We start from the raw sequence: 57671 nt of genomic DNA, 5'->3' as shown, positions 1-57671 counted from the left end.
GGAGACCGGAGTGAGTGCGGGTGCACCTCTTCCGGTCACTGAGCTTGTCGAAGTGCCTACGAGTACCCTTCGACAGGCTCAGGGACCGGATGGGTGTCGCTGGTCTTGGATGCTTCTCCGTGCGCCCTTCGACAGGCCGCAGGGAGCGGGGAAGGTTCAGGGATCGGACGGGTGAGACTCGTCTGCCCGGGCGGGCTAGTAGTTCAGGCAGCGATCCGGATCCTCGGTCTCCGGAGGATCACCCTGATACAGGGTGAAGAAGTTCTCGGCCGGGCCGGACAAGGATCCGCGGGCGTGGACGCACAGGCGCGCGAGACCGTCGTCGCTCCGCACGTCGGAGGTGATCCGGGACGTCTCGCATGCGCCGTCGCCGGGATGGAGGACGAGGTCTCGATTGGTCCCCTCGTTGTCCACCATCCAGGTCCCGGAGAAGTCGATCGGGTCGTCCGCGCGGGGGTCGTCGTCAAGACTGCACTGGACATCCGAGGGCCAGGCGGTGGCCTCGAAGGTCCCGTCGTCGGCGAGCTCGAGCCGGGTGTCCCCGCTGCGCCAGGTGCCGACGGCCTCACCACGTGGCAGTCCGTACCGCGTGTCCGAGCAGGCGACGAGCGACGTGCCGAGCAGGACTGCGAGTACGGAGGCGGTCACCCAGCGTGACGGTTTCGATTCCACAGTGCGAGTCTGTCCGCCGTGGGCCAGGAGTGGCAACTCGGGTGGTGGCGTGGGTGTTCGCGGGCGTCCGGGCAAAAAAAGAACCCCCACCATGTAGAAGCTAGGTGGGGGTTCCGTGGCTCCGACGGGCGTCGATCCCGTGACCTCACGATTTTCAGTCGTGCGCTCTACCAACTGAGCTACAGAGCCGAGTACATCAGCTGCACGAACGGCGACGATGTCTCAAAAGCAGAAGCCCTCCCTTGCGAGAGGGCTTCCGACCTTTTGCGACCCTGACGGGACTTGAACCCGCGACCTCCGCCGTGACAGGGCGGCACGCTAACCAACTGCGCTACAGGGCCATACATGTTGAATTGCTGGTGATGCGAACTGCGGTGATGCTGGTGTTACTCGGTGCTTCTCGCAGTCGCGCAGACTCACTATACCTGAATCCGAGCGGCTGTTTTTCCAGTAGTCGGTGGTGACCCCAACGGGATTCGAACCCGTGCTGCCGCCGTGAAAGGGCGGTGTCCTAGGCCGCTAAACGATAGGGCCGCGAAGCCCTGAAGCTTCATGACTACCGAGCGACAAGCATACGGATGAAACCGCCGAATCCAAAATCGGGTTCGCGGAGCAGCGATTCGGCGCTCCATGCCGGATCTGACGACAGGCGCCGAATGACCGCTCCACGGCCCCCGGCCGGGGTTAGCCTCTGGCGTGGACCACTCCCGGATGCCGCGGCCGACGGGAGTGTCCACAGCCGGTCCCGACCCCCGTCGGGCTAGCGTGGACAGTGGTACCGATGTGACCGATGTGACTGCAGCGAACCGAGATGGGCCCCTACTTCATGAGCAAGAAGCTTGCCGGCGCTTGGCGCCGAAGCCGGACGACCAACGCCGGATCGGCGTCCTCCGTGCGGTGGCGAGGACGCCTCACCGCCGCCATCGTCATGTCGCTCGCGATCGTCGGCTCCTTCGGCGTCGCCGGCCCGGCGTCGGCAGCCGACTACCCCTCGTGGGACGACGTCCAGGCCGCGAAGGGCAACGAGGCCGCCAAGGCCGCCGAGGTCACGAACATCAAGAACTTCATCGTCCAGTTGCAGGACGAGCTGCAGGTCGCCCAGGACGAGGCCGAGAAGCGCGGTACGGAGTTCCAGGCCGCTGAGGAGGCCTTCTTCGAGGCCGACGCCAGAGCCACCGCGATCCAGTCGCAGGCCGACGCCAAGACGGCCGAGGCCGACACCGCGACGAAGCAGGCCGGTCGGGTCGCCTCGCAGCTCTACCGCTCCGGCGGCGCCGACCTCAGCCTGAGCCTCTTCCTCGACGGCGAGAGCAAGGGCGCGACCGACCTCCTGTCGAAGCTCGGCAACATGAACCAGGTCGCCGAGCACAGCAACGGCGTCTACGAGCAGGCGGTCGCCGCGCGCAACACCGCGGCTGCGCTCGGTGAACAGGCCGGTGTCGCCCGCGACGAGCGCGAGTCGCTCCGGCAGGCGGCGCAGGCGGCCATGGAGGCCGCCCAGGCGGCGGCGTCCGCGGCGGCGGCGAAGCTCGAGAAGAACCAGGAGCTGATCGTCACGCTCAACGCCCAGCTGACGGCGCTGCAGGACACGACCGCGAAGACGGTCAAGGACTTCGAAGCCGGCGAGGCCGCGCGGAAGGCCGCCGAAGCTGCGGCAGCGGCCGCGCGTGGCGAGAGCGCCGACGGCGGTCAGCTCAGCAGCCAGGGCTGGGCGATCCCGGCCTCCGGCAGCATCTCGGGCACCTACGGCTACCGCGATCCGATCTCCACGGGCGGCGGCAGCTCAGGCAGCTTCCACCGCGGCACCGACATCGCGGGCGGCTGCGGCATCCCGATCTACGCGGCGACCTCCGGCACCGTGACCTACGCCGGTTGGTACGGCACGTACGGCAACTTCATCCTCATCGACCACGGCTCCGGCGTCTCGACCGGCTACGCGCACATCGTGAACGGTGGCATCCAGGTCGGCGTCGGCTACCAGGTCTCCGCCGGACAGGTCATCGCCTACGTCGGCACGACCGGTGCCTCCACCGGCTGCCACCTGCACTTCGAGGTCCGCATCAACGGCAGTGCGATCGACGCGCAGCCGTTCATGGCCGACCGCGGGGCGCCGCTCGGCTGACCGAGCGCAGCGACCCGCACGACGAAGCGGCCGGCACCCGAGGGTGCCGGCCGCTTCGTCGTGCGGTGTGCGGAGGTCCGCAGTGGGTCAGTGACCCTCCGCCTTGAGCTTGTCGAAGCCCGCGAGGATGATCTTCTCGGCCGCTGCGGCGTCGCCCCAGCCGTCGATCCGCGCCCACTTGCCGGGCTCGGTGTCCTTGTAGTGGACGAAGAAGTGCTCGATCTCGTCGCGCGTCGCCTGCGGGATGTCGGTCAGGTCCTGGATGTGCGACCAGCGCGGGTCCTTGTACTGCACGGCGATGACCTTGTCGTCGCCGCCGCCGTCGTCCGTCATGTGCAGCACGCCGACGGGGCGGACCTTGATGCCGACGCCCGGGAAGGTCGGGAAGTCGAGCAGGACCAGGACGTCGACCGGGTCGCCGTCCTCGCCGAGGGTGTTCTCGAAGAAGCCGTAGTCGGCGGGGTAGACGAAGCTCGTGAACAGGACGCGGTCCAGGAAGACCCGACCGGTCTCGTGGTCGATCTCGTACTTGTTGCGGCTGCCCCGCGGGATCTCGATGACGGCGTCGTACTCGGCCATAAGCCTGCTCCTTGCGCGGTTGGATGACGTTGAGTCGGCGCGGTCGCCGACGAGGACCAACCATAACCGATGCGTCCCGGAGCGAACGGTGTGGGGAGGCGCTCGGCGCGGTGCAATAGCGTGGTCCGCGTGAACGACGTCCGACCCCCGCTCCACCCGTCCGTCGCCGCCCTCCGGAAGGCGGTGCGCGACGCGATCGCGGGCACGGCGCCCACGGCGTCGCGTGACGTCGCCGGTGCCGACCTGCTCGTCGCACTGAGCGGTGGCGCCGACTCGCTCGCGCTCGCCGCCGCGACCGCGTTCGAAGCCGGAAAGGTCGGTCTGCGGGCCGGCGCCGTGATCGTCGACCACGGACTGCAACCGGGCTCGGCCGACGTCGCGGCGCGTGCCGCGGACCAGGCGCGTGCCCTCGGGCTCGACCCCGTCCTCGTCCGGGTCGTCGAGGTGGGCTCCGAGGGTGGACCGGAGGCCGCGGCACGGGCGGCCCGGTACACCGCACTCGACGCCGCGCGAGTCGAGGTCGGCGCGTCCCTGGTGCTGCTCGCGCACACCCTCGACGACCAGGCGGAGACCGTGCTCCTCGGCCTCGCTCGCGGGTCCGGAACCGGCAGCCTCCAGGGGATGGCGCCCGTCTCCGGTGCGCTCCTCCGACCCCTGCTCGGGATCCGGCGCTCCCAGACCCGCGAGGCGTGCGCTGCCGAAGGACTCGAACCGTGGCACGACCCGCACAACACCGACGACGCCTACGCGCGGGTCCGGGTCCGGGAACGGGTCCTGCCGGTGCTCGAGGCGGAGCTCGGGCCGGGGATCGCCGAGGCCCTCGCCCGCACCGCCGACGCCGCCCGGGAGGACGCGGAAGCGTTCGAGGAGATGATCGAGGAGACCATCGAGGAGCTCGTCGAGCACGCCGAGGCCGGGATCTCCGTCAGTGCCGGGGCACTCGCGGCCAACCCGGCAGCGCTCCGCCAGCGGATCATCCGGTACATCGTGCAGAGCGAGTTCGGCGTCTCGCTCACGCGGTCGCAGACGATCGAGGTCGCGCGGCTCGTCACCGATTGGGCGGGCCAGGGTCCGATCGACCTGCCCGGCCTGACGGCGTCCCGACACGCGGGACGCATCGTCTTCGCGGCCCGCTGACCGCCGGGCTCTCCGAGCAGGAGGCGCACGGGCTTCCGGGTCATCTCGCATACACTCGACGCATGGAGCAGAGCGACATTTCCGACGACCTCACGACCATCCTCGTCACCGAGCAGGAGATCCGCGACAAGCTCGCCGAACTCGCCCGGCAGATCGAGACCGACTACGCCGGGAAGGACGTCCTGCTCGTCGGCGTGCTGAAGGGTGCGGTCATGGTCATGGCCGACCTCGCGCGCGAACTCCGCATCCCGCTCTCGATGGACTGGATGGCCGTCAGCTCGTACGGCGCCGGCACGAAGTCGAGCGGTGTCGTCCAGATCCGCAAGGACCTCGACGCCGACCTCACGGGCCGCCACGTCCTGATCGTCGAGGACATCATCGACTCCGGCCTCACCCTCTCCTGGCTGCTCGAGAACTTCGCCTCGCGCGGAGCCGCGTCCATCGAGGTCTGCGCGCTCCTCCGCAAGCCCGAGGCCGCCAAGGTGCACGTCGAGTGCAAGTACGTCGGTTTCGACATCCCGAACGACTTCGTCGTCGGGTACGGTCTCGACTTCGACGAGAAGTACCGTAACCTCCGCGACGTCGGCGTCCTCGCCCCGCACGTCTACGCCTGAACCACTCCACCGACCTCACACCGCACCCCCGTTAAGCCCACGGCAAACACAGGGGAGGCATCCAGCGGCGAGGGGGTAGCCTGATTTCCGACGCGGCTCCGCCCGTCGACCCCTCCTGCAGAAAGGGAACGGGCCAGCCCCGGCCTCTCAACTTATGAACGTCAAGCGTCTCTTCAAGGGTCCCATCCCGTACCTCATCATCGCCGCCCTGGTCTTCTGGATCGGCATCAGCCTGATGAGCATGAACGGCTTCCGTGAGGTCTCCACGCAAGAGGGTCTCGCCTTCCTCGAGAAGGGTCAGGTCAAGGAGGCCGTCATCACCGACGGCGACCAGCGAGTCGACCTCACGCTGACGAAGGCGGACGACGAGTTCGGCAAGCAGGTGCAGTTCTACTACGTCGGCGCCCGTGCGGCCGACGTGGTCGAGGCCGTCGACGCCGCAGACCCGTCCGGTGGCTACAACGACAAGGTGCCCCAGCCGAGCTGGCTCCTGTCGATGCTCGGACTCCTCCTCCCGCTGCTCCTCATCGGTGTCTTCTTCTGGCTGATGCTCTCCGGCATGCAGGGCGGCGGCAACAAGGTCATGCAGTTCGGCAAGTCGAAGGCGAAGCTCGTCTCGAAGGAGTCGCCGAAGGTGACCTTCGACGACGTCGCCGGTGCCGACGAGGCGATCGAGGAGCTCGAGGAGATCAAGGACTTCCTCAAGGAGCCCGCGAAGTTCCAGGCCGTCGGTGCGCGCATCCCGAAGGGCGTCCTGCTGTACGGCCCTCCCGGAACGGGCAAGACGCTCCTCGCCCGCGCCGTCGCCGGTGAAGCCGGCGTGCCGTTCTACTCGATCTCCGGTTCCGACTTCGTCGAGATGTTCGTCGGTGTCGGTGCGAGCCGCGTCCGCGACCTCTTCCAGCAGGCCAAGGAGAACTCGCCCGCGATCATCTTCGTCGACGAGATCGACGCCGTCGGTCGCCACCGCGGTGCCGGCATGGGCGGCGGACACGACGAGCGCGAGCAGACCCTCAACCAGCTCCTCGTCGAGATGGACGGCTTCGACGTCAAGACGAACGTCATCCTGATCGCCGCGACCAACCGCCCCGACATCCTCGACCCCGCGCTCCTGCGCCCGGGCCGCTTCGACCGCCAGATCGGCGTCGACGCCCCCGACCTCGCCGGCCGAAAGAAGATCCTCGAGGTGCACGGCAAGGGCAAGCCGCTCGCCGCGAGCGTCGACCTCGAGGTCGTCGCCCGCAAGTCGCCCGGCTTCACCGGTGCCGACCTCGCCAACGTCCTCAACGAGGCCGCGCTGCTCACGGCGCGCTCCAACGCCCAGCTGATCGACAACCGCGCTCTCGACGAGGCCATCGACCGCGTCATCGCCGGCCCGCAGCGCCGCACGCGCGTCATGCGCGAGCAGGAGAAGCTCATCACCGCCTACCACGAGGGCGGGCACGCGCTCGCTGCGGCGGCGATGAACAACACCGACCCGGTCACGAAGGTCACGATCCTCCCGCGCGGCCGTGCCCTCGGCTACACGATGGTCCTGCCCCTCGAAGACAAGTACTCCGTCACGCGCAACGAGCTGCTCGACCAGCTCGCCTACGCGATGGGCGGCCGCGTCGCCGAGGAGCTCGTGTTCCACGACCCGACCACGGGTGCGTCGAACGACATCGAGAAGGCCACGGGCATCGCTCGCAAGATGGTCACCGAGTACGGCATGACCACCGACGTCGGTGCCGTCAAGCTCGGGCAGTCCTCGGGCGAGATGTTCCTCGGCCGCGACATGGGCCACCAGCGCGACTACTCGGAGGAGATCGCGCAGCGGGTCGACGCCCAGGTCCGCGAGCTCATCGAGGCCGCACACGACGAAGCCTGGCAGGTCATCACGACCAACCGGGCCGTGCTCGACCGCCTCGCCGCCGAGCTGATGGAGAAGGAGACCCTCGACCACAACCAGCTGGCCGAGATCTTCAAGGACGTCAAGAAGCTCCCGCCGCGCCCCGTCTGGCTGTCCAGCAAGAAGCGTCCCGTCGGGTCGGGTTCGGCCGTCGGTTCCGCGTCCTTCACCGCACCCATCGACTCCGGTGCGGCAGACGGCGGTGTGAGCTCGGAGCCCGAGCCCGAGGCTCCCGTGAAGCCCAAGCGCACCCGCGCGACGAAGCCGCGACCGGCGACCGCCTAGCCCGCATGACCCACGGCGAGCACACCGCGGACGACGCGGTCGCAGCCGCGCAGGCCGAGCCCGATCAGGGCTCGGCCTCGCGGTCGTCCGTGGACCGCGAGCGGATCGCCGCAGCGGTCCTCGAGATCCTCGAGGCGATCGGCGAGGACCCCTCCCGCGACGGCCTCGCCGACACCCCGACGCGTGTCGCCGATGCGTACGCCGAGTTCTTCGGTGGCGTCGGTCAGGACGCCGGTGTGCACCTGGCGCGCCCCATCCCGATCGAGGAGGGCGCGACCAGCGACGTCGTGCTCGTCCGCGACATCGCCTTCCGTTCCGTCTGCGAGCACCACCTGCTCCCGTTCCTCGGCACGGCGCACATCGCCTACCTGCCCGACGAACTCGTCATCGGACTCGGTGCCCTGCCGAAGCTCGTCGACACACTCGCCTCGCGCCCGCAGGTCCAGGAGCGCCTCAGCGAGCAGATCGCCGACACCCTCGTCGAACGGCTCGCGCCCCGCGGCGTCCTCGTCGTGCTCCAGGCCGCACACGGCTGCGTCTCGATGCGCGGGTCACGCCAGCTGACGAGCACCACCGTCACCATCGCCAGCCGTGGAGCCCTGGCCGATCCGGCTGCACGGGCCGAGCTGATGGTCCTGATCGGCGCGTCCGCCGACCAGGCGGGGTGATCGCATGTTCCAGATCATGGGCGTCGTCAACGTCACCCCCGACTCGTTCAGCGACGGCGGCCGGTACCTGGACGTCGACGACGCCGTCGCCCACGGGCTCGAGCTCATCGCGGCCGGCGCGACCATCATCGACGTCGGCGGCGAATCGACCCGGCCCGGTGCCGCCCGGGTCGACACCCGCGAGGAGCAGCACCGGGTCGCACCCGTCATCGCCGCACTGGCCGCCGCTGGTGCGCGAGTGAGTATCGACACGATGAACGCGGAGACCGCCCGTGCCGCGGCCGACGCCGGTGCCTCGATCATCAACGACGTCTCCGGTGGCCTCGCCGACGATCGCATGCCGGGCGTCATGGCGGCGTCCGGTCTCGATTGCGTCATCAGCCATTGGCGCGGGCACTCGGCCGACATGGCGAGCCGCGCCACCTACACCGACGCGGCGGTCGACGTCGCTCGGGAACTCGACGACCGGGTGACGACCCTCCGCGGTCAGGGCGTCGACCCCGGCCGGATCGTCGTCGATCCCGGCCTGGGGTTCTCCAAGCACGCCGAGCACAACTGGCGCATCCTCGCCCGACTCGACCTGCTGCGCGAGCTCGGGTACCCGGTGCTGGTGGGCGCGTCCCGCAAGCGGTTCATCGGAGCGCTCCTCCCCGAGGACGCCCCGATGGAGGCGCGCGACCTGCCGAGCGCCGTGGTGAGCGTGCTGGCCGCGCAGGCCGGAGCCTGGGGTGTGCGCGTCCACGACGTCGCCGCAACCAGACTCGCTCTCGATACCCTCGATGCATGGCAAGGTGGAGCCGATGACTGATTCGATCACCCTCACGGGCCTGCGTGCGTTCGCGCACCACGGCGTCTTCGACTTCGAGCGCGAGGCCGGACAGGAGTTCGTCATCGACGTCACCGTGTCGCTGGACCTCCGCCCGGCCGCCGGCGGCGACGAGCTCGGCGCGACCATGCACTACGGCGAGCTCGCCGAGGCGGTCGTCGCGGCCGTGGAGCGCGACCCGGTCGACCTCATTGAAACGGTGGCCGAGCGCATCGCCGACGTGGTGCTCGCGAACGAGCGCGCGGAGGCGGTCCGGGTCACCGTGCACAAGCCGAGCGCCCCCATCACGGTGCCCTTCGCGGACGTGGCGGTGACGATCGAGCGCACCCAGGCCGACCGCACCGCAGGCCGGGCGGGCCGTCTGATGGTCTCGCGCACACCGATCCACGACCCCGCCCGTCGGCCCGGACCACCGAAGCCGCGCGCCGTCTGGGCCGTCGTGGCCATCGGGGCCAACCTGGGGGACCGCCGCGCGACGATCGCACAGGCGGTGGACGACCTCGCCGCCGTCGACGGGGTGCTCGAGGTGCGGCCGTCGCCGCTCGTCTCGAGCGCGGCCGTCAAGTCGTCCGGCGTCGACGAGTCGGCTCCGGCCTACCTCAACGGTGTCGCTGCCGTCCGCACCCGCCTCCAGCCGCACGCGCTCCTCGACGAACTCCAGCGGATCGAACTCGCGCACGGCCGCGTCCGCGAGGAACGCTGGGGCGATCGGACGCTCGACCTCGACCTCGTCGCCTACGACGACGAGACGATCGACGACGAACGCCTGACGGTCCCGCACCCGCGAGCCGCCGAGCGCGGCTTCGTCGTCGTGCCCTGGCTGCTCCTCGACCCCGACGCGACGCTGCCCGGCGTCGGCCGCCTCGACACCCTCGCGGCCGCCAAGGACGGCTCCGTGGTCCCCGACGACGGCACGCACCCGTGACCCGCACCACCGCGACACCGCTCATCGTCCTCGCCGGGGTGGGCGTCGTCTTCGGCTTCCTCGTCGAGGTCGCGATGGTCTCCGGCGGACGCGCGTCGATCATCCCGCCCGTCACCCTCGCGGTCTCGCTCGTGGCGGTCGCGATCATCCTCATCGCCCTGTCCTGGCCGATCCGCCGCAGCACGACCGGTCGCGCCACCCGTCGGATCGATCCGTTCCGCGCCATGCGGGTCGCCGCGCTCGCGAAGGCCTCGAGCCATGCGGGCTCCCTGGTGGCCGGGGCGACCGTCGGGATCCTGCTCTTCGTCCTGACCCGCCCGATCCTGCCCGCGATAGGCTCGTTGTGGCTGGTGATCGCGTCCATCGTGGGATCCGTCGCACTCGTCGTCGCCGCCTTGGTGGCCGAGTGGTTCTGCACCGTTCCGAAGGATGATGATGACGACGCCGCACCCGGGGGAGCCCCGTCCCACACCTGATCAGCCCGCCGAGCGGCCGCTGATCGAGACGCCGCTGGAGGAGCTGTCGTCGCCGGAGACGGTCCAGGCCGACCCTGCGGAGCAGAGCGGCAAGCGGCTGGAACTGCCTGATGCCGAGTGGCGCCGCGTGAGTCGCAAGCTCATCGCCGTCGAGTTCATCTCCGAGGGCGCCGGCCTCGTGCTCGTCACGGCGGCCGTGGTCTTCGTCGCGCTCGTCTGGGACTGGACCTGGATCTGGTGGCCGTTCGCCGCCTTCGCCGTGATCTCCCTGATCGCCGCGGCGTTCATCCCGCGTCGCATCCGATCGATCGGGTACCAACTGCGCGCGGACGACCTGTTGTTCCGCCGAGGGATCATGTGGCAGCGCTTCGTCGCCGTGCCGTACGGGCGCATGCAGCTCGTCGACATCAACCGCGGGCCCCTCTCGCGGGCGTTCGGCCTCGCCGACCTCAAGTTCGTGACCGCCTCCGCCTCGACCGGAGTGGTGATCAACGGGTTGCCGGAAGCCGAGGCCGAGGGGCTGCGCGACCATCTGGTCGCCGTGGCGGAGAGCCGGCGGACCGGACTGTGAGCGAGCACCAGGCGGCAGGACCGCCGGAGCGGTTCGAGGCTCCGGCCGCGGGTCCTCGGGTGAAGCCGACGGCCGAGGCGATCGTCCCACGGGTGGCCGGACAGAGTCTCGTCGACGGGCAGTGGCACCGGCTGCACCCGGCGACGCCGTTGCTCCGAGGCGGGATCGCGTTCGTCGCCATCCTCGGCATCGTCATCGCGAACCTCCGCGAGCGCCTCATCGAGTTCTTCATCCCCGCCCCGGGGATGGAGCAGCCGACCGACCCGATCGACTACATCCTCAACCACGGCTTCGTCGGGTGGGTGCTCCTCGCGATCGCCGTCGGGCTCATCGTGGTCATCGCCGTGTTCTGGTTCTCATGGCGCATGCACACGTTCCGGGTGACCGACGAGGCGGTGGAGGTGCGCAGCGGGATCCTGTTCCGCACGAACCGCAAAGCCAAGCTCGACCGCATCCAGGGCGTCTCCATCGAGAAGCCGCTCCTCGCCAGGCTCATCGGGGCCTCCCGCATCAACGTGAGCGTCGCGGGCCAGGACGCGAACGTCAAACTCGAGTACCTGTACGGTGCCGACGCCGACGGCCTCCGCCGGGACGTCCTCACGCTCGCGAGCGGGGTGAAGCTCGCCGAACGCCGGCAGACCGCCGCAGCCGGCGACCCGGCCGACCCGACCCTGCCGCCGCAATCGGTGCCCGACGGCGCCGGCGGGGTGTCCCGGTTCGTCACCGAGCGCGTCGACGACTTCATCTCGCCCGAACTCGACCCGGAGGAGGCGGTGCCGGACTCCGTCGTGCGCTTGACGCTCGGACGCCTGGTCGGATCCACGCTGCTCAGCCCGTTCACCGTGATCGTCCTGATCTCGGTCGTGGCCGGCGTCGTGCTCCTCGTCAACGGGCTGGACTGGGCCTGGTTCTGGCTCGTCCCGATGGTGCTGAGTCTCGGGGCCTTCGTCTGGTCGAGCGTGACGAAGTCGCTGCGCTACAGCATCGCCGCGACGCCCTCGGGCGTCCGCATCGGCTTCGGGCTCTTCTCGACGACGAACGACACCGTCCCGCCCGGACGGATCCACGCGATCGAGGTGTCACAGCCCATCATCTGGCGCCCGTTCGGCTGGTGGCGGGTCCGGATCAACAAGGCCGGCCTGTCACTGGAGCAGGCTGCTCGGGGTGCGACGAGCAACACGGTGTTGCCGGTCGGGTCGCTCGTGGACGCCGCCCAGGTCGTGGAGTTGATGCTCGCGGGCCGCATCGACGGCAGCGCCTGGGCGCCCCTGCAGTCGGCCCTCGCCACACGCGACGGCGTCGGTTTCGTGGGCTCGCCCCGCCGCTCGCGATGGATCAACTGGTTCTCCTGGCGTCGTACCGGCTACGCCCTGCGCGACGGGATGCTGCTGTTCCGGCAGGGGGTGGTCTGGCGCAAACTCCACATCCTCCCGCTCGCACGCCTGCAGAGCATCCGGATCGACCAGGGGCCGCTCCTGCGCGCGCTCGACCTCGCCTCCGCGACCGCGCACACGGTCCCTGGCCCGGTGATCGCCAAGCTCCCGGCCATGGCCCGCGACGAGGCGGTGCGGATGTTCGACGCGGCGTCGGCGGCGATCGTGGTCGCGCAGTCGACCGACCGCAGCCACCGGTGGGCGAGCTTCGACCCCGAGCACCAGCCCGACCGAGGCGCAGGCGACGGCGCCCTACCTCGATGAGCCGGTGGCGCAGTCCGGCACCGAACCGACGACGCGGGCGCACGCCGAGCCGTGGCAGGAGCAGCGCCCGGCACCGTCCGTGCCGTTCCCGACGACCGACCAGGACCGGAGGACCACGTGAGCGCGGAACGACGGAGCGCCAGGCTCGGCGTCGGGATCATCGGGAGTGGTCGCGTCGGCCCGGTCATCGGAGCGGCGCTCGGGGGAGCCGGACATGCGATCGTCGGCATCACCGCGGTGTCGGAGGAGAGCCTCGAACGGGCGAACGCCCTGTTGCCGGATGTGCCGGTGCTCGATCCGACCGAGGTGGTCGAGCGGAGCGAACTCGTCGTCATCGCCGTACCCGATGCGCAACTCGCGTCGTTGGTCGAAGGGCTCGCGGCGGTCGGTGCGTGGCAGCCGGGTCAGCTCGTCGCGCACACCTCGGCTCGGTTCGGGACGGCGGTGCTCGCTCCGGCAGCGCGCGCCGGTGCCATCCCGTTGGCGTTGCACCCCGCGATGGTGTTCACCGGGACGAGCCTCGACCTCGCCCGGCTCCACGAGACGTCGTTCGCCGTGACCGCACCGGCCCCCGTCCAACCGATCGGGCAGGCGCTCGTGGTCGAGATGGGCGCGGAGCCCGTGATCATCGCCGAGGCCGATCGTGCGGCCTACGCCGAAGCGGTGGAGACGGCCGCGAGCTTCTCCCGCGCGGTCGTGCAGCAGTCGACGGCTCTGCTCCAGGACATCGGCGTGGAGAACGCCGGCGGCTTCCTGTCGTCGCTCGTGCGGTCGTCGGTCGACGAGGCGCTGCGCGGGGCGACCACGCCCGACGTCGACGAGCTGCTCTAGCCGGGTGGACGGACCGCCGCCCGCCCACCCGAGTCCGGGCAGGCGGGCGGATCCGAGTCAGCGGACCCGTGTCAGCGGCTGCGGCGGCGACGGATCAGCGCGTCGATCGGCGAGTCGGCCCGGGCCGGCGAGGGTGAGCGCGAGCGACGCGAGCGCGAGCAGCATGACGTACTCGAAGCCACCGTCGGCGGCGTAGAACCCCGCCGGCAGGTGCACGAGCACCATCGCCACGGCCATCGTCACCGCGAGCAGGGCGCCCACGATGCGCGTGCCGAGGCCGACGATGAGCAGCAGGCCACCGACCACCTCGAGCCCGGCGACGACGACCGCCGCGACCTCCGGTGCCGGGATGCCCATGCCTCCGAACCCGGAGGCGACGCCCGGAATGGAGTCGACGAGGAACTTCTGGAGGCCGTGGGCGATGAAGACCACGCCGAGGGCCAGGCGCAGGAGGAGGAGACCGGCGTCGATCCCCGCCTGTCCGCGCGGCGCGGCGGGGGAGGCCGGTACCGGTGGGACGGTGGTGGCTTCACGGTGGTCGGTGTGCTGGTGGTCGGAGAGCGTCGTCATGACGAGCCTTTCGAGTTCGTTTCCGGCGTCGGTGCCCCCGATCGGGACTCCTGTCCTTCGAGCCAAGCACGGCCCGGGTACCCGGCGATGTCCTCCGAATGGTTGTTCGCAGACCCTTGTCAGGGCGTCGATAGCCGGTTCATAGGAAACCGGCCGTGCGCGCGGCCCGCACGGTCCCCGGTAAACTCCAGTGACCGCACGAGGAGAATCCCACCGCATGACTGACACGACGCCAGAGCCGATCGACGACGCAGCAGAGCAGGCAGAGCTCTCCGAGCAGAAGGCCGTCCGGCTCGCGAAGCGCCAGCGCCTCATCGACGAGGCGACGTCGGGTGCCGGTGGCGCCTACCCCGTCACCCTCCCCATCACCGACACGATCCCGGCGGTGCGCGCCCGCTTCGGTGAGCTCCAGCCCGACGAGGCGACGGGCGTCACGGTCGGCGTCGCAGGCCGCGTCGTGCACCTGCGCAACACCGGCAAGCTCTGCTTCGCCAGCCTGCAGTCGGGCGACGGCAGCCGCATCCAGGCGATGGTGAGCCTCGCCAGCGTCGGCGACGAACAGCTCGCCGCTTGGAAGGAACTCGTCGACCTCGGCGACCACGTCTTCGTCTCCGGCGAGGTCATCTCCAGCCGCCGCGGCGAACTGTCGATCATGGTGGCCGAGTGGACCATCGCGGCGAAGGCGATCCTGCCCCTGCCGAACCTCCACAACGAGCTGAACGAGGAGACGCGGGTCCGGAGCCGGTACCTCGACCTCATCGCCCGCGACCAGGCGCGCAAGAACGTGCTCGACCGGGCCAAGACGGTGGCCAGCCTCCGCCAGACCTTCACCGAGCGCGACTTCGTCGAGGTCGAGACGCCGATGCTCCAGGTCATGCACGGTGGAGCCTCGGCCCGCCCCTTCGTCACCCACTCGAACGCGTTCGACACCGAGCTCTACCTGCGCATCGCGCCCGAGCTGTACCTGAAGCGCGCCGTCGTCGGCGGCATCGACCACGTCTACGAGATCAACCGCAACTTCCGCAACGAGGGCGCCGACTCCACGCACAGCCCCGAGTTCGCCATGCTCGAGGCGTACGAGGCCTACGGCGACTACGGCACCATGGCCGACCTCACGCAGACCCTCATCCAGAACGCCGCGCTCGCGACGAGCGGGAGCCACGTCGTCACCTGGGCCGACGGCACGGAGTTCGACCTCGGTGGCGAGTGGGACCGCATCTCGATGTTCGAGAGCCTCTCGGCCGCCGCTGGTGTCGAGATCACGCCGCAGACGCCGATCGAGGAACTCAAGGCGCTCGCCGAGCGTGAGGGCGTCGAGGTCCCGCACCCCATCCACGGCAAGTACGTCGAGGAGCTGTGGGAGCACTTCGTCAAGGGTGGCCTCGAGCGCCCGACCTTCGTCATGGACTTCCCGGTCGACACGAGCCCGCTCGTGCGCGCCCATCGCTCCATCGATGGCGCGGTCGAGAAGTGGGACCTCTACGTCCGCGGCTTCGAGCTCGCCACCGGCTACTCCGAGCTCGTCGACCCGGTCGTGCAGCGCGAACGCTTCATCGAGCAGGCGAAGCTCGCCGCACAGGGCGACGTCGAGGCCATGCGTCTCGACGAGGAGTTCCTGCGTGCGCTCGAGTTCGGGATGCCGCCGTCCGGAGGCATGGGGATGGGCATCGACCGACTCCTCATGGCGCTGACCGGTCTCGGCATCCGCGAGACGATCCTCTTCCCCCTGGTCAAGTAGCGGCCACCCGGCAGCACGACCACCGACAGTCAGGCGCGACGATGAGCATGATGGACCCCGGCGACCACCAGGACCCGAAGAAACAGGGGCCGACGACGGCGCGCATCACCATCTGGATCGTGGTCGGCGGGATCGGCCTGTACCTCGTCGTCAGCGGTCTGTGGGGCGCCCTCGCCGGAGGCTCCTGAGGCCGCTGCGCGCTCGTTCGGCATCGCGCGACCACGTCGTTCCGGTCCCTGAGCGAACCCTCCGGTCCCTGAGCGAACCCTCCGGTCCCTGAGCCTGTCGAAGGGCGGTACGATTGACGAGTGATCGAAGACTACTGGCTCAACGCGCTCTGGTCGCTGCTGCCCACCGTGGTCGTCGGCATCATCTTCTGGGTCGTCATGCGCGCCATCCTGCGGTCCGACCGCAACGAGCGCAAGGCGTACGCGCAGGTCGAGGCGGAGCAGCGCGCGAAGCTCGGTCTCCCGCCGGTCGAGCCCTCCGCCCCTCGCGAGGTCTGACCCGCCCGTATCACGTGGCGATGTCGCCCCACAGCTGTCCGGCATGGTCAGTAGGCTGGAGCCTCGGCAGCTGAGCGGATGGGCGACATGACGATCGAGTTCTCCTGGAACTGGCTGGGCATCACGGCCCTCGTCCTGGACTTCATCATCCGTGTCATCGCGGTGATCGTCGTCCCGCGCAACCGGCGCCCGACCGCGGGGATGGCCTGGCTGCTCGCGATCTTCCTCATCCCGTACGTCGGTGTCATCGCCTTCCTCCTCATCGGCAACCCGAAACTCCCACGGGTGCGCCGGCGGAAGCAGTACGACATCAACGTCTACATCCGCCAGACGACCCGCGACCTCGTCAAGGCGAACCTGACGTCGAACGCCCCGGCCTGGTTCCGGTCGGTCGTGACGCTCAACCGCAACCTCGGGTCGATGCCGCTGCAGGGCGGGAACACCGCGAGTCTCATCGGTGACTACGAGGCCTCGCTCCACGCCATGGCCGACGAGGTCGACCGTGCCGAGCAGTTCGTGCACGTCGAGTTCTACATCCTCACCTGCGACCGCACCACGAAGCCGTTCTTCGACGCGCTCGAGCGCGCGGTGGCCCGCGGCGTCACGGTCCGGGTGCTGCTCGACCACTTCGCGAGCTGGCGGACCCCCGACTACAAGCACACGCTGAAACGCCTCACCGCGATGGGTGCCCAGTGGGCGCTCATGCTGCCGCTCCAACCGTTCAAGGGCAAGTTCCAACGTCCCGACCTCCGGAACCACCGCAAGATGGTGATCGTCGACGGCGCGGTCGCGTTCATGGGCTCGCAGAACATGATCGACCGGAGTTACAACAAGCCGGGCAACATCAAGCGGGGTCTCCAGTGGCAGGAGCTCATGACGCGGGTGGAGGGCCCCGGGGTCGCGGGGATCAACACGATCTTCCTGAGCGACTGGTACAGCGAGACGGGCGACGTGCTCTCCCACGAGGTCGGCCTGCTCGAGGCCCGACCGGTTGGCGACCTCGAGCTGCAGGTCGTGCCGAGCGGGCCGGGGTTCGACGGCGACAACAACCTCAAGCTGTTCCTCACCCTCATCTACGCGGCGCAGCGGCGCATCGTCATCACGAGTCCGTACTTCGTGCCTGACGAGTCGTTGCTCGCAGCGGTCACGACGGCGGTCCAGCGTGGTGTGCCGGTCGACCTGTTCGTCTCGGAGATCGGCGACCAGGCGATGGTCTGGCACGCGCAGCGCTCCTACTACGAGGCGCTCCTGCGAGCCGGCGTGCGGATCTTCCAGTACCCGGCGCCGTACATCCTCCACGCGAAGCACTTCACGATCGACGACGACGTCGCCGTGATCGGGTCGAGCAACATGGACATGCGTTCCTTCGGTCTCAACCTGGAGGTCTCGCTCATGGTCCGCGGGCGCGAGTTCGTTCAGGAGATGCGCGGCGTCGAGGACGGGTACCGGGAGATCAGCAAGGAACTGACGCTCGCGGAATGGTTGAAGCAGCCCCTCCGGTCGACGGTGCTCGACAACCTCGCCAGATTGACGTCCGCGCTGCAGTAACTGATATGTGTTGTTTTCAACAGATATATCTGTCTGATATTCTCGCAGGGTTCACCCCCTCGAGAAAGCGACTCCATGTCACTTCTGTTCTCCCCGCCACGCGCACTCGCGGCCTGCACCGCCGTTGCGGCAGCAGCGGTGATCGGCTTCGGCGCGATCGTGCCTGCGTCGGCCGCGACCGATCCGCCGACGACCGACGACACCTCGTCGGCGTCTCCCGAGGCGCCGACGGCGCCCGACCAGGCGCCCGCAGCTCCGACGGCGGTGACGCCTGACGCCGGTCCACTGACGCTGTTGACCAAGCTGCAGCGCACGGTCACGGGTACGGCTCCCTTCGACGACGATGCAGGGCCCGGTCGCGACATCAGCGGCGAGGATCTCATCGTCCGCTCGCACGACACGGTGTCCTATCGCATCGAGGTCCAGGTGAACGGCACGGCCCAGGACGGTGTCGTGACGATCCGTCAGGAGCTCCCCGGCGGCATGACGTGGCCTGCCGTCGGGTCCCTACCCGGCTACTGCGGCGACGGTTCGGTCGTGAGCGATGATGCGCGCACCGTCGACTGCGTCGTGCACGACGTCGCGCCGAACTCCGTGTCGACCTACGACCTGATCGCCTCCGCCAGCACGGCACTGCCCGACGGAACCGTCCTGCCGGCTCCGGCGGACGCCATCCAGGTGTCGGCCGCCGACGCGACGAGTGGGCAGGCCGCGTCTTCGACGGTGACGCCGGACGACCTCGTCATGAGCACGGGTCCCCGCCTCAATCTCGGCGTCAAGCGGCACACCACCGACCAGGTCGCGGTCAACGCGGAGGGGGTCAGGGGGTACCGCGTGTACTTCGACACGTTCCTCGACCTCGCCGACTACAACGCAGCGGGCGGACTCGGCGCACGGGGCCAGTCGGCCATCGTCGGCGACGTGACGTTCGACATCGACCTGTCCGACTTCAGCGACCATGCCGAAGCCGTCGATCTGGCCGGGCAGCGGTGCGCGCTGAACCCCTACGACGGCAGTGCGTTCCCCTGGAGCGCCGGCGGTGCGGAGAACAGCGTCACCGACTCGGGCACCTGGACGTGCACGCCCGATGCGGCGAATCCCGCAGCTGATCCACGTGGTCGTCTCGGGTGCCGACCTCAGCGCGGATCACATCCCGACGAAGACCGCGGCCGGTGCCAACATCACCACTCGGGGCTACGTCGCGATCGGCAAGTTCGCGGTCTTCGTGCCGCACACCGACGTCCCGTCCGACGGGAGTATCGACTCGCTCGTCACCCTGCGCGACCTCGTGGCGTTCGGTGAGAACGCAGCCGGTGAGCCCATCGCGAATCCGTGCGGAGCCGCTGACCGACAACACCGTGACGACGCGCCTCACCCGACGCGTGGGTGCCGGGCCACAGCACGCGGTATCTCGACAGTGCGTCCAACCTCACCAAGGTCCCCGGCCAGAGCACGGTCGGTTCCGGAGACGGCCCGGTCGACCAGCGGGCCAGACCTTCGTCGCACTACACGGCCGTCATCAACTCCTCGGTCGACGGCGCCGATGGACGGGCGCGATCGTGTGCCAGGTCTTCGACCCCAAGACCCAGTTCGTCGCGACCGACGGGTGCCGAGCGGCTCCTCCGGTCACCGTCCGCGCGAGCGGGGCTGCCGACGGGACTTCAACCCGAGTCAGGTCATCGTCGAGTACGGCACGACGTCCGGTCGTCGGACGCCACCGCCGACGACGAGACCCGCTGGAGCGGCCTCGACGCCGCGACCTGCGACGACTCAGACGACACCTGGACCGCGAACTGGCAGTCGCTCGATCTCGAGGCAGGTCACGCGGGTGCGCTACCGTCCCGTCGGCGGCGATGTTGTCCGGCGGGAGCGCAGTTCAACGCGGTCGCTCACGCTGCAGCTCCGCGATGGTCTGCCGGTCGGCGAGACCATCGACGCAGACCTACTCGGTGAAGTCGACCTCGATGTACAGCGACGGACGCCGATGCGCTCGACCCACTGGATCGAGGACGCCTGGTACCACGGGAAGTACAATCCGGTGCAGTCGACGAACAAGGACTTCCCCCGTGGAGACCGCCTCCTCGTCTCGGAGGGGTCCGTCGCCATCGCCAAGCGCGCGATCGCGCCCGCCGTCGACGCCGGATCGCCGGCGCACGTCGCCTCAGGCGAGCGCGTGCAGTTCGAACTGACCCCGCAGATCGCCAGCAAGTCCGGTCTCGCCGACGCCGCGCGCGACGTCGTCGTGGTCGACCGACTCCCGAAGGGGCTCGCCTTACGACCCTGCAGACGTCTCCAGTCCGCTCCGGACTCGGTGCAGGTGACCGCGGAGGACGGCACGTACCGAGCTCACCTGGTCGTTCGAGCGGATCGACCGCGGGAGCGAGCCGGTCATCACCTACTGGGCCAAGACCGACTCGACGATCGTCGGCGACCTCGTCAACCAGGTCATCGTCTCGAGCTCCGACGATCCGTCGTCCCTCGAGGAGATCCCGGCCTCCCCGACGATCGTCCGACGCGCACTACTCGCGTCAGACGGTCTCGCTCAGTGCCCCCGGCGGGCTGCGCATCGAGAAGTCGGTGGCACAGCAGGTGGTCGAGTCCGGCGACGACCTCGATTACACGGTCGCGTTCGCGAACATGAACGCCGACACCCCGCAGCAGGGCGCCTCGTCGATCGACGTGCTGCCCTACGCCGGTGATGCACGCTCGTCGTCCGTCGAGGGCGTGCTGGCAGCAGCGGTCGAGGCACCGTCCGGTGTCACGGTCCGGTACACGGACGCCGATCCGGCGGCCGTCGCCGCGGCATCCGTCGTCGACGGCAGTGCCGGATACGGTGAGCTCCCGGCCGGTTCGGCCTGGTGCACCGCGTCCGAGCTCGGCGCCGAGGGCTGTGCCACGTCCTTCGCCGACGTCACCGCGATCCGGATGGACGTCGATTCGCTCGCGGCCCTGGAGCGCGTCGAGGTCCGGTACACCCTCGTCTCACAGGGTGCGCCGAGCGGTGCCACCTTCTCGAACGACGCGACCGTCCGCTCGGCGACCCAGACCCTGGGGGCCCGGTCGCCGCTCGTGAGCACCCGCGTGGTGTCCTCGTCGATCGGTCAGCGTCTGTGGTGGGACACGAACGAGGACGGTCTCGACAACGACGGCCCGGAGGGGGCGCCCGGTGAGGGCGTCGCCGACGTGCCCATGCACCTGTCCGGAGTCGACAAGTTCGGTGAAGTCGTCGAGGCCGAGACGGTGACCGACTCGACCGGCTCCTACCGGTTCTCGGGTCTCGTGTCCGGTGAATACGCGATCGTCGTGGACGTCCCGGCGAACGCGGGTGTGACCACCTTCCGCGTCGGCGACGACGACCTGCTGAACTCCGCCGTGGACACCGCTGCGGGCGTGATGGAGGACATCACGATCGTCGATCCCTCACCCACTGGTGCGGACGGTGAGGACCTGACCTGGAACGGTGGGCTGGTCGTCGGAGCCGAGCCCCCGGTTGCGCCCGTGGATCCGCCCGGCATCCCGAAGGTGGACGACGCTGCCGCGAAGACCGCCCGCGGCGACCTGGCCGACACCGGTACGGCGTGGGTGTTCGCGGGGGCCGTGACGGCCGCGCTACTCCTGGCGATCGGAGCCGGTCTCGTCCTCGCCCGCCGTCGTCGGATGGAGCCGGAGGCGACAACGGCCGAGTGATCGCATCGAAGGGGGTCGACCGCATCGCGGTCGGCCCCCTTCGTCATGCTTCGAACGGATGGCCCGTTCCCGACAGGCGTCCTATATCGCATCGACATTCGAATATCCCACATATCAGTCGACCAATTTGTGTATCGTGTGACCGCCCCCTCTCCTCCAGAAGGTCGGACCCACGTGAACACCATCCTCTTCCGCAGGGCGCTCGGCGCCCTGTCCATCGTCGCCGTCACCGGCGGCGCCATGCTGCCGGTCACGGCACCGGACACCACCTCGACTCCCGCTGCCGCCTCGACCCAGGCGCTCGGCCTCAACACCTCGCTGCAGCGCACCGCCACCGGGAGCGTTCCCTTCGATCCGGCGCCCGGTCCGGGGCTCGACGTCTCACCCGACGACGCGGTGCTGCGGTCCCACGACGCCGTGACGTACACGATCGAGGCGCAGCTGCGCGGGGCCGCCCGCGACAACCGGGTGGTCGTCCGACAGCGGCTGCCCGAAGGGTTGCAGTGGCCCACCGTCGATCAGTTGCCGGGGTACTGCGTCGCCGGATCGACGGTCAGTCCCGACCGCGCCGTCCTCGACTGCGTCCGCTCCGACGTCCTCCCGAACTCGGTGAGCGCCATCGAGCTCACTGCGATGCTCACCACCGCGCCGGCGAACGGCACCGTCATCAGCGCGCCGCAGGACGGTATCGAGATCATCGCCGCCGACGCCGCCGACGGGTCCGAGATCCGGGCCAGCACGACCGCACCGGATCTGGTGGTGAGCAGCGGCCCGCGCGTCAACGTCGGCGTCCGACGGGGGCCGGTCGTCGACGGCGTGCAGGAGCAGGACGGCACCGTGGGTTGGTACATCGCACACGACACCTACCTCTCGATCACCGATTTCGGCACCGATGAGGGACGCGGCGCCCGCGGATCCGGGAACGTCGTGGGCGACGTCACCTTCGTCATCGATCTCAACGGGTATCCAGCCGGCGCGCGGCTCGCGACCGTCAACCCTGAGGGGAGGCCAGTGCCGCAGAGCTGTCTCACCGGGGCCTTCGACTCCGCGGTCTTCCCGAAGGCGGCGGGCGGAGGCGACGACGCGGTCTCGGATTCCGGGACCTGGACCTGCGAGCCGGCAGCCGACGGCCGTTCCGTCCTCGTCACGGTCAGTGGGGCCGACCTGAGCGGCGACCACATCCCCTCGCGGTCCGCTTCCGGCTCCGCGATCACGGCGCAGGGCTACCTCGCCATTGGACGATTCGGCGTGTTCGTGCCCGAGGACGACGTCCCGGCGAACGGCGCCCTGCCCGTGCGGCTGGACCTCGCCGATCTCCGCGTGACGGGTGTCGCCGCCGACGGGACGCCCCTGCCGAACGCTCCGGAGCCGCTGGCGGACAACGGCGCCACCGCGACGATCGCGCAGCGCACCGGCGGCGGAGACCACGCGAGCCGGTACTCGGACCGCCGGACCGACAACCGCATGGTGCCCGGACAGAGCACGGCCGGCTCCGGCGACGGGCCTGTCGCCGGCGGCCAGCGGTTCGAGCAGACCGTCGCCTGGAACAACACCACGACGAGCCCCCTGACCGGCGCCGTGCTCTGCGCGGTGTTCGACCCGGCCACCCAGCAGGTCGGTGAGCGTCCCGGCGGTGGAGACCCTGCGGAGTTCCGCTCAACCGCCGGGGCCGTGATCGTCGAGTACGGGACGACGCCCAGCGTCGACGCCGCGGCCGACGCCGAGACCCGGCAGGCGCAGATGGATGCGACCACCTGCGACGACGCCGACGACACCTGGATCTCCGACCCGTCACTCGTCGACACCGACGACATCACGAAGGTCCGTCTTCGTCCCGTCGACGGCGAGCTCCCTCCTCGCACGAGCGTGACCCTGTGGGTGCAACTGCAGGCCGAACAGGGCCTCGACGTGGGCACCATGATCACCGAGACCTACAGCATCAAGTCCTCCGGCAACGGTCCGGACCGGGAGTCGGCGACCGCCTGGGTCGAGGACGGATGGTGGCACGGCCGGTACCGCGCGTCCGAGGGCAACGCACAGTACCCCCGTGGCGATCAGCTGGTCGCCGCGAACGCGGCGGTCACGCTCAACAAGCGGGCCACCTCGCCGGAGGTCGCGCCTGGCGCGCCGGCACCGATCGCGGCTGGCTCACCCATCACCTTCGAGGTGCGTCCGCAGATCATCACCCCCGACGGGGTGGCCGATCGAGCCGACGCCGTGACGGTCACGGACTCCCTGCCGGCCGGATTCCTCTTCGACGAGGGTTCGGCGACCCCGGCGGCCACGACCGTGGTCCCGCAGGCGGACGGCAGCACGCTCCTCACCTGGGACCTCGGGCGGATCCGACAGGGAGCCGAGCCGGTGATCGCCTACACCGCGGTCTCGGACCGGTTCTCCGTCGGACAGTTCCTCAATCGTGCGATCGTCGCGAGTCCGGACGACCCGGGGTCCCTGACGGACTTCCCCGCGGAGCCAGGACGACTCGACTCCCACTACTCCTGGCAGTCGATGGTGGTCACCACCCCATCCGGACTGCAGATCGACAAGCACGTGGCCCGGTCCGTCGTCGAGTTCGGCGACGCGGTCGAGGTCGACGTCGTCTTCGGGAACATGAGCGCCGGGGCCGTGCAGCGCGAGGTGCGGATGATCGACGTCCTCCCGTACCCGGGCGACGAACGTGGCTCGACCGGGCAGGGCGTCCTGGCGGGTCCGGCCTCGTCGGACGGAGCGGACCTCCGCTACACGGCGGCCCCCGGTGATGCGGTCGCGAGCAACGTCGACCCCGTCGTCGACGACGGCTTCGGCACCCTGCCGGACGGAGCGCGGTGGTGCGCGGCGGACGAATTCGGCATGACCGGGTGCCCGGCGTCCATCGCAGAGGCGACCGCGATCGAGGCCACCGTCGCCGAGCTCGCGCCGTTCGCGCCGGTGGTCGTCGACTACGAGCTGACGACCACCGGTGCCGCGGTCGACGCCCGGTTCGTGAACGACGCCGTCGTGCACTCCGCGACGCAATCGCTCGGCGCACAATCGCCCCAGGTCGCGGCTCAGCTGGTGAGCTCGGCGCTCGGCGAACGCATCTGGTGGGATCTCGACGCGAACGGGCTCGACGACGACGGGCTCGACGGGACGCCGGGGCCCGGTGTCGCAGACGTCGAGCTCGAACTGACCGGCACCGACAAGCGCGGGGAGCCGGTCACCCGGACCGTCACGACCGACGCCGACGGGCAGTACCGGTTCGATGCGCTCCGTTCCGGTGCCTACCGGATCGACGTGCGACTCCCGGACGACCTGATGGCCGACGCCACGTCGCCTCGGGTCGGCGACGACGATCTCCGGAACTCCGCGATCGACCCGGCGGAGTGGGTCATGCCGGACATCGTGATCGCGGACCCGTCGCCGAACGGAACCGACGGCGAGGACCTCCGTTGGAACGGCGGTCTCATCGCGACCGAGCCCGGGACCGGCCCGGATCCGGAGGGGCCGGGCGCGACGCCGGGTGCACCGGAGGCCACGACCGGCCGGGACACCGCGAGTCCGCTCGCCGTCACCGGCGCCGGGCTCACGACCGGCGCGCTCCTCGCGGCCGGCCTGCTCGTCGTCGCCGGTCTGCTCGTCCTCGCGCTGCGGCGGACGCGACGCCTCGTCGCATCGGAGCAGCCGACGGACGGCCCGGTCACGACCGAGTGACGAGGCCGTGAGTCGGGCCGCGGGATCGAGGTCCCGCGGCCCGACCCGGCTCCGAATGTCCGCAGAATCGACCCCGGATCGAGGGGTGGGCGCTCCCTATACTGGGGTCAAGTCAGGCCCACGACGGCGTCGCCTGCTCCCGGTCGACCCTTCGCCTGACGCGATCGAAGGAGGCATCAGTGCACCACACCGATATTCCGACCCGCTCCGACATCGTCGAGCTCGCGACCGCCCGAGAAGCGTCGAGCGTGTCGATCTACCTCGAGACGAGCACCAACCCCGCGGACACGAGCCACATCCGGCTCGACCTGAAGAACCAGGTGAAACAGGCCGTCGAACAGTTGGCGTCGGCCGGGGCGGACCGCACCGACGTCAGCCGGTTCACCGACGAGATCGATCGGCTCCTCGAAGACCCCGACTTCCTGCGGTACCTGTCGTCGAGCCTCGCGATCTTCGTGAGCCCGTCGACGACCAGGTACTTCCGCGTGCCCAACGTCCTGCGCTCGTGCAACGAGGTCTCCGACCGCTTCTACATCAAGCCGCTCATGCGCGCCCTCACGTTCCCGCAATCCGCCTACGTGCTCGCCCTGGCGCAGAGCGGCGTGCGGCTCGTCGCCGTGGCACGGGACCTCCCGGCGACGAGCATCGAACTGGACATCCCCGACGACGTCGCGGCGGCCGCCCACGTGGACTCCATCCGTGGGCGTGGATCGAACGGTCGGGAGCAGCTCGGACGCATCCAGGGGTCGGAGGGCCAGAAGATCCGGATGCAGGAGTATGCGCAGGTGATCGACAAGGCGCTCGCCCCTATCCTCGCGAATTCGAAGGAGCCGTTGATCCTCGCCGGAGCCGAGCCGATGACCGGAATCTTCCGATCGGTGTGCACCTCGAAGCAGTTGGTGAAGCCCGAGATCGAGGGCAATCAGCAGGAGCGCTCGGACGAGCAGCTCGCCGCGGCGGCCCGCCCGATCCTCGACGAGCTGTACGCCGCCGAACTGCACGCGCTGTGCGAGGAGTTCGGCACCCGCGCGTCGAACGGCCGTGCCGTGACCGACCTCGGCGACGTGGCACGCGCCGCGACGGCGAACGCGGTCGACACCCTGTTCGTCGACATCGACAGCAACCTGCCGGGCACGGTCGACGAGACCACCGGTGTCGTCACCCTCGCCGACGACGCCGACGCGACGAACTACGGCGTGATCGACGAGATCCTCCGCCGGGCGCTGCTCTCCGACGCCCGGATCCTCGCCGTCCGCGCCGACGACGTCCCCGGTGGGGGCGCCCTCGCGGCGACCGTCCGGTTCCCGGTCTGACCGAGCCGCGATCCTCCGACACCCGCAGCGCACGTGCCCGGTGCACGTGCGCTGCGGCGTTCCCGGTGGCCGCGCATCACGCCCACGGCGAACAGGGGCGAAGAGAGCTGCGGCGGTCGTTACGCTCCTACTAACGGCATCACCACCCTGCCCGGTGCCGGAGGAGAGTGATCATGTTCGAGAGATTCACCGACCGTGCGCGTCGTGTCGTCGTCCTGGCCCAGGAAGAGGCCAAGATGCTCAACCACAACTACATCGGGACCGAGCACATCCTGCTCGGCCTCATCCACGAGGGAGAAGGAGTCGCCGCCAAGGCGCTCGAGTCCCTCGGGATCTCCCTCGATGCCGTGCGCGAGCAGGTCACCGACATCATCGGCACCGGCCAGCAGCAGCCGACGGGACACATCCCGTTCACGCCGCGCGCCAAGAAGGTGCTGGAGCTGAGCCTGCGCGAAGCGCTGCAGCTCGGCCACAACTACATCGGCACGGAGCACATCCTGCTCGGCCTCATCCGCGAGGGCGAGGGCGTCGCAGCCCAGGTCCTCGTGAAGCTGGGTGCCGACCTCAACCGCGTGCGCCAGCAGGTCATCCAGCTGCTGTCCGGCTACCAGGGCAAGGAAGCAGCCCCGGTCGGCGGCAACCAGAGTGAGCAGCAGGCACAGGGCGGGTCGCAGATCCTCGACCAGTTCGGCCGTAACCTCACGCAGGCCGCGCGCGACAACAAGCTCGACCCGGTCATCGGTCGCGACAAGGAGATGGAGCGGGTCATGCAGATCCTCTCCCGTCGCTCGAAGAACAACCCGGTCCTCATCGGTGAGCCCGGCGTCGGCAAGACCGCCGTCGTCGAGGGTCTCGCCCAGGCGATCGTCAAGGGCGATGTCCCGGAGACGCTGAAGGACAAGCAGCTGTACTCGCTCGACCTCGGCTCGCTCATCGCCGGCAGCCGCTACCGCGGTGACTTCGAGGAGCGCCTGAAGAAGGTCACCAAGGAGATCCGCACCCGCGGCGACATCATCGTCTTCATCGACGAGATCCACACCCTCGTGGGTGCCGGTGCCGCCGAAGGCGCGATCGACGCGGCCTCCATCCTCAAGCCGCTGCTCGCTCGCGGTGAGCTCCAGACCATCGGTGCCACCACGCTCGACGAGTACCGCAAGCACTTCGAGAAGGACGCCGCACTCGAGCGTCGCTTCCAGCCGATCCAGGTCATGGAGCCGTCGCTGCCCCACACGATCAACATCCTCAAGGGGCTGCGCGACCGGTACGAGGCACACCACAAGGTGTCCATCACCGACGGCGCGCTCGTCTCGGCGGCGAACCTCGCCGACCGGTACATCTCCGACCGCTTCCTGCCCGACAAGGCCATCGACCTGATCGACGAGGCCGGTGCACGCCTGCGTCTGTCGATCCTCTCGAGCCCCCCGGAGCTGCGCGAGTTCGACGACAAGATCGCCGGCGTCCGCGAGGCCAAGGAGACGGCCATCGAGGAGCAGGACTTCGAGAAGGCGGCGTCGCTCCGCGACGAGGAGAAGAACCTCCTCGGCGAGCGTCTTCGCCTCGAGAAGCAGTGGCGCTCGGGCGACGTCAAGACGACCGCCGAGGTCGACGAGGGTCTGATCGCCGAGGTCCTCGCCCAGGCGACCGGCATCCCCGTCTTCAAGCTCACGGAAGAGGAGTCCTCGCGACTCGTCTTCATGGAGAAGGCGCTGCACCAGCGGGTCATCGGTCAGGAGGAGGCCATCTCGGCGCTCTCCAAGACCATCCGCCGCACGCGTGCCGGCCTCAAGGACCCGAAGCGTCCCTCGGGCTCGTTCATCTTCGCCGGCCCCACGGGTGTCGGTAAGACCGAGCTCGCGAAGGCGCTCGCCGAGTTCCTGTTCGACGACGAAGGCGCGCTGATCTCCCTCGACATGTCGGAGTACGGCGAGAAGCACACGGTCTCGCGACTGTTCGGTGCTCCTCCCGGGTTCGTCGGCTTCGAAGAGGGCGGCCAGCTCACCGAGAAGGTGCGTCGCAAGCCGTTCAGCGTCGTGCTCTTCGACGAGATCGAGAAGGCCCACCCCGACATCTTCAACTCGCTCCTCCAGATCCTGGAAGAGGGCCGGTTGACGGATGGTCAGGGTCGCGTCGTCGACTTCAAGAACACCGTCATCATCATGACCACCAACCTCGGTGCTCGTGACATCGCCGGTGGTCCGGTCGGCTTCCAGATCGAGGGCAACGCCTCGACCGGGTACGACATCATGCGCGGCAAGGTGAACGAGGAGCTGAAGAAGCACTTCAAGCCCGAGTTCCTGAACCGTGTCGACGACATCATCGTGTTCCCGCAGCTGTCGAAGCCGGAGCTCCTGCAGATCGTGGACCTGTTCACGAAGCGTCTCTCGGAGCGTCTGCTCGACCGCGACATGACGATCGAGCTCACGCTGCCGGCGAAGGAGCGCCTCATCGAGGTCGGCTTCGACCCGACCCTCGGTGCTCGTCCGCTGCGTCGTGCGATGCAGCGCGAGGTCGAGGACCAGCTCAGCGAGCAGATCCTCCACGGCGAGCTCAACGCCGGCGACCACGTGCACGTCGACTTCGTGAACGGCGCGTTCGCCTTCACGACCTCGGCTCGTGGTGAGTCGGTCGGTGCCGGCGTCAACGCGCAGGCGTCGCTCGGTACGGGTTCGGCCACGCCGGACCTCGCCATCACGGGCGAGTAGTCCCGAGTCACCGAAGGCCCCCACTCCGCGGAGTGGGGGCCTTCGTCGTGTCTGGGCGTGTTCGTTCGCCCATCTTCGGGCGCGCGAGCACTGGAGCGCCCGAACCTGGGCGAGCGAACGGTGGCGGTCAGCCGAGGCGGTCGAGGTAGCGGAGGATGATGCCCTCGCGGAGCGCCCACGGGGAGACGTCGAGCTCGCGGACGCGGAAGGCGGCCATCGCCTCGGACAGGACGATGCCGCCGGCGACGATCTGGAAGGTCCGGTCGGCGGTGATCCCGGGGAGCGCGGGGCGGGCCTCAGCCGGAATGCGGGCGAGCCGGGGGATCCAGTCGTCGAGCTGGCTGCGCCGGAGCAGCGACCGTTCGGTGCCACCGATGCCGTCGGCCACCGATCCTGCGAGGCGTGCGAGGGAGCGGATGGTCTTGGACGACCCGACGACGTGATGGGCGTCGGGCTCCTCGGCGAACGCGGGGAGTGCTGCGGTGAGCACCTCGCGGGCGTGCAGGCGGAGTGCCTCCTGCTGTGCGGCGGTCGGCGGGTCGTCGTGGAGGAAGCCGACGGTGGAGCGGCCGGCGCCGAGCGGGAGGGAGATCGCGACATCGGGGTACTCGTCGCCGCCGGCCGCGATCTCGAGTGAGCCGCCGCCGATGTCGAGGAGGAGCATCTCGCCGGCCGACCAGCCGTACCAGCGGCGGACGGCGAGGAAGGTGAGCTTCGCCTCGTCGTCACCGGAGAGGACCTGCAGGGCGATGCCGGTCCGTTCCTCGACGAGGGCGAGGACCTCCGGCCCGTTCGTCGCCTCACGGATGGCCGAGGTCGCCATCGAGAGGAGCTCGTCGAGGCCGCTCTCGCGGGCGATCGCTGCGGCTGCACCGATCGACTCGAGGATGACCGCGACGCCCTCATCGCTGATCGATCCATCCGGCGTGAGGTATCGCATGAGTCGCAGCACCGACTTGTGCGACGACTGGGGGATCGGCCGTGCTCCCGGGTGGGCGTCGACGATGAGCAGGTGGACGGTGTTCGATCCCACGTCGAGGACTCCGAGTCGCATGCGCTCACAGTACTGCCTGCCCGCCCGGGTCTGCTGTGGTGGTCGCCAGCGCGGTGCGCTGACGTGAGCGCGGGTCCAGCGCGTGAGCGCGGGTCTCCGGAGGGGGCGCCCACGCCTGACCGCGGGAGGCCATACCGCGCCACTCGCGTCAGCGCACCGCGCTGACGCCCACACCTCCGCTCGCGTCAGCGCACCGCACTGGCCGGGGGGGGACCTCGGGAGGGCGCAAGGCCGCGCGACCTCGTCGGCGCACCGCGTAGGATCGCCGCATGACCGCCGCCACCTCGGAATCCTCCGCCCCTCGAACCCTCGTGATCCTCGGTGCCGGGGGCGATCTCACGGCCCGACTCCTGCTGCCCGGACTCGCGTCGCTCCTCGCCTCCCCGCGTGGCGAGGCGGTGCGCCTCATCGGGGTCGACCGCTCCGAGTCGAGCGACGAGGCCTGGCGGAAGCGCGTCGAGACCGCGTTCGCGGACGCCCCGTCGAAGCTCGCCGAGACGATCGTCGCCGAGACCACCTACGTGCAGGCCGACGTCTCCGACCCGGCGTCGCTCGAACGCGTCCTCGCGGCAGCCGGACCGAACGTCGCCCTCTACTTCGCCCTGCCGCCCGCCATCACCCTGCTCGCCTGTAAGGCGCTCCGGAAGCTGGAGCTCCCCAAGGGCATCATGCTCGCCCTCGAGAAGCCGTTCGGCACCGACTACGCCTCCGCCCGCTCGCTCAACCGCCTGCTCCAGCACCTGGTGCCGGAGGAGCAGGTGTTCCGCGTCGACCACTTCCTCGGCAAGTCGACGGTCCTCAACCTGCTGGGCCTGCGCTTCGCGAACCGCATCTTCGAACCGCTCCTCTCCGCCGACAACGTCGAACGCGTCGACATCGTCTTCGACGAGCAGCTGGCCCTCGAGGGTCGCGCCGGGTACTACGACCGTGCGGGCGCGCTGATCGACATGATCCAGAGTCACCTGCTCCTCGTCCTCGCGTTCGCGGCCATGGAGCCACCGGCGAGCGTCGACGCCGAGGATCTGCGCGGCGGCATGGCCCAGGTGCTGCGGGCGACCCGTCCGTGGAAGGCGAACGGCACGGAGAGTCGGCGTGCACGCTACGGCGCCGGGACGATCGGCGACCGCAAGCTGCCCGCCTACATCGACGAGCAGGGCGTGGACCCGTCGCACCACACGGAGACGCTCGCCGAGATGACCCTCGCGATCGACAACTGGCGTTGGGCCGGTGTCCCGTTCGTGCTGCGGTCCGGGAAGGCGCTGGCGGACACCCGTCAGGAGATCGTCTTCACCTTCAAGCCGGTGCCGCACCTCCCGTCCGGCCTGCACGGCATGAAGACCCCGGCGCGGCTCCGCATCGGCCTGAAGCCGGCGTCGCTCGACCTCGACCTGATGATCAACGGCGAGGACGACCCCTTCGAACTTGACCCGGTCGCCCTCCATGCCGAACTCCAGGCCGGGCAGCTCAGTGCCTACGGCGAGGTCCTGTCGAGCATCCTCGAGGGAGACCCGACCCTGTCGGTGCGCGGTGACGTCGCCGAGCAGTGCTGGCGGATCGTCGCGCCGGTCCTCAAGGCGTGGCGCAAGGACGAGGTGTCGATCGACACCTACCCGGCCGGCACCGCGGGCCCGAGGTCCTGGCACTGATCCGCCCCTCGTGATCCGGTGCCGTCACTCCGGTGTCCGGCGCCAGCGCGGTGCGCTGACGTGAGCGCGCCCCACCGGACCGAGCGCGCCCCTCTGGAGGCCCGCGCTCGCGCGGCTGGGTAGCGCTCACGCCGCTTCGGCAGCGCTCGCTCGAGCGCACCGCGCTGACGCCCACCAACCCGCGCTCGGTCGGGAGCACCGCGCTGGCGTCAGTAGACTTCTCGGAGGTTCTGACAGGAGGAGGCGGGATGGTCGAGCAGGCTCAGCAGGGGTATGTGGTCCGTCGCGCCCGCACGAGCGACGTCCGCCGCATCCAGGCGCTCGTCGAACCACTCGTGCAGCAGCGCATCCTCCTCGGCAAGGACGACGTCGTCTTCTACGAAGCGGTCCAGGAGTTCCGCGTCGCCGAGACACCCGACGGCGAACTCATCGGCTGCGGCGCGCTGCACGTCATCTGGGAGGACCTCGGTGAGGTCCGCACGCTCGCCGTCTCCGCAGACCACCTCGGCACCGGGGTCGGCCACGCGCTCGTCGAGCGCCTCGAGCACGACGCGATCGAGCTCGGCCTGCGTCGCCTGTTCTGCCTGACCTTCGAAACCGGCTTCTTCACGAGGCACGGCTATCAGGAGATCGGCGAGGAGATCGTCCCACCCGAGGTCTACGCACAGCTCGTGCGCTCGTCGGACGAAGGTGTCGCGGAGTTCCTCGACCTCGCGCGGGTCAAGCCGAATACGCTCGGTAACACCCGGATGCTCAAGCTGCTCTGAACCACAGCTTGAAGGTTGGCGCTCGTCGGAGTGACCGATGAGACCGTTCACAATGCCGCGCTGATCAGCGCTTTCCTTCGTTTCCAGCGCGAAGCCCGTGCTCAGATGAGCAGGCCCGGATTTACGTGCCGTTCACATTCGCGGTGGTCTTCCGTCACGCATGTCGGTTAGCTTGTGAGGCACTACCCATCGTCTGTGCCTCGAATGGGGGGTGCGTTGTCGCGCGCTCCGAACGAGGACGGCCCTCGATTCGGAGCCACATGTCGTTCAAACACCCGTGGAGGCTGTCCGCCTTCGCCGCCCTTGCCGGGCTCGTCGCCGCGCCCCTCGTGGCGACACCAGCCGTCGCCTCGACCGACGGCCTCGGTGTCGTCATCAACGAGGCCTACCTCTCGGGCGGGAGCGCGAACGCGCCCTACCTGAACAAGTTCGTCGAGCTCTACAACCCGAGCGACGCGGTGGTCGACGTCAGCGGCTGGTCGATCCAGTACCGCTCGGCTCGACCGGCGTCGGCGCCTCGTCGACCGACGGTGCCGCTCACCGGGACGATCGCGGCCGGCGGCTACTTCCTCGTCTCGGGCTGCAGCGAACGGCGCGAACGGCGTCGGCCCTGCCGACCCCCGACGTCACGAGCGACGCTGAGCGCCTCAGGGCCAGAACGGCACGCTCGCGCTCGTCGCCTCGACCGCCGCGGTCACGCTCACGCCCGGCTCCGTCGTCGGCGACCCGGCTGTCGTCGACCTCCTCGGCTACGGCACGTCGAACACCTTCGAGACGGCCGCGTCGCCGTCCCCGTCGGGCAACACCGTTCCGCAGTCGATCGTGCGCACCACCTTCGCCGACACCGACAGCAACGCCGCCGACTTCACGCTCAGCGACACGGTCACGCCGCAGAACAGCGCCGGCGACACCCCGGTCGACCCCGAGCCCACGCCGGAGCCGACCCCCGAGCCCACCGACCCGACCACCCCGGTCGAGCCCGGTACGGCGACGATCGCGGAGATCCAGGGCACCGGTGCCGCGAGCACGATGGTCGGCCAGACGGTCACCACCACGGGCTTCGTCACCGCGAGCTTCCCGACCGGCGGCTTCAACGGCTACTACCTGCAGACCGCGGGCACCGGTGGAGCGATCGACCCCGCGACGCACCTCGCGTCCGACGGCGTCTTCGTCTACTCGCCGGCCACCGTCGGCTCCGTCGCCGTCGGCCAGTACCTGCAGGTCACCGGCGTCGTGGACGAGTACTACGGCCTCACGCAGCTGAAGGTCACCGACCCGGCCGCCGTCTCCGTGCTCGACGCCACCGGTGTCAGCGCTCCGACCGCCGCCAGTGTCGCCTTCCCGGCCACCGACGAAGAACGCGAGCGTCTCGAGGGCATGCTGCTCGACCCGGCCGGCGACTACACGGTCACCGACACCTACAGCACGAACCGCTACGGCGAGGTCGCGCTCGCGGCATCGACGACGCCGTTCGTCACGCCGACGGTCCTCGGCAAGCCCGGTTCTGCTGAGGCGCTCGCGGCCGCGGCCCGTGTGCCGGCGGAGAAGGTCGTCCTCGACGACGGCTCTACCGTGGACTTCTCGAAGGCTGAGAACACGGGCATCCCGCTCCCGTACGTCTCGACCACCGCGCCCGTCCGGGTCGGTGCCGCCGTCGACTTCACCGCACCGGTCGTCTTCGACTTCCGCAACAGCAACTGGAAGTTCCAGCCCACGCAGCACCTCACCGGCGCCAACGCCGCGGATGTGCAGCCGGCGTCCTTCGAGAACACCCGCTCCACCTCGCCTCGCGGGGTCGGCGGCGACGTGTCCCTCGCGACCTTCAACGTGCTCAACTACTTCGCCACCACCGGCGACTCGCGCACCGGCTGCACCTTCTTCACCGACCGTGAGGGCGGCAAGACGACCGTCGACGACTCCGATGCCGCCGGTTGCGGCGTCCGAGGAGCGGCGACGGCCGAGAGCCTGGCGCGTCAGCAGGCGAAGATCGTCTCGGCGATCAACGCCCTCGACGCCGACGTCGTCTCGCTCGAGGAGATCCAGAACTCCGCCTCGATCGGCCTCGACCGCGACGACGCGCTGAAGACCCTGACCGCGGCGCTCAACGCCGATGCCGGTGCGGGCACCTGGACGTTCGTCCCGTCGCCCGCGAAGGTCCCCGCGGACGAGGACGTCATCCGGACGGCGTTCATCTACAAGTCGGCCGCCGTCGAGACCGTCGGTGAGTCGCGCATCCTGCTCGACGAGCCGGCCTTCGACAACGCCCGTGAGCCAGACGCGCAGGCGTTCAAGCCCAAGGGTGCGGACGACGCGGCGACGTTCCTCGTGATCGCGAACCACTTCAAGTCGAAGAGCACTTCCAAGGCCGCGACGGGCGACAACGCCAACACCGGCCAGGGCGCCTTCACCGGCGACCGCACGCGTCAGGCCAAGGCCCTCGTGACCTTCGCCGACACGGTCTCGAAGGACATCGGCACGAAGAAGGTCTTCCTCGTGGGCGACTTCAACTCCTACGACGCCGAGGACCCGCTGGACGTGCTCCGCGACGCCGGCTACATCAGCCAGGAGGCCAAGACCGGGGAGTACACCTACGCGTTCGACGGTGCGGTCGGGTCCCTCGACCACATCTTCGCGTCGCCGGAAGCCGACCAGAGCGTCACCGGTGCCGACGTGTGGAACATCAACTCCGTCGAGTCGATCGCCCTCGAGTACTCCCGCTACAACGCGAACGTGACCGACTTCAACGTGCCGGACATGTTCCGCTCGAGCGACCACGACCCCGTGATCGTCGGCATCAGCGCCGACGCGAGCGAGTCTGCGACCGTCAACCTGCTCAACATCAACGACTTCCACGGTCGGATCGACGCCAACACGACGAAGTTCGCGGGCACGATCGAGCAGCTCAAGGCGATGTTCGCACCCGACCAGACGGCGTTCATCTCCGCTGGTGACAACATCGGTGCCTCGCTCTTCGCTTCGTCGTCGCAGCAGGACCAGCCGACGATCGACGTGCTCAACGCACTCGGCCTGAAGGCCTCCGCGGTGGGCAACCACGAGTTCGACCAGGGCTACGGCGACCTCGTCGACCGTGTCATGGCCGACGGGAAGAACGCCGCCTGGCCGTACCTCGGGGCCAACGTGTACGAGAAGGGCACGAAGAAGCCCGCGCTCGAGGAGTACACGATCCTCGACATCGACGGGGTGAAGGTCGCCGTCGTCGGCGCCATCACCCAGGAGACGCCGACGCTCGTGTCGCCCGCCGGCATCGCCGACCTCGACTTCGGGGACCCGGTCGAGGCCGTGAACCGCGTCGCGGCGCAGCTCACCGACGGCGACGAGTCCAACGGTGAGGCGGACGTCATCGTCGCCGAGTACCACGAGGGTGCCGGAGCCGGCACGCCGGACGGCGCGACCCTCGAGCAGGAGCTCGCCGAACAGAGCGCCTTCACCGAGATCGTCACCACGACGAGCGCGGACGTCGACGCCATCTTCACCGGCCACACGCACAAGCAGTACGCGTGGGACGCTCCGATCCCCGGCGTGACCGGCAAGACCCGTCCGGTGCTCCAGACCGGCAGCTACGGCGAGTTCATCGGTCAGATCACGCTGACCGTCGACCGCGCGTCGGGTGACGTCACCGCCTACACGGCGAAGAACGTCGCACGCACCACCGTGGCCGAGGCCGACCTGGTCAAGCAGTTCCCGGCGGTCGCGACGGTCAAGACGATCACCGACAAGGCCCTCGCGGTCGCGGCGGAGATCGGCAACCAGAAGATCGGTGAGGCGAAGGCCGACATCACCCGCGCGTTCAACAACGGGGTGAAGGACGACCGCGGCGCCGAGTCGACGCTCGGTGCGCTCGTCGCCGACTCGCTCCGCGCCTCGCTCTCGAGTGCCGACCGGGGCGGAGCCGACATCGGCATCGTCAACCCGGGTGGCATGCGTGAGGAGATCCTCGCGGGCGACATCACGTACGCCGAGGCGAACGCGGTGCTGCCGTTCCTCAACAACCTGTGGACGACCTCGCTCACGGGTGCACAGTTCAAGACCGTGCTCGAGCAGCAGTGGCAGCTCGACGCGGCCGGGAACGTCCCGTCCCGTCCGTACCTGCAGCTCGGACTGTCGTCGAACGTGCAGTACACGTTCGACCCCACGAAGGCCCAGGGGCAGCGGATCACGAGCATCACGGTGAACGGTGCGCCGATCGACCCGAGCAAGAGCTACCGGATCGGCTCCTTCAGCTTCCTGCTGCAGGGTGGCGACAACTTCCGTGAGTTCGCGAACGGCACGGACACGCGCGACTCCGGTCTCGTCGACCGCGACGCGTGGATCGCCTACCTGACGGCGAACAGCCCGGTGTCCCCGGACTTCGCCCGCCAGAGCGTGCAGGTCACGAACGCGCCGACCGCAGCGGTCGCCGCTGGGAAGACGGTCTCGTTCGACGTCGCGAAGCTCGACCTCACCTCGACCGGCAGCCCGGTGAACACCTCGCTGGCGATCGAACTCAACGGCTCGCCGATCGGGACGGTCCCGGTCACCGCGGGGGCCGCGACGGTGTCCTTCACCGTCCCGGCGGGTACCGCTGACGGCGCGGCGACGGTGCGCCTCACGGCACTCGAGTCGGGGACGACGCTGACGGTGCCGCTCACGGTCGCGACGCCGCCGGTGGTCACGCCGCCGACGCCCGCACCGGAGTCCGCGCTCATCCAGGCGCTCAAGGACCTGATCAAGGCGATCACCGACTTCATCATCGGCAAGCTCGCCACGATCCACGTCGGCAAGGAGTACGCCGGCACCTGGGTCAGCGTCTGGCTGCACTCCGACCCGATCCTCGTCAGCGACGGCCTCGTGCAGGTCGACGCGGACGGCAACGTGCAGGTCACGGTTCCTGAGGACGCGCCGGTCGGTGCCCACCGCCTCGTCGTCCAGGACGCCGACGGCAACGTCATCGGCTGGCAGGACATCGTCGTGCAGGCTGCGGCGGTCGACCCCGGCACCGACCCGGGCACCCAGCCCGGTGCGGGCGGCGGGACCGGTTCGGGAACGGCCGGCGGCAGCCAGGACGGCAGCCTGAGCAAGACCGGTGCCGAGCCGTGGGGGAACGCGGCGCTCGCCGCACTGCTCCTCGTCGGTGGCCTCGCGCTCGTGATCGCCCGTCGTCGCTCGGCGCAGCAGCTCTAGGCGCTCGCACCACTCAGCACCACCGAGCACCACCCAGCACCATCCCGATGCCTCGTCATCGGTCGGACCACGGTCCGCACCGACGGCGGGGCATCGGGCGTTTCCGCGCCACTGCACTTAATCTGTGAGCATGTCGAGCCTCACGAATCCCCGCGGACCGGAGCGGCCCGCCGTCTACTGGCGACGCAGGTTGATCGTGTTCGGCGTCCTGCTCGCCGTCATCGTCCTGGTCATCGTGCTCATCGTCCGGCTCGCGTCGGGTCCGGGCACCGAGAACACCGCCGCGACGCCCACCCCGACGCCCACAGCGACCCCTGCGCCGACCCCGGCTCCCGAGGCGTCGACCACCGCACCGATCGATGAGGCCGCGACCACCGACCCCGGTTCGGCGGCCGCGTGCACGGCCGACCAGATCCGCGTCGAGGCCGTCGTGAACGGGACGAGCTTCGCGGCGGACGAACTCCCGCAGCTCTCGCTGAGCGTGACGAACACCGGCTCGGCCGCGTGCACGATGAACGCCGGCACGAGCCAGCAGGTGTTCACCGTCTCGAGCGGTGAGGAGCCGTACTGGACGTCGACCGACTGCCAGACGGCACCGAGTGACCAGCAGGTGCTCCTCGAGCCGGGGAAGACGGTCTCGTCGAACCCGCCGATCACCTGGGACCGCACGCGGTCGGCGCCCGACACCTGCGATCAGCCGCGCGACCCGGTGCCCGCCGGTGGCGCCTCCTACCACCTGAACACGTCGATCGGCGGGTTCGCCTCCGCCGACAGCGCGCAGTTCCTGCTCAACTGACGGAACCTGCTCGCCGAGCCGCCCCGGTCACTGAGCCGCCCCGGTCACTGAGCCGCTCCCGCCCCGGTCACTGAGCCTGTCGAAGTGCTCGACCCGCAGCCCCGCACCGGCCTGCGACAATGGACGCATGGCGAAGCAGAAGCGACCCGAGTTCCGTTCCGAGCCCCTGGCCGCGGCCCTCGCCGCCGGCGACATGGTGGCCGTGGCCCTCGCCCTGCGGAACGGGCGGTTCGTCGTCCCGCTCATGAAGCCGGGTAACCCCGACAAGCCGACCGAGACCGGTGAGGTCTGGATGTTCCGTCAGCCCGAGACCGCGAGGCTCGCGCTGCTCCTCTTCTCCGATGCGAAGAACAAGCCGGCCGCCCTGCCGCCCTACGTCGGCCTGCACGACGGCACCTGGCTGGCGAGCTTCCTCCGCACCTACGGCGACGACATCGAGACGGTGCTCTTCGACGTCGCCGGTCCGCACTCGCTGCAGGCCTCGCCGGAGGAACTGCTGCGGGTCCTCGAGCTCGAGGCGCCGGCCGCCGAATAGCCCGACCCCGACCGCAGGTCCTGCTCTCGGCGTCGTCCGCGGTTCACAACTCCTGCACGTCGTCGTCCGAACCCGGGCAGGTCCCGTTCTGGGGCCCTGCGGGACCAGTCCGCAGGAGTTGTGAGCAGCACGCCCCCGCCCTGGTTCGTGGAGCAGGTGCGCGGGTGCGCTCAGAAGGCGGCGTCGAGCTCGCGTTCGCGTCGGGCGGGCCGTGCGGCCTCGGCTGCGGTCTTCGCGATGCCCAGCACCGACTTGAGGTCGTTGCTGACGTCGGAGTTGAGCAGCAGCTTGTAGCCGAGTCGGTTGCCCTCCGAGCCGCGCTGCTTCGCGACGCTCACCGGGCGCACTTCGCCGCTGAGGCTGATCTCCCCGTAGGCCGCGAGGTCGCGGGGGAGGGCGAGGTCGCGGATGACGGAGACGAGGGCGAGGGCGATCGCGAGGTCGGCCGCCGGTTCGCTGATCTTCACGCCGCCGACGGTCGAGATGTAGACGTCGTGGTCGGTGAGGTCGTAGGAGTAGCGGCCGTGCAGCACGGCGAGGATCATCGCGACACGTGAGGGGTCGACGCCGTTGGTGACCCGGCGGGGGTTCGGTGCCTGCGTCTTGTTGATGAGCGCCTGGACTTCGACGGGCAGTGCGCGGCGGCCCTCCATGACGATGGTGACGCAGGTGCCGGCCACGGGTTCGTTCTGGCTGAGGAAGAGGGCGCTCGGGTCGGGGACCTCGGCGATGCCGTCGCCGGCCATCTCGAAGCAGCCGACCTCGTCGGTGGCGCCGAAGCGGTTCTTCTGCGCGCGGAGGAAGCGGAGCGCGGTGTGGCGGTCGCCTTCGAACTGGCAGACGACGTCGACGAGGTGCTCGAGGAGCCGGGGGCCGGCGATCGAGCCGTCTTTCGTGACGTGGCCGACGAGGAGGATCGGGAGGTCGCGTTCCTTGGCGATACGGGTGAGCACGGCGGAGACCTCGCGGACCTGGCCGGGTTGTCCGGCGAGGCCGTCGGACTGCGAGGAGGACACGGTCTGGACGGAGTCGACGATGAGGAGCTTGGGCTGCACCTGGTCGATGTGGCCGAGGATGGTGGCGAGGTCGGTCTCGGAGGCGAGGTAGAGGTCGTCGTGGAGGGCCCCGGTGCGTTCGGCGCGGAGGCGGACCTGGCTGACCGACTCCTCGGCGCTGACGTAGAGGACGCGGGCGCCGGTCTTCGCCGCGCGGGACGCGACCTCGAGCAGCAGGGTCGACTTGCCGACGCCCGGCTCGCCGGAGAGGAGGATCGCGGCGCCGGGGACGATGCCGCCGCCGAGCACCCGGTCGAACTCGGCGATGCCGCTCGACCAGCGCGGTGCCTCGTCGGCGCTGGCCTGCGTGATGGGGCGTGCGGCGCGTTCGTCCGTGGCGCGGATCGGAGTCAGCTTGCCGAGGACGCCGGTGGGAGCCGACGCTTCGACGACCGTGCCCCACTGCTGGCATTCACCGCATCGGCCGGCCCACTTGGCGGTGGTCCAGCCGCATTCGGTGCAGCGGAATGCGGGGGAGGGTGCCTTGGCCATGCGGCCAGCCTAAGCGCGGCCGCCGACACCGCCGGCCCTCCGCGCCGCCTGTGGATGACCGGCATCGCTCAATTCGCGTCGGCGCTCGTCTTCTATTACACTCGACCCCGGTACCGTGTCCGAGCGGCCGAAGGTGCAACTCTCGAAAAGTTGTGTGCTTGAAAGAGCACCGTGGGTTCAAATCCCACCGGTACCGCCACGAAGAAGCCCCCTCCATCCCCGAGCAACACCGGGACGGAGGGGGCTTTTCGTCGTCATGCCCGTCCGTCGGCAGGCACGGGCGGCATAGCATCGAAGCGTGCAGACGGGGGAAGACGCGGAGTTCGAGGTCGAGCCTCGCTGGAAGGAAGAGGTCGTCTACTGGGAGGGGGCCGAGGGCTTCGTCTTCGACGCCGGGTGGGGCGTGGATCCGCCCGTGCTCTACATCCCGTTCCCAGAGGAGTGGGACGCGGTCACTGCGCCATGGATGAATGGCCGACGCGATGAGATCGTGGAAAGGCTACGTCGAGATTCCCGGCATCGGATCGAGCCCGGGCCCTATCCCGGCCAGGGGCGCCGGGTCACACGCTGACCGAGGTGAGTGATCGCCTCGTCTCGAACGCGAGTAACGTTCCTACCCGAGCACGTTGCAGATCGGCGTCAGTGAACGGAGCCGCGGCTCGTTCACCACGATCGAGTCCCGTCGACGCCAGCCTGGCGAGATGAAGAGCGCGACAACCATTTCGTCGCCTGCTCTGCGACAGCGGACAGCACCAGCCCGGGCGTCATGATCAGTGCTACCGCCGCGATGCCGATGAGCGACACGAAGGCGTCGGAAGCCGTCGCCGCTTCCCAGCACCAGCGGGGATCTCGCGCAGCATCGCGTCCCGCAGCCCCTCCCAAAGGAGGTAGCCGACCCCGAAGACCCAGCAGACCGCCGAGGGTGCGAGCGAGCGCGTACCGGTTCAGCATGCACGGAGCCTTTCGTCGAATCGATCAGGCATCATCACGGGGCCGGGACGTCTGGATCGCGTCTGCGACCTCGTGCTCGGAGAAGCCGTCCTCGAACAACTGCGCCCGGAGCTCGGCGTCGGCGCGCGCCAGCTTGCCCTGCGGCCGTCGGCGGCGCATCCGCACGTACTGGGTGCCCAGGGCGAGGACGAGGAAGAGCACGAGCCCGGCGAGCAGGAGTCCGAGCGCCAGCAGCAGCCCACCACCCACGTCTTGGATCAGGCCCACGATGCACCCCCCCCGGATGTCACGGTCGTTGCACCCAGGGTAGAGAACGGTGCGAGCGGATGCGAGCCGCGAGAGCAGACTGCGGGAGGTTTCAACCGCCGTCAGAACTGAAAGACACGGATTCCCAGCGAAGCCCAGGGACACCTCACCTGAGGTTCAGAACGCCGTCGCACAGTGATTCCATGACCAGATCACGTGCCCTCGTCGTCCCCCTCGTCCGCACCGCCGCCGTCCTCGCCGGCGTCTCACTGCTTGCGGGGTGCCAGGCCACCTCGGCAGCCGTGCCCGATCCGTCGTCCTCGGTCTCGACGGCACGGAAGGGAAGTGCCGACGGCGGCTCGACGGGCGACCGCAGCGACTCGAAGACCGAGCAGAAGAACCTCGCCGCCGTGCTCAAGCTCTACACGGACGCCTTCCCCGACCCCGCCTCCTCGAAGGCGGTGGCCACGACCGACAAGCTCGTCGCGGCCGACGCCGTCGCGCACGGTTCCGGGCAGAAGTCCGGTCCGAGCGGCGCTCCTGGCGGAGTTCACCGCCGACCGGACGCGGGTCCCCGGGGCGCAGGCGGTCGTCAAGCACACCGCGGCCGACGGCGACCTCGTCGCCGTGCACTACCAGGTCGCCTCCGACCCGGCCGACGAACGGACAGGCGAGGCCGCTGTCGACCTGTTCCGGGTGCGGGACGGCGCCGTCGTCGAGCGCTGGGCGTTCGATCAGCCGATCGCGACCGGGACGCCCGCGAGCGGGAACACCAACACGATGTTCAGCGACCTCTACAACCCGGCGAAGCCCGCGGTCGCGCCGTCGGAGTCGCAGGAGGAGCAGAACCGGACGTTCGCGGTGAGCGCGTACAACACGCTGTTCCGCGACCAGGACGTCTCGATCCTCGACAAGGCCTTCGACCCCGCCTACCTCCAGCACAACCCGGTCGCACCGAACGGAACGGCGGCGCTCAAGTCCTTCTTCTCAGGTTCCGCGACCTTCCCGCCGCAGGAGTCGGTCATCTCGCTGAGCGACGGCGACCTCGTGTGGACGTTCTCGCAGAGCGTCGGCGCGAAGGCCGACGACCCCGTTCTGGCAGCGGACATCTTCCGGGTCGACGACAAGCTCATCCGCGAGCACTGGGACGTCGTGCCGACCGCCGGGTGATTGTCGGGCCTCCAAGCTGCGCGCTGATTAGGCTCTGGGGATGACTCAGGACTTCGCAACGCTGAATGCCCACGCGATGGAGGTCGCCGCCGCCTACGACGATCTCAGCACGAAGCGGATCGGACGCCCGTGGACGAACCAGGAGGTCGCCCTCGGCTTCGTCGGCGACGTCGGTGACCTCGCCAAGATCGTGATGACGCTCGACGGGACGCGTCGCATCGACGGCATCGGACTCGAACAGCTCGAGCACGAACTGTGTGATGCCATCTGGTCGTGTCTCGTGCTCGCCGACCGGTTCGGCATCGACATCGGCGAGGCGTTCCCCCGTCAGATGCAGGACTTGGTGCGGCACGTGTCCGAGCTCCGGGCCGACGAAGCGAGCACTGACTCCGCGACGCCCGCTGGCTAGAATCGCGACATGAGCGACGACAGCACGGCCAGCACCGACGACGGCGAGTCCTTCGGCGTCGAGCCCGGCACCTACCGGCACTTCAAGGGTGCGCGCTACGAGGTCATCGGCGTCGGACGCCACAGCGAGACCGAGGAGCCGTACGTCTTCTACCGGACGACCACGACCCCGCCGACGTCGTGGGTGCGACCGCTCGCGATGTTCGTCGAGCCCGTCTCGCGCGACGGCTACGAGGGACCGCGTTTCGCCCGCGTCGAGGACGACGCCGACTGACCACGGAGGAGCACCGCATGACCGACACCGATCACACCCAACCCGAACCGGCCGACGAGCGCGACCTGTTGGTCGAGCGCATCATCCACGCGCCGCGATCGGCCGTCTGGGCGGCGTGGACCGACCCCGCGACGCTCGGGCAGTGGTGGGTGCCGTCGCCGGCGGTGTGTCGGGTCGTCGAGTTCGAGTTGCGACCCGGCGGGTCCTTCCGCACCGAGTTCAGTGAGGACGGCGTCGACTTCGTGCCGCAGATCACCGGATGCGTGCTGGAGGTCGTTCCGGAGCAGCGTCTCGTCTGGACGACGGCGCTGACCGCAGGCTGGCGGCCAGCCGAGCAGCCGTTCATCACCGCCGTGATCGACCTCGCTGACCACCCCGACGGCACCCGCTACCGAGCGACCGCGCTCCACAGCGGGGTCGCCCAGCGCGACGAACACCTCGAACTCGGCTTCCACGCCGGCTGGGGGATCGTCACGGAGCAACTCGCCGCGCTGGTGGAGCAGCGCTGAGCAAGCCCTCCACTCACGCCGTCTCCGGATCGGTCGCAGTGCTGGGTTCTGGCGTCAGCATCATGCCGCCCGGCGTGTAGGAGGAGTCGAGCAGGGCGCGCACCCACGCCTGGTTGACCGGCGGCTCCGGCTGCGCGAACCGGAACTGCAGCGGGACGTCGCTCGTGATCCAGAGACTCACCCGCCCACCGCCGTCCACAGCCCCCTTCGTCCATTCGACGAAGAAGGACTCCCGACGACGCAGCTTGTTGCCGATCGCCGCCCTGAGGTGGGCGAGCACGCGGTCGTCGAAGTCGTAGTGACTTCCGGCACCGTAGATGAGAACCCCCATGCAGTGATTGTGCCGCATCGGCCCCGCCGCACCGCTCGGCGACGCCCCGCCGCTCCACGTAAACTCGTGGGATGCCGAGTCCGACCCCCGCACCCGCACCCTTCGCCCTTCGCCCGGCGCTCATCCCGGGCATCATGGGTGCGGTCGCGCTCATGCTCGGGCTCGCACTGCTCGAACTCGACGCCTTCACGATCGTGCTGTTCGTGGTGAGCATCCTCGCGCTCATCATGGCCGTGTTCGCCTGGCAGGCCAAGCAGCCGCTCTGGATGATCCCGACGCTGCTCGTCGCGATCGTGTGGAACCCGGTCCTCCCGCTCCCGTTCAGCGGCATCCCCTGGATCATCGCGCAGTTCCTCGGCGCGGTCGTGCTCGTCTCCGTCGGCATCCTGCTCGAGAACAAGCACGCCGCCCCGCCCGCCTGACCGGAAATGTTTCGGGAACGCCTGCGGGTCGTCCCGGCTCTGGCAAGCTTGCGCTCATGACGCTTGAACGCAACTGGGCCGGCACGCACACCTTCGCAGCGCCGCGGATCGTGAACGCCACGTCGATCGACGAGGTCCGCGCACTCGTCGCGGAGGCCGCCAGGACGGGCACGCGCGTCCGCGCCCTCGGCACCCGACACTCGTTCACCGACCTCGCCGACTCCGACGGCACGCTCATCACGGTGCTCGACATCCCCGCCGACCCGGTGTTCGACGAGGCCGCCGGCTCGGTGACGATCGGAGCCGGGACCCGCTACGGGATCGCCGCCGCCTGGCTCGCCGAACAGGGCCTCGCCTTCCACAACATGGGCTCGCTCCCGCACATCTCCATCGGCGGCGCGATCGCGACCGGCACCCACGGATCCGGCAACGACAACGGCATCCTGTCCTCAGCCGTGAGCGGCCTCGAGTACGTCGACGCCACGGGCGAGCTCGTCCACGTCCGTCGTGGGGACCCCGGTTTCGACGGACTCGTCGTCGGGCTCGGCGCGTACGGCATCGTGGTGCGCGTGACGGTCGACGTGCAGCCCGCCTACCGCGTGCGTCAGGACGTCTACCGCGACGTCCCGTGGGACGCCGTCCTCGCCGACTTCGAGGGCGTCACCGGCGGCGCCTACAGCGTCAGCATCTTCACGAACTGGCTCGGCGACACCGTCGAGCAGATCTGGTGGAAGACCCGCCTGGCCGCCGGTGACGACGAGCTGCCCGTGGTCCCGGAGTCGTGGCTCGGCGTGCAGCGGGACTCCCTGACCGCCGGCAACCTCGTCGAGACGGACCCCGACAACCTCACGCTGCAGGGCGGTGTCCCCGGCGACTGGTGGGAGCGGCTGCCGCACTTCCGGCTCGAGTCGACGCCGAGCAACGGCGACGAGATCCAGACCGAGTACTTCATCGACCGCGCCGACGGACCCGCCGCGATCACGGCCCTGCGTGCGCTCGGCGACCGCATCGCTCCGCTGCTGCTCGTGACCGAACTGCGCACGGCGGCGCCCGACAAGCTCTGGCTGAGCGGTGCGTACCACCGGGAGATGCTCGCCGTGCACTTCACCTGGCGCAACCTGCCCGAGGAGGTCCGGGCGGTGCTGCCCGCGATCGAGGAGGCGCTCGCGCCCTTCGGTGCCCGCCCGCACTGGGGCAAGCTCAACCTCCTGACGGCCGAGCGCATCGCCGAGGTCGTGCCGCGGCTCGCCGACGCGCGGGACCTCTTCGAGGAGTTGGACCCGGCCGGCACCTTCTCGAACGCACACCTGGAGCGCATCGGGGTCCGTCTGCCCCGGTAGCGGGTGCCGATGGCTCGGGTGCCAGCGCGGTGCGCTGGCGCGAGCGCGGGTCATCGGGCGTCAGCGCGGTGCGCTGGCGCGAGCGCGGGGGAACCGGCGTGGGCGCGGGGCACACGCGTGAGCGCGGGTCTCCGGAGACCCGCGCTCACGCGTCAGACCCGCGGTGACGTCAGCGCACCGCGCTGGCGCAACCCGGGAGGTCAGTCCTCGACTCGGATGCCGAACTGCTCGGCGAACATCGCCGCGAGCTCGCCGACCTGGAACGGGGTCATCGTCGCGCCCCGCAGATGCTCGATGCCGGCGATGCGACGCAGCTCGAGCGTCCGGAGGTCGACGTCGGTGAGCCTCGCCCGCGTGACGTCGAGACTGTTGAGGGTGCAGTCGACGAAGCGCACCCGGGTGGCCGTCGCATCGGCGAGGTCGAGTTCGTCGATCGTGCAGTCCTCGAACAGGACGTCCTGCAGCACGGCCCCGCGCAGGTTGACGAACCCGAGCTTGCACCCGGTGACCCGCACCGACTGCCAGTTCGCGTCGTAGCAGTCGGCGGAACCGACCCGGGAGCCCTCCAGCTCGACGTCGCGCAGCCGAATCCGAGGGGCGAGGAGGATGGGCGCGTCCCACCGCTCGAGCCGGGAGTCGAGGAACGACGCCGCCCGGAAGTCGGTCTGGTCGGCTCGAATGCCGGTGAGCAAGGACTCGGAGATCGTGATGCCCGAGAGGTCGCGGTGCGACAGGTCGAGGTCGGCGAACCGCAGGCCTTCGACACTGTCGTGCGCGTCGAGGGCGCCCTCGTCGCCGTCGGTCAATCCGATGAGACGGACGGGGTCGAGCCGTGGTGCCGTCGTTCCGGTGCGTTTCGCCATGCCGTGTTCTCCCGATGCCCGTGCGTGATGGGGTGATCCGGCCAGCCTAGGGGCGGCCGCCGACGGGCTTCCGAGCCACCGCTCAGCTCGCTGTGAACCGACCGGGGAGGAACGGCAGGAGTGGAGCGCGGTAGACGAGCGACGTGTCGACGCCGGCGGTCAAGGTGGTCCGGGCCGCGCCGTACCGCCAGACCCGGTTGAAGAGGAAGACCTCGAAGGAGACGTCCGTCCCGCCGACCTGCCAGCTCCCCGTACCCCACTGCGCCGGCTGGCCGCGCCCGTCGAACACCACCGTCGGACGCTGGAAGGCGCCGTACCAGGGACGTCGGAGTGTCACTTCGACGCGATGCTGCGTCGGCGACGGGTCCTGGGTGACTTCGCTGCTCATCGGCCCAGCCTAGGGCGAGCGGCGGCGTTCCCGTGGTGCCGGTGCCGGCGGGACGGGCTTCGCCGCGATGACGTCGGCGTCGGCGATCACGACCGGTCCGCGCTTGGTCTCGACCGTGCAGCCCGTCGTCCGACCGCTCGACGAGCTCGCCGAGGGCGTCGGTCGCACCCGCCTCGGCGCCCTCGGGCAGTGCGAAGCGCACGACGACCCGCGAACCGAGCGGTGCCTCCCGGAGGAAGCTGACGGCCGCCGGACCGATCATCGCCGGGTCCTCGACCACGACCGCGAGTCGAAGCTCACCAGGAGCTCGGGCGGTAGTCCTTGAGGAAGACGCCGAAGAGGTTCTCGCCGGCCTCGCCGCGGACGATCGGGTCGTACACCCGCGCCGCGCCGTCGACGAGGTCGAGCGGGGCGTGGAAGCCCTCCTCCGCCAGTCGCACCTTGGTCGGGTGCGGGCGCTCGTCGGTGATCCAGCCGGTGTCGACGCTCGTCATGAGGATGCCGTCGGTCTCGAACATCTCCCGCGCGCTCGTCCGGGTGAGCATGTTCAGCGCGGCCTTCGCCATGTTCGTGTGCGGGTGGCCCGGGCCCTTGTACCCGCGGCCGAAGACGCCCTCCATCGCGGAGACGTTGACCACGTAGGTGCGCGGGAAGTCGGACGCGGCCATCGAGGCACGCAGGCGGCTGATGAGGATGAACGGGGCGGTCGCGTTCGCCAGCTGGACCTCGAGCATCTCGATGGGCTCGACCTGGTCGACGTTCTGCACCCAGCTGTTGCTGTGGTCGACGTCGGGCACGAGCCCACCGGCGTCGATCGCGGTGCCGGCGGCGAGGCGTTCGAGCGAGGACGACCCGGCCGTCATGGCCGCCTCGGTGAGGGCGTCGGCCTTGGCGGCCGCAGCGGCGAGGATCGGGTGCGCGGACACCGACGCCGCGAGCGACAGCGGGTGCGCGTCGTTCGTGTGGCCGAAGGTGACGAGCTCGGGCAGCGGGCCGTCGGGCAGCGGGGCGAGCTCCGCGTCGACGAGCGGCTGGTACGCGCCCTTCGTGCGGCGGACCGTCTGCGCGGCGTTGTTGATGAGGATGTCGAGCGGACCCTGCTCAGCCACGGAGTCCGCGAGGGCGATGACCTGGGCCGGGTCGCGGAGGTCGATGCCGACGACGCGCAGGCGGTGCAGCCAGTCGGCGCTGTCGGGGAGCGCGCTGAAGCGTCGGACGGCGTCGCGTGGGAACCGCGTCGTGATGGTGGTGTGTGCGCCGTCGCGCAGGAGTCGCAGCGCGATGTACATGCCGATCTTCGCGCGGCCGCCGGTGAGGAGGGCGCGCTTGCCGGTGAGGTCGGTGCGGGCGTCGCGCTTCGCGTGGCTCATCGCCGCGCACTGCGGGCAGAGCTGGTGGTAGAAGGCGTCGACCGTCGTGTACGGCTGCTTGCAGATGTAGCAGTTGCGCGGCACCAGCAGCTCGCCGGCGGTCGGAGCCGTCGTGGTGGTGGCGAGCGGGATGCCCCGCGTCTCGTCGTCGATGCGGTCGGGGGCGCCCGTCGCGGTGGCGGCGATCACGGCGCGGTCGGCGTCGGCGATCCGGGCCCGACGGTCGAGTCGGCGCTCCTTCTTGACCGCCTTGAACATCTTGGCGGTGGCGCGGCGCACCTGGAGGTAGTCGGGGTGCTCCTCGTCCATCGTCGCCATGGTCTGGAGGACGCGCAGCGTGACCTCGAGATCGGTGGGATCGATGCCCGCGTCGTCGCCGGGAGCGTGGTTCGCAGGCTCGTCGTGGGGGAGAGAGGTCATTGCTTCATTCTACGAGCCGCCGGACGTGCCCCGGTCGGTGCTGTGGTCAGCGCGGGGCGCTGGACCGACCGCGACCCACAGGCGTGAGCGCGCCCCTCCGGAGGGGCGCGCTCACGTGGGAGACCCGCGCTCGCGTCAGCGCACCGCGCTGGCCCGAGGGAAGGGTGTCCGTCGTGCGTGAGACCATGGGGCGATGACTCCCGAGCCCGCACCACTGGTCGACGTGGCCGACCTCGTCCGGCTCGTCGGGCGGGTGGCGTTCGACCGCGGCCGGGTCTACGCGAGGGACGGCCGGGTCACCGCCGCCGACTGGGACCCCGACAAGCGTCGGCTCCACGGGATCGTCGAAGGCTCCACCGACGTCCCGTACGCCTGCATCATCGACCTCGGCGACGACACCGGCGGGTTCGCTCGGATCGAAGGAAGCGCGTGCTCGTGCCCCTTGCGCGGCGACTGCAAGCACATCGTCGCCACCCTGCTGCACAGCAACGCGGCCCACCTCCGGGCCGAAGGTCGCTCCGACCGGTGGGTGGCCCCACAACGGCCGCCTTCGGGGAAGGAGGCGTCCTGGCGTTCCGACCGGCGTTGGACCGCGCCCATCAACGACCCCGCGCTCGACGAACCGGCCGAGCACCAGCCGATGTACGCCCTCGACGAGCTCGACGACCTCCCTGACGCCTGGCGTCCGGAGGCGGAACGGCGAGCAGCGCGATGGACCCCGAGTCCGCAGACGCCGCCGGCGCCGCCCAGCTGGCGGAACCGACTCGACTCCCTCGCCGGCGACGCCGGTCGCGCCACGGCGCCGACGGCCATGGGCCTGCAGTTCGAGGTCCGCGAGAGCATCCCGCGCACCGCCGAACGCTGGCGCGGACCGACCTCCCGCACGGCCGACGGCCCGCCCGAGCCCCGGCACCCCCGCCGGATCGCCGTCCGACCCGTGGTCAAGAAGGCCGGCGGCGGCTTCGTGAAGTCGACGATCTCGTGGACCTCGTTCACGCACCAGGGCCACCGGCTGTCGCTCGATCCGGCGCACCAGCAGTGGTTCACGCAGTTCCAGGCGCTCCTGCGTGCCACCCGTCCGCCGGCCGGTGCCTACGCCGGCGCCGGTGACTCGGACTGGCTCGTCCTCGACGACTTCGGCAGCCCCGTCCTCTGGCATCTGTTCGAGGAGGCGGCCCAACTCGGGATCGAACTCGTCGGCACGCGCAAGGGCACGGTCGTCCTCGGCACCACAGCCGCCATCCGGCTGGACGCCGCGCACGACGACGAGGGCGTGGTCCTCCGATCCGTCGTGACGATCGACGGCACCGACGTCGACGCCGCCACGAGCGGAGCCCTCGGCGACCACGGGCTCTACCACTACACGCTCGAACCCCAGCAGGCGATCGTGCTCGCACCGCTCGCCGAACCGCTGACGGACGAGGCCCGCGGACTCCTCGGGCCAGGCGAGCCCGTCGTCGTCCCCGAGGCCGAGGTGGCGGAGTTCCTCGAGCACTACGTCCCACGACTCCGCCGCAGCATCTCGCTGAGTTCGACGGACGGCACCGTGGCCCTCCCCGAGATCGTGCCACCGGTGCTCGTGCTCGCGGCCTCGTTCGAACCGAAGCAGACCCTTCGCCTCGCCTGGTTCTGGCAGTACGCCCCGGCGCAGCGCGTCCCGATCGGTGGCGGCACCCCGGCGCTCGCCGCAGGACGACCACTCGTGTCCACGGTGCCGAACGGCGCGCCGACCGACGCCGCCACCGGAGCTGCCGCAGCGGAGGTCCTCCGCGACGAACGCGCGGAACGGGCCATCCTCGACCGGGTCGGTGCCGCCATCGCCGCCGCAGCGGAACCGGAACGCCGGGCGCTCGCCGCCGGCTCGTTCGACGAGCTCACGACCCCGGGCGTCTGGCCGCCCAGGCCGCAGGTCCTGACGGAGTTCGACGCGGCACTCGTCACCGAGCGCACCCTGCCCGTCCTCGAATCGCTCGACGACGTCCTCGTCGAGGTGTCCGGCGACCGCCCCGAGTACCGGGAGCTCACCGGCACACCTCACATCTCGGTCACCACGGTGGAGACGGAGCAGCGCGACTGGTTCGACCTCGGGATCGTCATCCACATCGGCGAGTACAGCGTCCCCTTCGAGCCCCTCTTCAAGGCCCTCTCGAAGGGGCGCACGAAGCTGCTCATGGTCGACCACACCTACCTCTCGCTCGAGCACCCCGCCTTCGACCGCCTGCGCGAGCTGCTCACCGAGGCGGCCGCGCTCAAGGAGTGGGAGACGAAGCCGAGCATCAGTCGCTACCAGGCGAGCCTCTGGGCCGACTTCGAAGACCTCGCCGACGAGACCGAGCAGGCCGTCTCCTGGCGCGAGGCCGCAGCCGGACTCAACGCGATCGAAGCGGTCCCCGACACCCCCTTGCCGTCGGGACTCCACGCCGACCTCCGGCCCTACCAGGTCGAGGGCTTCCGCTGGCTCGCGTTCCTCTGGCAGCACGGACTCGGCGGCATCCTGGCCGACGACATGGGCCTCGGCAAGACGCTGCAGACCCTCGCCCTCGTCGCCCACGCGCGCGAGACCACCGGGACCACGGCACCACCGTTCCTCGTGGTCGCCCCGACGTCGGTCGTCTCCAACTGGGTCGCCGAGGCCACGCGCTTCGTGCCCGGCCTCGTCGTCCGCAGCATCACGGCCACGCAGGCGAAGGGCAGCGCGTCGATCGCGGACCTCGCGGCGGGCGCCGACATCGTGGTCACGAGCTATGCGCTGTTCCGGCTCGACGCAGCGGCGTACCAGGCGGTCGAGTGGTCGGGGCTCATCCTCGACGAGGCGCAGTTCGTGAAGAACCACCGCGCCAAGCTGCACGAGTGCGCGGTCGACCTCAGAGCACCGTTCAAGCTCGCGATCACCGGCACGCCCATCGAGAACACCCTCATGGAGCTGTGGTCGCTGCTGTCGATCGTCGCGCCGGGCCTGTTCGCGTCGGCGCCGCGCTTCACCGAGCACTACGTCAAGCCGATCGGCAAGGGGCTCGACTCGAGTCGGCTGCAGACCCTGCGCCGACGCATCCGACCGCTGCTCATGCGCCGGACGAAGGAGATGGTCGCGCCCGAACTGCCGCCGAAGCAGGAACAGGTGCTGCGCATCGAGCTCGCACCGGCCCACCGCAAGCTCTACGACCTCGTCCTCCAACGCGAACGGCAGAAGCTCCTCGGACTCGTCGACGACCTCGACCGCAACCGGTTCATCGTGTTCCGCTCGCTCACCCTCCTCCGCATGCTCAGCCTCGACGCGAGCCTCATCGACGCCGAGGAGCACGCGGGCATCCCCTCGAGCAAGCTCGACGCACTCCTCGAGCAGCTCGACGACGTCGTCGCCGAGGGCCACCGGGCGCTCATCTTCAGCCAGTTCACGAGCTTCCTCGGCACCGCCGCTCGTCGGCTCGAGGAGCAGGGCATCGCGTACGAGTACCTCGACGGGTCCACCCGTCGTCGGGGTGAGGTCATCGACCGCTTCCGCACCGGTGACGCCCCCGTGTTCCTCATCAGCCTGAAGGCCGGCGGGTTCGGCCTCAACCTGACCGAAGCGGACTACGTCTTCCTGCTCGACCCGTGGTGGAACCCGGCCGCAGAGGCGCAGGCCATCGACCGCACGCACCGCATCGGCCAGACGGAGAACGTCATGGTCTACCGACTGGTCGCCGCCGACACGATCGAGGAGAAGGTGATGGCGCTCCAGGCGAAGAAGTCGGAGCTCTTCGCCGCGGTCCTCGACGACGACGCGGTGTTCAGTCAGGCGCTCACCGCGGAGGACATCCGGGGCCTGCTCGAGTAGGCTCCCGGCACCCACGACAGCCCGTCGGGATGGGGTCGGTCGAGCGACCGATAGCCTGATCGCTATGGAACTCGGGGTGTATGCGGTCGTCGGCATCGCGGTGATCGTCGCCGTCGCGGCCTTCTCCCGCAAGCTCGGCGTCGCCGCGCCGATCATCCTCGTGATCGTCGGTGTCGGGCTCTCGTACCTCCCGGGCGTCCCGGAGATCGAGGTCGAACCGGAACTCGTGCTCGACGTCGTCCTGCCGCCGATCCTCTACGCCGCGGCGATCAGCGTCCCGATCATGGACTTCCGCCGCAACCTCGCCACCATCACGAGCCTGTCCGTCGTGCTCGTCATCGTCACCGCGTTCGGTGCCGGCTTCCTCCTCTTCAGCCTCCTGCCCGACCTCAACCTCGCCGCCGCCATCGCCCTCGGCGCGATCATCAGCCCGCCCGACGCGGTCGCGGCGACGTCCATCGGACGCCGTCTCGGCCTCCCGCCCCGCCTCCTGACGGTGCTCGAGGGCGAGGGGCTCGTGAACGACGCGACCGCGCTCGTGCTCCTCCGATCGGCGAGCGCTGCGGCGGCCGGCGGCATGCTCACGCCGTGGGCGACGGTCGGCGACTTCGTCTACGCGGTCGTCCTGGCGATCATCGTCGGCTTCATCGCCGGGTACGTCACCGTCTGGCTGCGGTCGAAGCTCAACGACTCCGTCCTCGACACCGCGATCTCCATCGCCGTCCCGTTCGTGGCGTTCATGCCGACCGAGGCGCTCGGTGGGTCCGGCGTGCTGGCCGTCGTCATCGCCGGCCTGTACACGGGGCACGCGAGCTCGGCCGCGTTCTCGGCCCAGGCGCGGATCAGCGACCGCATCAACTGGCGGACCATCCAGTTCCTGCTCGAGAACGCCGTGTTCCTCCTCATCGGACTCGAGATCCGGACGCTCATCGGCGCCGTCGACGCCGAGATCCTGTCCGTCGAGGAGTCCATCGGGATCGGTCTCGTCGCGACGGCCGCGCTCATCGCGCTGCGGTTCCTGTGGGTGGGCCCGCTGGTGCTCGGGCTCCGTGCACGAGAACGCTGGGCCGAGCGGCAGACCCTGCAACGGTGGCTGTCGATGGGGTACTCGGAACGGTTCCCGAGACAGAACCGCCGATGGCATCGACGGCGGCGTCGGGAGCGCGCCTACGAGCGGCAGCGCGCCGACCTCGAGCAGTTGCGGCTGGAGCAGATCGACTGGCGGGGTGGCGTCATCCTCAGCTGGTCGGGCATGCGCGGCGTCGTGACGCTCGCCGCCGCACAGTCACTGCCGCAGAGCACCCCGTACCGCGAGCAGCTCGTCCTCATCGCCTTCACGGTCGCCGTCGTGACGCTCGTCGTCCAGGGCGGCACGTTGCCGTGGCTCATCCGGCTGCTCAAGGTGCAGGGGATCGACGAGTCCGAGGACCGTCGACAGCTCGCGACCCTCCTCGACGAGATCAGCTACGCGGGCATCAGTGTGCTGGAGGATCCGGCGTCGGCGGTCGGCATCGAGGAGGAGATCGACCCCGATCTGCTCGAACGCGTCCGGCAGTCGACGTTCCTGCGGGCGGAAGCCGCCTGGGAACGCTCGCGCGAGTCGGTCTCGCCGAGTGAGACGCACGCCGAGACACCGCACCGGCTCTACCGCCAGCTGCGCCTCGCCGTCGTGCAGGCCGAGCGTGAGCGGCTCCTCGACGCCCGGGCGCGCGGTGCGTACCCGTCGCGCATCCTCGCCGAGGCGCAGACGATGCTCGACATCGAGGAGACGCGCCTGCGGCCGCCTCGTGCCGACCACTAGAGCTGGGTGACCGTTCTCAGGAGTCCTCCGGTGCGCCGCCCGGCAGACGGATCGACGCGCCGGCGAACTCCTGAGAAAGGGTCGTTGCGGTCAGGAACTTGGGCCGGGGTTGGTGATGTCGGCGACGCACTCCGCCTCGCGCCGACCGCTGAGGCTGCTTGACCGTTCTCAGGAGTCCTCCGGCGCGCCGGCCCGGCGGGCGGGCCGACGCGCCGGCGAACTCCTGAGAAAGGGTCGTTGCGGTCAGGAACTTGGGCCGGGGTTGGTGATGTTCGCGACGCGCTCCGCCTCGCGCTCGGCCGCAGCGTCGCGTTCGGTCTCCGAACCGGGGTTCGTGATGTCGGCCTCGCCGCTCGCCGCGGGGTCGTCGGCGGCGACGTGCGGGCCGGGGTTCGTCGTGGAGGCCACGCGCTCGGCCGCCGCGTCGTCGACGGCCTCGTCGTGTGGGCCCGGGTTGTTGATGTCGGCGTTCTGGTCACTCATGGGGTGCTCCTTCCGAGATCCGCCTGGGCGGTCTCCGTCTCGCGCATCGTCGCGCTGATCCGCTCTCACGGTAGGTCCGTGGGCGGGTGGCTGCAAGGGGTGGCGCCGGCCGATCAGTCGCGGGCGGCGAAGGCGTCGACCCCGGTGAGTTCGGCGGAGAGCGCCCAGAGTCGGGCCGCCTCCTCCGGATCGGTCGCGTGGTCGGCGACACCGGAGGCCGGGGAGACCGCGGTCTCGGCCGGGCCGGCGATGTCGCAGTCCTCGCAGAACACCCCGCCGAGGCCGTCGAGCGACGGCGAGGTCGCGGCCCAGACCTCCGTTGCGGCACCCTGCTCGGGCGACTTGAACCCCGAGACGAGGAGGTTGCCGTCGGCGTCGACCCAGCCGAGCGCCATCATCTCCTCGCGGGGCAGGTGCCGCTGCAGCGGCGTGAGGATGCCACCGGGGTGGACGGAGAACGCGCGGACGCCCTCCTCGGCACCGAGCGTGTCGAGCTGGAGGGCGAAGAGCGCGTTGGCGGTCTTCGCCTGCCCGTAGGCCTCCCACTTGTCGTAGCCGTGCTCGAACTGGACGTCGTCCCAGCGGATCCCCGAGCGCTTGTGGCCGCTGGAGGACAACGCGACGACCCGCGAGGAGCCGCCCTTGACGATGGCGGGCCAGAGGCGGTTGACGAGGGCGAAGTGGCCGAGGTGGTTCGTCGCGAACTGGAGTTCCCAGCCGGGACCGACGCGCGTCTCGGGAGCCGCCATGACGCCGGCGTTCGTGATGACGAGGTCGATGCCCCGGCCCGTGGCGAGGAAGCGGTCGGCGAACGCCTCGACGCTCGCGAGGTCGGCCAGGTCGAGTTCGTCGACCTCCACGCCGTCGATGCCGGCGAGCTCCTCGCGAGCGGTCTCCGGGCGCCGCGCGGGGACGATGACGTGGGCACCCGCGCCGACCAGGGCACGGACGGCCTCACGGCCGATACCGGAGTAGCCGCCGGTGACGATGGCGAGCTTGCCGGTGAGGTCGATGCCCTCGAGCACCTCCGCCGCGGTGCTCGAGTGGCCGAAGCCGGAACCGATGGGGTGCTGCGGGGTGCGCGTGCGATTGGTCATGCCCTCACGCTACGACTCCGGGGAGGGCGGCGGAACCGGAAGGACCTGGGAAGATGTGCAGCCCTCGTCGGCCCGTGGTCGTCGCAGCCCGCACCACCTGGTCTCAGCGGGTGGACAGCACGCGCACGGATGGGAGCGGGTGGCCGTGCAGCAGCGCACGGACCTCCTGCAGGCGGCGACGCACGCCCCACATCGTGACCTTCTTGAGCGACTCGGAGACGATGCCGCCGCTCATCTTCGACTCGCCAGACACCCGCTCGGTGAAGACGATGGGCGTCTCCACGACCCGGAGCCCGCGCTGCAGCGCCCGCCAGAGGAGGTCGACCTGGAAGCAGTACCCCTGCGACGCGACGTCGGCGAGGTCGATGCGGCGCAGTGCCTCGCTGCGGAACGCGCGGAACCCGCCGGTCGCGTCGGCGACACCGATCCCGAGGGCGAGTCGCGTGTAGAGGTTGCCGCCGCGACTCAGCGCGAGCCGGTGCGCGGGCCAGTTCTCGACGACGCCACCCGGGACCCAGCGCGAGCCGAGCGCGAGGTCGTGGTCGTCGAGGAGTCGCGATCAGGCGGGGCAGGTCCTCGGGGTGGTGGGAGCCGTCCGCGTCCATCTCGACGATGACCTCGTAGCCGCGCGCGAGCGCCCAGGCGAAGCCCGCGAGGTACGCCCCGCCGAGCCCGTCCTTCACGGCCCGGTGGAACACGTGCACCTGCGGGTGCTGCGCGGCGAGCTGCTCGGCGAGGAACCCGGTGCCGTCGGGGGAGGAGTCGTCCACGACGAGGATGTCGACCCCGGCGACGGCGAGCGTGCGGTTCACGATCGGCTGCAGGTTGTCGAGTTCGTTGTAGGTGGGGATGACGACGAGGGAGCGGTTCACGTCGGTTCCTTTCGGGTCGTTGGGAGTGGTTCGGAGCGGGGCGGCCCCTCGACAGGAGCGAGGGGTGGGGAGCGGCGCTACGGGGTCGTGCCGACGAGCGACGCGAAGACGACGTAGTTGTTCGCGTAGGTGTTCGCGGCGTCGTCGAAGGGGCCGTTGCAGGTGATGAGCCGGAGCTGCGCGTCGGGCGTCGGCCCGTAGACCTCCTCGGTGGGGAAGGTCTTCTTCTCGACGTCGATGGCGCGGTCCACGGCGTAGGTGGCGGTCGAGCCGTCGGACATCGTGACCGTCACCTGGTCGCCCGCCACGAGCTGCTTGAGGTGGACGAACACCGCCTC

48 protein-coding genes, 4 tRNA genes and 3 pseudogenes (1 of these 55 only partly in view) are annotated in these 57671 nt (G+C 70.0%); 36 read left to right on the top strand and 19 right to left on the bottom strand.

Annotated elements, in window-relative coordinates; genetic code table 11:
- Positions 1-195: 195 nt before the first annotated feature.
- The 4 genes from AC5JOC_RS00515 to AC5JOC_RS00500 all read right to left on the bottom strand — a co-directional run bounded on the left by AC5JOC_RS00515 (position 196) and on the right by AC5JOC_RS00500 (position 1206).
- On the bottom strand, positions 196-672 hold the full coding sequence (locus AC5JOC_RS00515) for a hypothetical protein (RefSeq protein ID WP_494244832.1): 477 nt from the start codon (positions 670-672) through the stop codon (positions 196-198).
- Positions 673-788: 116 nt separating this feature from the next.
- Positions 789-861 (bottom strand) — tRNA-Phe (locus tag AC5JOC_RS00510).
- 78 nt (positions 862-939) lie between these two features.
- Positions 940-1013: transfer RNA gene (locus tag AC5JOC_RS00505), tRNA-Asp, on the bottom strand.
- A 117-nt stretch (positions 1014-1130) separates the two neighbouring features.
- Positions 1131-1206 (bottom strand) — tRNA-Glu (locus tag AC5JOC_RS00500).
- Positions 1207-1498: 292 nt separating this feature from the next.
- Here AC5JOC_RS00500 and AC5JOC_RS00495 point away from each other — a divergent pair.
- A complete protein-coding gene (locus tag AC5JOC_RS00495; RefSeq protein WP_249404640.1) occupies positions 1499-2794 on the top strand; it encodes a M23 family metallopeptidase in 1296 nt (431 codons plus the stop codon).
- Positions 2795-2881: 87 nt separating this feature from the next.
- Here the strand turns inward: AC5JOC_RS00495 and AC5JOC_RS00490 are convergent, their stop codons facing one another.
- Entirely contained in the window at positions 2882-3373 is a 492-nt protein-coding gene (locus AC5JOC_RS00490; protein ID WP_079705152.1) for an inorganic diphosphatase, read from the bottom strand.
- Between the two features lie 129 nt (positions 3374-3502).
- Between AC5JOC_RS00490 and tilS the strand changes: the two genes are divergently transcribed.
- From tilS to AC5JOC_RS00440, 10 genes are all read left to right on the top strand, one after another.
- Entirely contained in the window at positions 3503-4510 is a 1008-nt protein-coding gene (gene tilS / locus AC5JOC_RS00485) for a tRNA lysidine(34) synthetase TilS (protein WP_494244830.1), read from the top strand.
- 62 nt (positions 4511-4572) lie between these two features.
- Positions 4573-5124: a hypoxanthine phosphoribosyltransferase gene (gene hpt / locus AC5JOC_RS00480; RefSeq protein WP_064294334.1), complete on the top strand. Its 552-nt coding sequence runs from the start codon at positions 4573-4575 to the stop codon at positions 5122-5124.
- 154 nt (positions 5125-5278) lie between these two features.
- On the top strand, positions 5279-7297 hold the full coding sequence (ftsH, locus tag AC5JOC_RS00475; RefSeq protein ID WP_079705154.1) for an ATP-dependent zinc metalloprotease FtsH: 2019 nt from the start codon (positions 5279-5281) through the stop codon (positions 7295-7297).
- A gap of 5 nt (positions 7298-7302) precedes the next feature.
- Positions 7303-7965 carry a GTP cyclohydrolase I FolE gene (gene folE / locus AC5JOC_RS00470; RefSeq protein ID WP_079705155.1) on the top strand — a complete coding sequence of 221 codons (663 nt, stop codon included), beginning with the start codon at positions 7303-7305 and terminating at the stop codon, positions 7963-7965.
- A gap of 4 nt (positions 7966-7969) precedes the next feature.
- Complete coding sequence (gene folP / locus AC5JOC_RS00465) at positions 7970-8773, top strand: dihydropteroate synthase (protein WP_079705156.1); 804 nt, start codon at positions 7970-7972, stop codon at positions 8771-8773.
- Positions 8766-9716 carry a 2-amino-4-hydroxy-6-hydroxymethyldihydropteridine diphosphokinase gene (folK, locus tag AC5JOC_RS00460; protein ID WP_494244828.1) on the top strand — a complete coding sequence of 317 codons (951 nt, stop codon included), beginning with the start codon at positions 8766-8768 and terminating at the stop codon, positions 9714-9716. Before folP ends, folK begins: the two co-directional genes overlap by 8 nt.
- A complete protein-coding gene (locus AC5JOC_RS00455; protein ID WP_086474548.1) occupies positions 9713-10192 on the top strand; it encodes a DUF3180 domain-containing protein in 480 nt (159 codons plus the stop codon). Before folK ends, AC5JOC_RS00455 begins: the two co-directional genes overlap by 4 nt.
- The gene (locus AC5JOC_RS00450) at positions 10149-10763 is read left to right on the top strand and encodes a PH domain-containing protein (protein WP_425357585.1); all 615 of its coding nucleotides are present in this window, start codon (positions 10149-10151) and stop codon (positions 10761-10763) included. The genes AC5JOC_RS00455 and AC5JOC_RS00450 overlap by 44 nt, the downstream gene beginning before the upstream one ends.
- Positions 10760-12460, top strand: a complete 1701-nt coding sequence (locus tag AC5JOC_RS00445; RefSeq protein WP_494244826.1) for a PH domain-containing protein — start codon at positions 10760-10762, stop codon at positions 12458-12460. The genes AC5JOC_RS00450 and AC5JOC_RS00445 overlap by 4 nt, the downstream gene beginning before the upstream one ends.
- 117 nt (positions 12461-12577) lie before the next feature.
- On the top strand, positions 12578-13291 hold the full coding sequence (locus AC5JOC_RS00440; protein ID WP_124768742.1) for a Rossmann-like and DUF2520 domain-containing protein: 714 nt from the start codon (positions 12578-12580) through the stop codon (positions 13289-13291).
- A 57-nt stretch (positions 13292-13348) separates the two neighbouring features.
- On the opposite strand, the gene AC5JOC_RS00435 is transcribed toward AC5JOC_RS00440, so the two are convergent.
- Entirely contained in the window at positions 13349-13861 is a 513-nt protein-coding gene (locus AC5JOC_RS00435; RefSeq protein WP_494244824.1) for a DoxX family protein, read from the bottom strand.
- A gap of 217 nt (positions 13862-14078) precedes the next feature.
- Between AC5JOC_RS00435 and lysS the strand changes: the two genes are divergently transcribed.
- From lysS to AC5JOC_RS00390, 9 genes are all read left to right on the top strand, one after another.
- Positions 14079-15599, top strand: coding sequence for a lysine--tRNA ligase (gene lysS / locus AC5JOC_RS00430; RefSeq protein ID WP_274499458.1), 1521 nt, complete (start codon positions 14079-14081; stop codon positions 15597-15599).
- A 41-nt stretch (positions 15600-15640) separates the two neighbouring features.
- A complete protein-coding gene (locus AC5JOC_RS00425) occupies positions 15641-15787 on the top strand; it encodes a hypothetical protein (protein ID WP_153303387.1) in 147 nt (48 codons plus the stop codon).
- A gap of 120 nt (positions 15788-15907) precedes the next feature.
- Positions 15908-16105 carry a hypothetical protein gene (locus AC5JOC_RS00420; protein WP_194718988.1) on the top strand — a complete coding sequence of 66 codons (198 nt, stop codon included), beginning with the start codon at positions 15908-15910 and terminating at the stop codon, positions 16103-16105.
- Between the two features lie 78 nt (positions 16106-16183).
- Positions 16184-17653: a cardiolipin synthase gene (gene cls / locus AC5JOC_RS00415; protein WP_137242235.1), complete on the top strand. Its 1470-nt coding sequence runs from the start codon at positions 16184-16186 to the stop codon at positions 17651-17653.
- Positions 17654-17728: 75 nt separating this feature from the next.
- Positions 17729-18955 carry a hypothetical protein gene (locus tag AC5JOC_RS00410; RefSeq protein ID WP_494244821.1) on the top strand — a complete coding sequence of 409 codons (1227 nt, stop codon included), beginning with the start codon at positions 17729-17731 and terminating at the stop codon, positions 18953-18955.
- A 1275-nt stretch (positions 18956-20230) separates the two neighbouring features.
- Positions 20231-21340: an SdrD B-like domain-containing protein gene (locus AC5JOC_RS00405; RefSeq protein ID WP_494244820.1), complete on the top strand. Its 1110-nt coding sequence runs from the start codon at positions 20231-20233 to the stop codon at positions 21338-21340.
- Between the two features lie 174 nt (positions 21341-21514).
- Positions 21515-25030, top strand: a complete 3516-nt coding sequence (locus tag AC5JOC_RS00400; protein ID WP_494244818.1) for an SdrD B-like domain-containing protein — start codon at positions 21515-21517, stop codon at positions 25028-25030.
- A 179-nt stretch (positions 25031-25209) separates the two neighbouring features.
- On the top strand, positions 25210-26343 hold the full coding sequence (locus AC5JOC_RS00395) for a baeRF11 domain-containing protein (RefSeq protein WP_079705167.1): 1134 nt from the start codon (positions 25210-25212) through the stop codon (positions 26341-26343).
- A 173-nt stretch (positions 26344-26516) separates the two neighbouring features.
- Entirely contained in the window at positions 26517-29045 is a 2529-nt protein-coding gene (locus AC5JOC_RS00390) for an ATP-dependent Clp protease ATP-binding subunit (protein WP_064294324.1), read from the top strand.
- A gap of 127 nt (positions 29046-29172) precedes the next feature.
- Here AC5JOC_RS00390 and AC5JOC_RS00385 read toward each other — a convergent pair whose 3' ends face one another.
- Positions 29173-30099, bottom strand: a complete 927-nt coding sequence (locus AC5JOC_RS00385) for a Ppx/GppA phosphatase family protein (protein WP_064294323.1) — start codon at positions 30097-30099, stop codon at positions 29173-29175.
- Positions 30100-30368: 269 nt separating this feature from the next.
- On the opposite strand from AC5JOC_RS00385, the gene AC5JOC_RS00380 reads away from it, so the two are divergent.
- The 6 genes and pseudogenes from AC5JOC_RS00380 to AC5JOC_RS00355 all read left to right on the top strand — a co-directional run bounded on the left by AC5JOC_RS00380 (position 30369) and on the right by AC5JOC_RS00355 (position 39024).
- Positions 30369-31745, top strand: coding sequence for a glucose-6-phosphate dehydrogenase (locus AC5JOC_RS00380; protein ID WP_494244816.1), 1377 nt, complete (start codon positions 30369-30371; stop codon positions 31743-31745).
- A gap of 248 nt (positions 31746-31993) precedes the next feature.
- Complete coding sequence (locus AC5JOC_RS00375) at positions 31994-32512, top strand: amino-acid N-acetyltransferase (protein WP_064294321.1); 519 nt, start codon at positions 31994-31996, stop codon at positions 32510-32512.
- A 260-nt stretch (positions 32513-32772) separates the two neighbouring features.
- A pseudogene (locus AC5JOC_RS00370) lies at positions 32773-33033 on the top strand (lamin tail domain-containing protein); the annotation flags it as partial.
- 301 nt (positions 33034-33334) lie between these two features.
- Complete coding sequence (locus tag AC5JOC_RS00365; protein ID WP_494244814.1) at positions 33335-37693, top strand: ExeM/NucH family extracellular endonuclease; 4359 nt, start codon at positions 33335-33337, stop codon at positions 37691-37693.
- Between the two features lie 130 nt (positions 37694-37823).
- On the top strand, positions 37824-38489 hold the full coding sequence (locus AC5JOC_RS00360; protein WP_202939473.1) for a hypothetical protein: 666 nt from the start codon (positions 37824-37826) through the stop codon (positions 38487-38489).
- 127 nt (positions 38490-38616) lie between these two features.
- On the top strand, positions 38617-39024 hold the full coding sequence (locus AC5JOC_RS00355; protein ID WP_079705172.1) for an SseB family protein: 408 nt from the start codon (positions 38617-38619) through the stop codon (positions 39022-39024).
- 170 nt (positions 39025-39194) lie between these two features.
- On the opposite strand, the gene radA is transcribed toward AC5JOC_RS00355, so the two are convergent.
- Positions 39195-40571 carry a DNA repair protein RadA gene (gene radA, locus AC5JOC_RS00350; RefSeq protein ID WP_064294317.1) on the bottom strand — a complete coding sequence of 459 codons (1377 nt, stop codon included), beginning with the start codon at positions 40569-40571 and terminating at the stop codon, positions 39195-39197.
- Positions 40572-40680: 109 nt separating this feature from the next.
- Here radA and AC5JOC_RS00345 point away from each other — a divergent pair.
- Both AC5JOC_RS00345 and AC5JOC_RS00340 read left to right on the top strand, forming a co-directional pair.
- A tRNA-Ser gene (locus AC5JOC_RS00345) sits at positions 40681-40770 on the top strand.
- A gap of 99 nt (positions 40771-40869) precedes the next feature.
- A complete protein-coding gene (locus AC5JOC_RS00340) occupies positions 40870-41142 on the top strand; it encodes a hypothetical protein (protein WP_430891738.1) in 273 nt (90 codons plus the stop codon).
- A 404-nt stretch (positions 41143-41546) separates the two neighbouring features.
- Here the strand turns inward: AC5JOC_RS00340 and AC5JOC_RS00335 are convergent, their stop codons facing one another.
- On the bottom strand, positions 41547-41789 hold the full coding sequence (locus AC5JOC_RS00335; protein ID WP_494244812.1) for a hypothetical protein: 243 nt from the start codon (positions 41787-41789) through the stop codon (positions 41547-41549).
- Positions 41790-41984: 195 nt separating this feature from the next.
- On the opposite strand from AC5JOC_RS00335, the gene AC5JOC_RS00330 reads away from it, so the two are divergent.
- The 4 genes from AC5JOC_RS00330 to AC5JOC_RS00315 are packed head-to-tail and all read left to right on the top strand — an operon-like array spanning position 41985 to position 44129.
- On the top strand, positions 41985-42938 hold the full coding sequence (locus tag AC5JOC_RS00330) for a nuclear transport factor 2 family protein (protein ID WP_494244811.1): 954 nt from the start codon (positions 41985-41987) through the stop codon (positions 42936-42938).
- A gap of 40 nt (positions 42939-42978) precedes the next feature.
- On the top strand, positions 42979-43347 hold the full coding sequence (locus tag AC5JOC_RS00325) for a nucleoside triphosphate pyrophosphohydrolase family protein (protein WP_229939433.1): 369 nt from the start codon (positions 42979-42981) through the stop codon (positions 43345-43347).
- A gap of 9 nt (positions 43348-43356) precedes the next feature.
- The gene (locus tag AC5JOC_RS00320) at positions 43357-43620 is read left to right on the top strand and encodes a DUF1653 domain-containing protein (protein WP_086474529.1); all 264 of its coding nucleotides are present in this window, start codon (positions 43357-43359) and stop codon (positions 43618-43620) included.
- A 17-nt stretch (positions 43621-43637) separates the two neighbouring features.
- On the top strand, positions 43638-44129 hold the full coding sequence (locus tag AC5JOC_RS00315; protein WP_138946468.1) for an SRPBCC family protein: 492 nt from the start codon (positions 43638-43640) through the stop codon (positions 44127-44129).
- 13 nt (positions 44130-44142) lie between these two features.
- Here AC5JOC_RS00315 and AC5JOC_RS00310 read toward each other — a convergent pair whose 3' ends face one another.
- A complete protein-coding gene (locus AC5JOC_RS00310) occupies positions 44143-44460 on the bottom strand; it encodes a DUF7882 family protein (RefSeq protein ID WP_079705188.1) in 318 nt (105 codons plus the stop codon).
- A 71-nt stretch (positions 44461-44531) separates the two neighbouring features.
- Here AC5JOC_RS00310 and AC5JOC_RS00305 point away from each other — a divergent pair, with 71 nt between their 5' ends.
- Entirely contained in the window at positions 44532-44882 is a 351-nt protein-coding gene (locus AC5JOC_RS00305) for a DUF6804 family protein (RefSeq protein WP_124768760.1), read from the top strand.
- 56 nt (positions 44883-44938) lie between these two features.
- Positions 44939-46222, top strand: coding sequence for an FAD-binding protein (locus tag AC5JOC_RS00300; protein ID WP_124768761.1), 1284 nt, complete (start codon positions 44939-44941; stop codon positions 46220-46222).
- A 200-nt stretch (positions 46223-46422) separates the two neighbouring features.
- On the opposite strand, the gene AC5JOC_RS00295 is transcribed toward AC5JOC_RS00300, so the two are convergent.
- The 5 genes and pseudogenes from AC5JOC_RS00295 to AC5JOC_RS00275 all read right to left on the bottom strand — a co-directional run bounded on the left by AC5JOC_RS00295 (position 46423) and on the right by AC5JOC_RS00275 (position 49263).
- On the bottom strand, positions 46423-47085 hold the full coding sequence (locus AC5JOC_RS00295) for a pentapeptide repeat-containing protein (protein WP_494244809.1): 663 nt from the start codon (positions 47083-47085) through the stop codon (positions 46423-46425).
- Between the two features lie 82 nt (positions 47086-47167).
- A complete protein-coding gene (locus AC5JOC_RS00290; RefSeq protein ID WP_137242215.1) occupies positions 47168-47473 on the bottom strand; it encodes a hypothetical protein in 306 nt (101 codons plus the stop codon).
- Between the two features lie 9 nt (positions 47474-47482).
- Positions 47483-47641, bottom strand: coding sequence for a hypothetical protein (locus tag AC5JOC_RS00285; protein WP_494244808.1), 159 nt, complete (start codon positions 47639-47641; stop codon positions 47483-47485).
- Between the two features lie 7 nt (positions 47642-47648).
- Positions 47649-47735 (bottom strand): annotated as a pseudogene (locus AC5JOC_RS00280) (hypothetical protein); the annotation flags it as partial.
- A gap of 34 nt (positions 47736-47769) precedes the next feature.
- A complete protein-coding gene (locus AC5JOC_RS00275) occupies positions 47770-49263 on the bottom strand; it encodes an SDR family NAD(P)-dependent oxidoreductase (RefSeq protein ID WP_064294305.1) in 1494 nt (497 codons plus the stop codon).
- Positions 49264-49456: 193 nt separating this feature from the next.
- On the opposite strand from AC5JOC_RS00275, the gene AC5JOC_RS00270 reads away from it, so the two are divergent.
- On the top strand, positions 49457-53080 hold the full coding sequence (locus tag AC5JOC_RS00270) for a DEAD/DEAH box helicase (RefSeq protein ID WP_494244806.1): 3624 nt from the start codon (positions 49457-49459) through the stop codon (positions 53078-53080).
- 64 nt (positions 53081-53144) lie between these two features.
- Positions 53145-54881, top strand: coding sequence for a cation:proton antiporter (locus AC5JOC_RS00265; RefSeq protein ID WP_079705195.1), 1737 nt, complete (start codon positions 53145-53147; stop codon positions 54879-54881).
- Positions 54882-55124: 243 nt separating this feature from the next.
- On the opposite strand, the gene AC5JOC_RS00260 is transcribed toward AC5JOC_RS00265, so the two are convergent.
- The 4 genes and pseudogenes from AC5JOC_RS00260 to AC5JOC_RS00245 all read right to left on the bottom strand — a co-directional run.
- A complete protein-coding gene (locus AC5JOC_RS00260) occupies positions 55125-55364 on the bottom strand; it encodes a hypothetical protein (RefSeq protein ID WP_086474520.1) in 240 nt (79 codons plus the stop codon).
- A gap of 113 nt (positions 55365-55477) precedes the next feature.
- A complete protein-coding gene (locus tag AC5JOC_RS00255; RefSeq protein WP_192004623.1) occupies positions 55478-56461 on the bottom strand; it encodes an SDR family NAD(P)-dependent oxidoreductase in 984 nt (327 codons plus the stop codon).
- Positions 56462-56564: 103 nt separating this feature from the next.
- A pseudogene (locus AC5JOC_RS00250) lies at positions 56565-57333 on the bottom strand (polyprenol monophosphomannose synthase).
- Between the two features lie 77 nt (positions 57334-57410).
- Positions 57411-57671: the 3' end of a class F sortase gene (locus AC5JOC_RS00245; RefSeq protein WP_138946478.1), read on the bottom strand. It continues 411 nt past the right edge of the window; only the last 261 of its 672 coding nucleotides appear in the window; its start codon lies beyond the right edge, outside the window; its stop codon occupies positions 57411-57413.

The sequence above is a fragment of the Plantibacter sp. genome, from assembly GCF_059073635.1.
Note: the sequence above shows the minus strand (reverse complement) of the source record. Positions and strands in the feature narration are given on the sequence as shown.

Excerpts from the sequence above, each read along its gene's own strand:
- AC5JOC_RS00495 (WP_249404640.1), top strand. The coding sequence starts at position 1,499 with ATGAGCAAGAAGCTTGCCGGCGCTTGGCGCCGAAGCCGGACGACCAAC.
- AC5JOC_RS00490 (WP_079705152.1), bottom strand. The coding sequence starts at position 3,373 with ATGGCCGAGTACGACGCCGTCATCGAGATCCCGCGGGGCAGCCGCAAC.
- hpt (WP_064294334.1), top strand. The coding sequence starts at position 4,573 with ATGGAGCAGAGCGACATTTCCGACGACCTCACGACCATCCTCGTCACC.
- ftsH (WP_079705154.1), top strand. The coding sequence starts at position 5,279 with ATGAACGTCAAGCGTCTCTTCAAGGGTCCCATCCCGTACCTCATCATC.
- folE (WP_079705155.1), top strand. The coding sequence starts at position 7,303 with ATGACCCACGGCGAGCACACCGCGGACGACGCGGTCGCAGCCGCGCAG.
- folP (WP_079705156.1), top strand. The coding sequence starts at position 7,970 with ATGTTCCAGATCATGGGCGTCGTCAACGTCACCCCCGACTCGTTCAGC.
- folK (WP_494244828.1), top strand. The coding sequence starts at position 8,766 with ATGACTGATTCGATCACCCTCACGGGCCTGCGTGCGTTCGCGCACCAC.
- AC5JOC_RS00450 (WP_425357585.1), top strand. The coding sequence starts at position 10,149 with ATGATGACGACGCCGCACCCGGGGGAGCCCCGTCCCACACCTGATCAG.
- AC5JOC_RS00435 (WP_494244824.1), bottom strand. The coding sequence starts at position 13,861 with ATGACGACGCTCTCCGACCACCAGCACACCGACCACCGTGAAGCCACC.
- lysS (WP_274499458.1), top strand. The coding sequence starts at position 14,079 with ATGACTGACACGACGCCAGAGCCGATCGACGACGCAGCAGAGCAGGCA.
- AC5JOC_RS00425 (WP_153303387.1), top strand. The coding sequence starts at position 15,641 with ATGAGCATGATGGACCCCGGCGACCACCAGGACCCGAAGAAACAGGGG.
- cls (WP_137242235.1), top strand. The coding sequence starts at position 16,184 with ATGGGCGACATGACGATCGAGTTCTCCTGGAACTGGCTGGGCATCACG.
- AC5JOC_RS00410 (WP_494244821.1), top strand. The coding sequence starts at position 17,729 with ATGTCACTTCTGTTCTCCCCGCCACGCGCACTCGCGGCCTGCACCGCC.
- AC5JOC_RS00390 (WP_064294324.1), top strand. The coding sequence starts at position 26,517 with ATGTTCGAGAGATTCACCGACCGTGCGCGTCGTGTCGTCGTCCTGGCC.
- AC5JOC_RS00385 (WP_064294323.1), bottom strand. The coding sequence starts at position 30,099 with ATGCGACTCGGAGTCCTCGACGTGGGATCGAACACCGTCCACCTGCTC.
- AC5JOC_RS00380 (WP_494244816.1), top strand. The coding sequence starts at position 30,369 with ATGACCGCCGCCACCTCGGAATCCTCCGCCCCTCGAACCCTCGTGATC.
- AC5JOC_RS00375 (WP_064294321.1), top strand. The coding sequence starts at position 31,994 with ATGGTCGAGCAGGCTCAGCAGGGGTATGTGGTCCGTCGCGCCCGCACG.
- AC5JOC_RS00360 (WP_202939473.1), top strand. The coding sequence starts at position 37,824 with ATGTCGAGCCTCACGAATCCCCGCGGACCGGAGCGGCCCGCCGTCTAC.
- AC5JOC_RS00355 (WP_079705172.1), top strand. The coding sequence starts at position 38,617 with ATGGCGAAGCAGAAGCGACCCGAGTTCCGTTCCGAGCCCCTGGCCGCG.
- radA (WP_064294317.1), bottom strand. The coding sequence starts at position 40,571 with ATGGCCAAGGCACCCTCCCCCGCATTCCGCTGCACCGAATGCGGCTGG.
- AC5JOC_RS00325 (WP_229939433.1), top strand. The coding sequence starts at position 42,979 with ATGACTCAGGACTTCGCAACGCTGAATGCCCACGCGATGGAGGTCGCC.
- AC5JOC_RS00320 (WP_086474529.1), top strand. The coding sequence starts at position 43,357 with ATGAGCGACGACAGCACGGCCAGCACCGACGACGGCGAGTCCTTCGGC.
- AC5JOC_RS00315 (WP_138946468.1), top strand. The coding sequence starts at position 43,638 with ATGACCGACACCGATCACACCCAACCCGAACCGGCCGACGAGCGCGAC.
- AC5JOC_RS00310 (WP_079705188.1), bottom strand. The coding sequence starts at position 44,460 with ATGGGGGTTCTCATCTACGGTGCCGGAAGTCACTACGACTTCGACGAC.
- AC5JOC_RS00305 (WP_124768760.1), top strand. The coding sequence starts at position 44,532 with ATGCCGAGTCCGACCCCCGCACCCGCACCCTTCGCCCTTCGCCCGGCG.
- AC5JOC_RS00300 (WP_124768761.1), top strand. The coding sequence starts at position 44,939 with ATGACGCTTGAACGCAACTGGGCCGGCACGCACACCTTCGCAGCGCCG.
- AC5JOC_RS00295 (WP_494244809.1), bottom strand. The coding sequence starts at position 47,085 with ATGGCGAAACGCACCGGAACGACGGCACCACGGCTCGACCCCGTCCGT.
- AC5JOC_RS00290 (WP_137242215.1), bottom strand. The coding sequence starts at position 47,473 with ATGAGCAGCGAAGTCACCCAGGACCCGTCGCCGACGCAGCATCGCGTC.
- AC5JOC_RS00275 (WP_064294305.1), bottom strand. The coding sequence starts at position 49,263 with ATGACCTCTCTCCCCCACGACGAGCCTGCGAACCACGCTCCCGGCGAC.
- AC5JOC_RS00270 (WP_494244806.1), top strand. The coding sequence starts at position 49,457 with ATGACTCCCGAGCCCGCACCACTGGTCGACGTGGCCGACCTCGTCCGG.
- AC5JOC_RS00265 (WP_079705195.1), top strand. The coding sequence starts at position 53,145 with ATGGAACTCGGGGTGTATGCGGTCGTCGGCATCGCGGTGATCGTCGCC.
- AC5JOC_RS00260 (WP_086474520.1), bottom strand. The coding sequence starts at position 55,364 with ATGAGTGACCAGAACGCCGACATCAACAACCCGGGCCCACACGACGAG.
- AC5JOC_RS00255 (WP_192004623.1), bottom strand. The coding sequence starts at position 56,461 with ATGACCAATCGCACGCGCACCCCGCAGCACCCCATCGGTTCCGGCTTC.